Below are 55,888 nucleotides of genomic sequence, written 5' to 3' on the forward strand. Positions count from 1 at the left end.
GCACCGAACTAGCACTGCTTAGCTACTTTATCCAAAACCCCGGCAAAATCATCGCCAAGGACGAGCTTAGCCTAGAAGTACTCGGCAAGCGCCTCGCCCCGTTTGATCGCGCCATCGACATGCACGTCTCTAACCTGCGCAAAAAGCTGCCCGCGCGCGAAGACGGCAAGGCATGGATCAAAACCTTGCGTGGCAAGGGCTACCTACTGGTCGAGGATGCCTAATGCGATTGCCTCGCTTTTCCAGCCTCTATAGCCGTATCTTTGCGGTTTTCTGGTTAACACTGCTTATTGTGGTGCTAACCCTATTGCTATTGCCCAACCTGGATCCGCGGGCGCAGCACACCATTCCCGAACCGCAGCTTAAGCGGTTTGAGGCATCGGCGCAGAGTATCTCGCAGCAAATTTCACGCAGTTACGGCTCGCTGGAGAAAAAGCTCAAGCGCTTTACCAACAAGGATCGCCATAAGCGGTTCCAGCTTTATTTCACCACCCTCGAGGGCGATATCATCACCCCGCGGGGGCACAACAAAGCCCTGCGCAATTTCATCACCATGGCAGATAGCCCTGACGATCCCAAGCAGAAGCTTTACGGTCGCTGGATGATGGCCGGGCCATTTGCCGTCGAGCACGAAAACACCCAGGTACTGATGTATGTCGGCCGGCTATGGCGCGAGCCCCCGCCGTTCTTCATCCAAATTCTCGACAAGCCATTCCAGCTGCTATTGGTCACCATGCTGGTCAGCACCCCGCTGCTGTTATGGTTGGCTTGGGCCATCACCATTCCTGCCCGCCGCTTGCAACAGGCATCCGAGCGTGTTGCCAAGGGGCAATTTGAGGCGGATCCTAAGCTCGAGTCCGGCCCGCGCGAGTTCAAGCAAGCCGGTGCCAGCTTCAACCAAATGGTCGGGGCAATTAACCAAATGATTGGCGGCCAGCAGCGGCTGCTCTCGGATATTTCCCACGAGCTTCGCTCACCACTCACCCGCTTGCGCATGGCAACCGCCCTTGCCCAGCGCAAGCAAGGCGATAGCAAGGAGCTCGACCGCATCGACACCGAAGCTGAGCGGTTGGAAAAAATGATTGGTGAACTGCTGGAGCTTTCGAGAATGCAGGTGAACAGCCATGAACACCGCGAGCTCGCCGATGCCAATACCCTATGGTACGACATGCTGGAAGACGCCCGCTTCGAAGCCGAGCAAAGGGGCAAGAGCATGAGCTACACACCGTTGCAAGACTGGCCGATCCGCGGCAACCCCAATTTGCTGATCAGTGCATTGGAGAACGTGATCCGCAATGCCATCAAGTATGGCGACGACACCATCGCGGTCCAGTTCCACCAAGATCAAGAGGACGGGGAGTGGCTGGAAATATCGGTGGAAGACAATGGCGAAGGGGTACCAGACGGTGAGCTCGAGGACATCTTCCGCCCATTCTACCGGGTATCAACGGCGCGGGACCGAAGCAGCGGCGGCACCGGCCTAGGCTTGGCCATCACCGAAAGTGCCATCCGCCAGCATAGCGGTACTATCAAGGCGAGCCGCAGTTCGCTTGGCGGCTTGCAAATTACCATTCGCCTACCGCTGGCCCGCTAAACAGGTCGCCTCACCCCACCCAAACGGTGAGCCAGTCGGTTCACCGTTTTTTCATGGCCAATTTTGGTTACAATGGCGGTCATAGACTTTTAACCGCCCAACCCAATAGCGAGCGACCATGTTTGATATCGCCCTTTACGAGCCGGAAATCGCCCCGAATACCGGCAACATTATCCGCCTGTGTGCCAACTGTGGTGCCAACCTGCACTTAATTGAACCGCTCGGGTTTGATTTGGAAGAAAAGAAATTGCGCCGCGCAGGTTTGGACTACCACGATCTTGCCCATGTCCATCGCCACAAAGACTTTGCCGCTTTCATGGCGCACATTGGCGATCGCCGGTTGTTTGCCTGCACCACCAAAACAACCAACTACCACACCAATGCCCAGTTCCAGGAAGGCGACGTGCTGCTATTCGGCCCGGAGACCCGCGGCCTGCCGGCCGATCTTATTGATAGCCTGCCACTAGAGCAACGCCTGCGCATTCCTATGCACCCCGACAGCCGCAGCCTGAACCTCTCCAATGCTGCCGCTATCATTGGTTACGAGGCCTGGCGCCAGTTTGGCTTCAAGGGTGCGGTATAGGGCTTAAATGCCATCGCCGGCAATGAAGGTTTGGCTGGTACCGTTAAAGCACTGATCCATATCCATTGCGGGTTTTTCGGTGCTAGGCCGGCCTACAACTTTGGCCGGTACGCCAGCCACCGTGGTATGCGGCGGTACCGCATTGAGCACCACCGAGCATGAGCCAATCTTGGCCCCTTCGCCAACCTCGATATTGCCGAGCACCTTGGCGCCCGCACCAATCATGACCCCTTCGCGGATCTTAGGGTGACGGTCGCCGCCTTCCTTACCGGTACCACCCAAGGTGACATCCTGCAAGATAGAAACGTCGTTTTCGATAACCGCCGTTTCACCGATCACGATACCGGTGGCATGGTCAAACATGATCCCCTGCCCGATTTTGGCAGCCGGGTGGACATCGACCTGGCAGGCAACGGAAATTTGGTTCTGAAGATAGACCGCCAGCGCAACCCGGTTCTGCTTCCAAAGCCAGTTTGCCACCCGGTAGCCCTGCAGGGCGTGGAACCCCTTGAGATAAAGCAGTGGGATCGAGAACATCTCAACGGCGGGATCTCGCTCAACCACGGCACGGATATCACACGCGGCGGATTCGGTGATATAGCAATCGGCATCAAATGCTTCTTCCACGACCTCCCTCACCGCCATGGCCGGCATTGAAGGGGTGGCTAGCTTGTTGGCCAGAATGTAGCTCAGCGCCGCCGCCAAATTGTCATGCTTGATAATGGTCGCATGATAAAAACTGGCCAGCATCGGCTCTTGCTCTGATTGCTGTCGTGCTTCCTGCTTGATCGCCTGCCAAACAGCGTCTTGTTGACATTCCCTCACATCATCCTCGATCTTGTGTTTGCTTTGTTTTAACTTTAACGCGCCCTGAAAAAAAAACAACGCAGGCATCAAGGCCTGCGTTGCGATAATAATACCCAATAGAACCTGCTATTCAGGCTCCCAGGGCATTACTCGTCTTTTTTCTCGCGAGCCAGCAGATCCTTGGCTGCTTCACGGGCATCTTTGCCTTGGTAAAGCACCTGGTAGATTTGCTCGGTGATCGGCATTTCCACACCGATACGCTGTGATAGAACCCAGACTTCCTTGGTATTGCGGTAGCCTTCGACCACCTGGCCGATTTCCTCTTGCGCGCTATCGACATCCTTGCCTTGGCCCAAGGCCAAGCCAAAACGACGGTTGCGCGATTGGTTGTCGGTACAGGTGAGTACAAGATCACCCAGTCCCGCCATCCCCATGAAGGTTTCCGGCTGCGCCCCAAGCGCTGCACCCAAGCGCGACATTTCTGCCAGGCCGCGGGTGATCAATGCGGTACGAGCGTTGGCACCAAAGCCAATGCCGTCAGACATCCCGGCACCGATAGCAATCACGTTCTTCACCGCACCGCCAAGCTGCATACCGATAAAATCGCTGTTGCTGTAAACGCGGAACGTCTTGCTACAGTGAATTTTCTCTTGCAGATCACCGACAAACTCGTCGTCGGGCGACGAGACGGCAATCGCGGTAGGCATTCCTGCCGCCAGCTCTTTGGCAAAGGTAGGACCGGAAAGCACAGCCAATGGAATATCGTCCCCTAACGCTTCAACCGCCACTTCTTTTAGCAAGCGGCCAGTTTCGGGCTCCAGCCCCTTGGTGGCCCAGCAGATGCGCGAGTCTTCACGCAAAAACGGCTTCATATTACCAAGGACCTCGCCAAATACATGGCTTGGTACAACGACCAACAGATCGCGGCAGGCTTGAACCGCCTCTTGCAAATCTGCCGAGACAATCAAGGTGTCGGGGAAAGGGACGCCGGGCAAGAACGCCTCGTTGGCACGGTCCATCTCAAGCTGGGCCATATGCTCAGGCTCATGTCCCCACAGGATCACATTGGCCCCGTTGCGGGCAAGTGAGATCGCCAATGAGGTACCGTACGAGCCGGCCCCTAAGACAGTCATGCTAATGGCGTTATTGTTGCCTGGATTCATATCGTTCACCAAAAATTACGCTTCAGTGTTTTCTGTGTTAGCTTGCGCCTGCTGGTTCTGAAGGTAGTTCATGAACAATGCATCGAAGTTAACTGGTGCAAGGTTCAGCTGAGGGAACGTACCCTTAACCACTAGGCTAGAAATCGTTTCACGTGCGTACGGGAACAGGATATTCGGGCAGAATGCACCCAGGCAGTGAGCAAGCTGAGGCGCTTCCATACCCGCAACAGAGAAGATACCGCCTTGCTGAACTTCACATAGGAATGCAGTTTCTTCTGCGTTCTTAACTGTTACAGTCAGACGAAGGATAACTTCGAATACACCTTCGCCTAGCTCGCGGCTCTGGGTATCAAGGTCCAGTTTTACATCTGGGTTCCACTCTTTCTGGAACATGTCTGGAGAGTTTGGCGCTTCGAAAGACACGTCTTTTAGGAAGATACGCTGGATTTGGAAGTTCTGCTGCTGTGCTTCGTTGTTTGCTGCTTCAGCCATTTTAGAGTCCTTTTTTCTCTCATCTCACTCGCGTGAGCTTAATCAATATCGCAACCATGATAGTCATCACACGCTGCACAAATTCAGTTTGCCGGACGCGATGCGCCCTTTAACAAATTACTTCTTGCCTTTTGACGACTTGCTGCGAACAAGAGGTAGATTTGCCTCGTTCCAAGAAATCAAACCGTCTTTTAGCAGGCTAACGTTCTCAAAGCCCGCCTTGTTCAGTAGGTTGGCGCTCTCTGGAGCTGTCTGGCCTGTCTTGCATACTACGATGATTGGGGCACTCTTGTATTTTTCAAGCTCAGCAAAGTTCTGATCTTTAATTTGGCTTGGCAAAATGTGAAGTGCACCCGCAATATGGCCCTGGCGGTATTCGTCACGGCTACGGATATCAACAAAAATACCGTCTTCGCGGTTGATCATCCCTGTTGCTTCGTTAGGGGTCACAATTTTGTAGCCCGCCGTCTTCTGCTTAATGAACGACGAGATGATCGCCACAACCAAACCGACCCATACAAGGGATAAAATTGGGTTACTTGTTACAAAATCGATGTATTGCTGCATGATTTTCGCTCTACTTTCCTAATATCAGCCTGCGGTAACCTAGGCCAAACTCCATCAAAATAAGGATCACGAGTATACCCACGCCAGTGTCGTTGTACAGCAGAGGAAAGGAATTACGCGCCTCGGCTCACTCGATACAAATATCAACAGTATAAGCCTTGAGCGATCCTTGAGGGGCTATTGGCAATAAAATGTGCAAAAAACTGTGCTTCAGCCCGTTCTCTGAGATATATTCTTGTAGGAAGATAACAATCTATTTACAGCATTGTTTGATCTTGCCCTACAGTTTGTGACGTAAACTGTAGTAAAATTACGGGAAGCGAGTCCAATTACCTTAAATATTCCGCCGATGCTGATATTTAAGGTAATTGATCTAAATTAAACTCAGATTACTAACTTTACGAGGGACAGCATATGTCTGCTAAGAAGCCACTGGCTTTGGTTATCCTAGATGGTTGGGGTTACCGCGAAGACAACGCCAACAACGCCATTGCCAATGCAAATACGCCTGTTATGGACAGCCTGATGGCAAACGAAGCCAACACGCTGATTTCAGCTTCAGGTATGGATGTTGGTCTACCTGACGGCCAGATGGGTAACTCTGAAGTAGGTCACACCAACATCGGTGCAGGCCGTGTTGTTTACCAAGATCTAACCCGTATCACCAAGTCTATCGCTGACGGCGACTTCTTCGAGAACGAAGCGCTAACGTCGGCTATCGACAAAGCGGTTAACGCTGGCAAAGCCGTTCACCTGATGGGCCTAATGTCGCCAGGCGGTGTTCACAGCCACGAAGACCACATCGCGGCAGCGGTTGAGCTAGCAGCTAAACGCGGTGCAGAAAAAATCTACCTACACTGCTTCCTAGACGGCCGTGACACGCCACCACGCAGTGCACAAGCATCGCTTGAGCGCTTCGATGCCCTGTTTGCCGAGCTTGGCAAAGGCCGCGTTGCTTCATTGGTTGGCCGTTACTACGCAATGGACCGCGACAACAACTGGGATCGCGTGGAAGTTGCCTACAACCTGCTTACCGCAGCCAAAGCTGAGTTCAGCGCGGCATCTGCGGTTGAGGGCCTAGAAGCCGCTTACGCACGTGACGAGAACGATGAGTTCGTTAAAGCAACGGAAATCCGCGCAGAAGGCCAGGACGTAGCCGCAATGGCAGATGGCGATGCCGTTATCTTCATGAACTACCGTGCCGACCGTGCCCGCCAGATCACCCGTGCTTTCGAAGTGGACTTCGCAGGTTTTGAGCGCGCTCAATTCCCAGCCCTAGCTGATGTTGTGATGCTGACCCAATACGCAGCCGACATCAACCTGCCAATCGCCTTCCCGCCAGCAAGCCTGGAAAACACCCTAGGCGAGTGGCTGTCGAAGAAAGGCAAGAAGCAGCTACGTATCTCTGAAACAGAGAAATACGCTCACGTTACCTTCTTCTTCAACGGCGGCGTAGAAAATGAGTTCGACGGCGAGTCACGCCAGCTGGTTGCTTCGCCAAAAGTGGCGACTTACGACCTCCAGCCTGAAATGAGCGCGCCAGAGCTGACTGAAAAACTGGTTGCGGCAATCAAAGGCGGCGAGTTCGACACCATCATCTGTAACTACCCGAACGGCGACATGGTTGGCCACACCGGCGTATACGATGCGGCAGTCCAGGCTTGTGAAGCGCTAGACGGTTGCATTGGCCAAGTGGTTGAAGCCATCAAGGAAGTGGGTGGCCAAATGCTGATCACCGCCGACCACGGTAACGCGGAAATGATGATCAACCCTGAAACTGGCGGCATCCACACTGCCCACACCAACCTACCTGTACCACTTGTTTACGTTGGTGACAAAGCTATTTCCCTGAAAGAAGGCGGTAAACTGTCTGATCTTGCACCAACTATGCTGGCGCTATCAGATATGGAAATCCCTTCAGAGATGACTGGTCAGGTGCTATTTGATCTGAAATAATCAATCCCATGCGGGATATGATCAGATACCTTAACCAACCTCTCCGCGCCAGTGCATTATGCACTGGCGCTTTGTTATGCCTGGCGCTCGGCGCACCGCCCCCCGCGCAGGCCAACCAAGGCCAACTTGACGGGGTGAAGCAGGAGATTTCGCGCCAGCAAAGCCAAGTAAGTGCCAACAAGAAAAAAGTCGACAGCCTACAACAAGCCTTGCGCAAGCAAGAGACCAGCATCGCCAAAACGGCAAAAGCCATTCATGATGCCGAAAACCAACACGCCAAGCTGTCTTCTTCTATCAAAACGCTGGAACAACAACAGCGCCAACTGGAACAGCAACAACTCGGCCAGCAGGAACTACTCAAAGAGCTTCTCAACGCCCAATACAAGCAAGGCAAAAACAGCCAACTCGCCCTGCTTCTGGGCAACAGCGATCACCACAAGTTAGATCGCTACACCGTTTATGCCGAGCATCTCAGTCAAGCCCGGATCAAGGCGCTTGATGAGCTGGCTGCCACCACCACTGAAATCCAGCTCAAGCAGCACCAGCTGGAATCCCAGCGCCAGCAACAAACAACGCTGCTTGCCAAGCTCACCAAGGAAAAAACGCAACTTGAAGCCGAACAACGACAACGCCAGAAGACGGTTCGCTCGCTGACCGGGCAAATCCGCTCCGACAGCCAATACCTGGCCGAGCTTAAAGACAACGAAAAGCGCCTGGTCAAAGAGATTGCGAGGGCCAAAGCGGCTGCAGCCGAAGCCGCGCGCCGGGCTCCCATGAACGGGCTCAGCAAGCATAAAGGCAAGCTCGCTTGGCCGGTGAAAGGCCCTGTCATTCACTCGTACAATTCCCAGCAGCAGGGCGAATTGCGCTGGAAAGGCATGGTGATAGGCCAGCAGACGGGCAACCCGGTCAAGGCCGTCTACTCCGGTAAGGTGGTCTTTGCCGATTGGCTACGAGGCTATGGCCTGATGGTTGTCGTCGATCACGGCAAGGGCGACATGAGCTTCTATGGCTACAACCAGACCCTGTTGAAAAAGGTGGGTGATACGGTACAAGCCAACGAGTCGATTGCCCTTGTCGGCGACAGCGGCGGGCAAGACCGCTCCGCGCTGTACTTTGAGATCAGACGCAAAGGCACGCCCACTAACCCAACGAGCTGGCTGACCCGTTAGGTAAACAGCGCCAGCGACGACGAAAAGAATCATGAATGGACTGCCGACATGCGATGGATTGCAATTTGGTTAACCCTGCTCTATTTAATCCCGTCAATCAGCCTAGCCAAGGAGGCAAGGCTGGCGATTGTGATTGACGATCTTGGCTATCAGGCCATGCCTGAGGCCCTGTCGGCCCTGCCGCCCCAGATCAGTATTTCCATCTTGCCCGATACCCCTTTTGACATTGCAACAGGCCACCAGGCGCAGCGGGAACAACGGGATGTTCTCTTGCACATGCCGATGGAACCCAGTGGCGCCGCCCCACTTGAGCTTACCACCCTAACCAGTGCGATGGACAAAGCGGTGTTACAGCAGACATTGCAAGGGGCACTACAGCGCGTACCGAACGCCGTGGCAATGAACAACCATATGGGCAGCTCGCTCACCCAAAACCCGCAAGCGATGGATTGGGTAATGGAAGTATTGCGCCAGCAAGGGGTGTTTTTTCTGGATAGCCGCACCACCGCCAACTCGGTCGCCATGGCGCAAGCCAAACACCACAATATCCCCGTACTAAGGCGCCATGTCTTCCTGGATCACTTGCGCACCGAAGATTTCGTCAGCCAGCAGCTTCGCCTCGCCGCACGCCTTGCCCAGCGTAATGGCTACGCCGTTGCCATCGGCCACCCTTATCCAGTGACGCTACAAACCCTCAACCAACAACTCCCCAAACTGGCCGCACAAGGTATCACCCTCGTCCGGCTCTCGGAGCTATACCATTCCCAAGCCGTGAATTAGACGTCGCGCTCAACCTGCTCGCAATAGTGCGCTTCAAGCTGCAACACTTGCTCTTTGCCAATGGCTGTGGTCAAAGGCCTCACAATACCCAGCATCTGGAGGACACCTTGGTAAATCACCGCCTTGGTGATCTTGGCGCCCGGCGCCTGCGTGGTTTGGTAACAGATCCAACTGGAAGCCACCAACTTCAACGTGTTTGCCAAGCTCAGCAAATCGGCATCCTCGAGCTCGAGCAAACCGCCACTGCGGAAACTGTTCATCATTGCCATGATGTTCTGGTGCAGCCCTTCTTGCGCCTGCAGGTACTTCTCCTGCAATTCAGGATCACGACGCAGAATATCCGGCAAGTTGGCATAGAAGAATCGATAGCGCCACATCAGCATGAAAACAGCATCCAAATAAACCAATAGGTTGTCGGCTGTGATCTGGGTTTCTTCAAGCGGTTGAAAGCGAATACTCAAATCGTGGGCGTATTGATCAAAAATACTGTGTATAATCTCTTCTTTATTGCGAAAATGATAATACAGATTGCCGGGACTTATCCCTAGATGGGCAGCTATATGATTGGTGGTAATGTTCGGCTCACCGCTTTCGTTGAAAAGCTCTAGTGCAGCCAGAATAATTCTATCGCGGGTTTTCATTTGCTTCTCACTTCTCCGCCCATACTGAATGTGTGGCAATCTGCTAATACTATCATAAAGATACTTCATAACGGCGGCAGTTATGCGGTCGTTTAGCCAATTTTAAAAGACTGGAATAGCCATGATTATTGTAACTGGTGGCGCCGGCATGATCGGTAGCAACATCGTAAAAGCATTAAATGAGCAAGGCCGCAACGACATCCTAGTCGTCGACAACCTGAAAGACGGCACCAAGTTTGCCAATTTAGTCGATCTCGACATTGCCGATTACATGGACAAGGAAGACTTCATCACCCAAATCATGGCTGGTGACGAGTTCGGTCCTATCGATGCTATTTTCCACGAGGGTGCTTGCTCAGCGACTACCGAGTGGGACGGCAAGTACATGATGCTAAACAACTACGAGTATTCCAAAGAGCTGCTGCACTATTGCTTGGAGCGTGAAATCCCATTCCTGTACGCTTCATCAGCAGCAACCTATGGCGGCCGTGACCATGACTTCATTGAAGAAAAGCCGTACGAAGGTGCCTTGAATGTTTATGGTTACTCCAAACAGCAATTTGACAATTACGTGCGCCGTATCTGGCAGGATGCCGAAGAGCACGGTGAAAAGCTGTCGCAGATTACGGGGTTCCGCTACTTCAACGTATACGGTCCGCGCGAGCAGCATAAAGGCAGCATGGCGTCGGTGGCTTTCCACCTAAACACCCAAATCAACCAGGGTGAAAATCCAAAACTGTTTGAAGGCTCAGACGAGCTCAAGCGTGATTTTGTTTATGTGGGCGATGTTTGCAAAATGAACCTGTGGTTCTGGCAAAATGGTGTCTCAGGCATCTTCAACTGTGGTACCGGCAATGCCGAACCATTCAGCGAAGTAGCCAAGGCCGTGGTCAAGTTCCACGGTAAAGGCGAAGTGGAAGAAATCCCCTTCCCTGAACACCTGAAAGGTCGCTACCAAAAGTTCACCCAAGCAGATTTGACCAAGGTTCGTGCCGCAGGCTACCCAGAAGCATTCAAATCCGTTGCTGAGGGTGTGGCTGAGTACATGGCACTGCTAAATAAGTAAGCAACGTTTGTCATTGTTAGGATAATGATGCTGCTTCGGCAGCATCACTGTTTTACGAATAGGGTTTACCTTGAAAGCACAACAAAACAACTCATCGACTTATCAGCCCACATTCCAGTGGTCGTTTTTGCACCCTAAGCACTGGGGGACTTGGTTTAGCCTATTGGTTTTAATTATCTTTGCTCTATTGCCATGGAAAGTACGAGATCCCATTGCAGGATTCATTGGTAAGCATATTGGCCGATATATAAAAAAAGCTCGCCACCGTGCGAGAGTCAATCTCCAATTATGTTTTCCAGAAAAAAGTGACTCAGAACGTGAGGCAATGATTGATGAGATGTACTCATCCGCAGCTCAAGTTATTCTAGCCATGGGAGACCTTAGCTTACGTAGTAAAAAGCACCTGCAAGAAAGAACGGAGGTCTTTGGGCAAGAGCATCTTGATAAAGTAACCCAAGCTAACCGTCGTGTCATTATGCTCGTACCACACAGTTGGGCAATTGATTTTCCAGCAATATATTGGGCTTCTCTTGGCTTGCCTGTCGCTGCAATGATGAAGCCACAGCATCGCCAACCCGTTTTTGATTGGGTCATCAGCCGACAACGCCTTCAATACGGTGGTCGCTGCCATGCTCGCCAAGACGGCATCAAACACTACCTTCGCTCGGTAAAGGAAGGCTATATGGGATATTACTTACCTGATGAAGATTTTGGCCCTGAGCAAAGCATGTTTACTGACTTTTTTGCCACTAAAAAGGCAACTTTTTCTGGCTTAGGCAAAATTGCTCGCCTGACAGATGCAGCCATTGTTCCAATGATGCCTGTCTACAACAAAAAGGCGGGTAAAATTGAGATACACATTCAGCCAGAAATCACAGGCTTAAACAGCAAAGACCTACAACAAGATGCGAATTTACTAGCACAATCCCTTGAGGAAATGGTTGGTCCATATCCTGATCAATACATGTGGATATTGCAACTACTAAAAACAAGACCTAATACGAACATTAGCCCATACAAGGCTGCATCAACAGAGGCAACTAAGTAAATGTTAAGAATTCACCAGCACCAACTATCTGCAATAGCAGAACAACGACTTGGTATAGCTATTGGATTGCTGGCTGCCTCTTTCCCAGCCTTATTACTAGCTTCGGGCAAAGCGTACAATTATGCCCCTTTAGCCTTGTTACTTATTGCAATACCAGTATTGCTACTTTGTAAAAAAGTTTCTATCTCCAATGAGATCAAGCGTGTAAGTATCGCTTTTTCCCTTTACTTTCTCATCGTTTTAGCAACGCTACTAATACACGGTGGCAGTTTAAGTGAAGCAGACATGCCAAGCAGGATGCTGCTTGCCATTCCAATTCTCTTATTACTATTGGCCTACCCGCCTAAGTCGGAATGGCTCATCACCAGCTTTGCAATTGGGGCTATTGTCGCTGGCATCGTCGCTCTACATCATATCTATTTTCTTGAGGCTCCCCGAGCTTACGATGGGAAATTCGAACTAACTAAAGGCTATATGGCTATTCAATCTGGCAATATGGCTATGAGCCTCGCAGTGTTTTCCGTTATAGGTTGGTTTTATAGTTTAGAAAAAGGGAAAATAAAAACATCAGTTGCATTTATTCTAGCTGCAGCCCTAGGGTTGACTGGAAGCTTACTTTCAGGCTCTCGCGGAGGCTGGGTTTTCGCGCCTATAGTTATTGCTTTTGTTATCTACCAGTACAGATATCTGCTTTCAAAGAAAGTTTGTACCTGTGGCTTTATCGCCCTCTTTATAACACTCTACTTTGGCTATCCACTTGCTGAGGCACGTGCAACTCGCGCCGTTACACAAATTAGCAACTATATCACTAACGATGCAAACAGCACATCAGTCGGTGCTCGTTTCGAAATGTGGAAAAGTGCTTGGTATAGCTTTACTGAAAGTCCAGTGCTTGGACCTGGTTATATCGAGCGAGAAGCATTAAAACAGAGGCAAGTCGAAGAACACCGATTGTATTAAAATATGGCCGTGCACATAACCAGTACTTCGAAGAGTTGTCTACCAAAGGTTTGGTCGGATTTTCAGTTCTAATGAGCATTTTCGCTTTTCCGTTACAGGTATTTTGGCGTCGAAGGCACTCTCAGAATATCCAACAAAAGTGTATTGCACAATGTGGCATAGCCCATGTAACTCTCGTCGCATCATACGGGCTAACCCAAAACTACTTAAATCACAACTCAGGAATTATTTTCTATAGTGTACTTACCGTTATACTAATGTCGGCTTGTTTAAGCTCAGAGTCTAAACACAATAAAGTAGCGTGTTAATTAAATTCATCATTCTATTGGAACACTATGGCAACAAGTAAAAAGCCCACTCTAAAGATCCTTGTTATTGGCCCGTCTTGGGTTGGGGATATGGTGATGTCGCAATGTCTTTATAAGACCTTAAAGCAGCAACATCCCAATGCAAGTATCGATGTTCTCGCACCAGCATGGTGCAAACCAATAATTGAGCGAATGCCTGAAGTTAGCAATGCTATAGAAATGCCTATTGGCCATGGTGCATTCAATCTAAAAGGGCGCTATCAACTCGGCAAGCAACTTAAGGCAAACGACTATAAACTTGCTTATATCTTGCCCAACTCAGCCAAATCAGCCTTAATCCCGCTATTTGCAGGAATTCCGACCCGTATCGGCTGGAAGGGGGAAACTCGCTATGGTCTCCTGAATGATCTCCGAGCGAACAAAAAAGACTTTGGTTTGATGATAGAGCGCTACTGCGCTTTGGCTTACCCGAAATCAGAGATGAAAAGCAGCGCCTCTCTACCTCCCCTCCCAAAACCAAAGCTAACTATAGATTCGGTTAACCAACGGGATGCAATGACAAGATTAAAACTAGAAGCTGATCGTCCCATTATAGGGTTGTGCCCAGGAGCAGAGTTTGGCCCGGCTAAGCGCTGGCCAGAGCAATACTACGCTCAAGTCGCCGAGGAGATGATTGAACAAGGTTACCAAGTGTGGCTATTTGGCTCTGCTAAAGATCACCCCGTAACACAAGCGATCCGTGACAGTCTACCTAGTGGAAAGCAACATGCCTGCCATAACTTAGCAGGGCAAACTAACCTCATCGAAGCCGTTGATTTATTAGCTGCTTGCGAAACCGTAGTTAGTAATGATTCAGGTTTAATGCATGTTGCAGCTGCAGTTGGTTGTAAAGTTGTCGCGATTTATGGTTCAACATCACCAGACTATACTCCACCACTATCGAATCAAGTTGCTATTGTCCACATCGATATTGACTGTCGACCTTGTTTTAAACGCGAATGCCCCTTAGGGCACTTAAAGTGCCTAAATACGCTTCCACCCAAACAAGTTATTGAAGCAATCCATTCACTCAACTAACAACCGTAACATTAAATAAGGGCTGTAGCCGGTGTTGATTATCGCCTCATCGCTCAGTAATAGTCATGATGGAAACCAAACACAAAAACAATAAATTAAAATATTACTGCACCAATGTGCTCCGTGAACTATTACCTGCAGCCTACTATCAAAGCAAGCTCACATCAAAACTCAACAAACTGGATGAGTTTGATTCGCATTATATTCAGCAGCGCGTCAACTATTACTTGAAACATTCAGCACCTTTTGCTTTGCCTGATGAAAAGTCTGTTGCAATAAAGGACTTCAAAAAAAATAAGCAAAGTGCATATTACTACGATCTTAAAGAGTTTCTTGTCTACTTCCAAAACCACTTAAGAGTGGCTTATCGGTTTGGCGATGACACCAATGTTGAAACCTACCCGTTTCTAGTTAAAGCTCGCCCTATAAATGCCAACAACGTTAATGCAGTACTGTTCAAGTTAAACAAAGTCAGGCACTTCAACTTTATTAACGACCCAGTACCATTCACAAGTAAGAAAGAAATGATGGTATGGCGTGGTGGAGCTTACCGCCCGCACCGCAGAAAATTTATTGAAAAGTTTTACAATCATCCTATGTGTAATGTTGGTCAAACCAACAAGCCCGCAGAAAACGTTCCGTGGCAAAAAGACTTTATGAGTATTGAAGAACAACTGCAATACAAATTTATATTATGCATTGAAGGCAATGATGTAGCGACAAACTTAAAGTGGGCGATGTCATCAAACTCTCTATGTGTCATGCCAAAGCCCAAGTACGAAACTTGGTTTATGGAAGGGACACTCAAAGCTGGAGTGCATTACATTGAAGTTGCGGACGACTATTCCGATTTGGAAGAAAAGCTAAGCTATTATATAGCTCATACCCAAAAAGCTCAAAAAATAATCACCAATGCCAACGAATATGTCGCCCAGTTCAAGAATAAAGAGCGCGAGGATCTAATTTCTTTCCTTGTACTAAAGAAGTATTTCGAACTATCTGATCAGGTCCTATAACATTTCTAACAAAATTAATGACTCCTATGAGTTTTAGAGCATAATATGATTTATCGAATTATCTATAGCCTTTTACTTTATCTGGTTACACCGCTAATTCTAATTCGGCTTTATAAACCGCAGAAAGGGAAGCCTTCTGTAGGTAAACGTTGGCTTGAACATTTTGGCTTCACTCCACCATTATCTTCTAAATCTCCGCTATGGATCCACGCAGTCTCTGTCGGAGAAACCATTGCGGCAACTCCTCTGATTAAGCAACTGAAAAAAGAATACCCAGAGATTCCAATTCTTGTCACAACAACAACACCAACAGGCGCTGAACAGGCTGAAAAGCTTGGTGACCTTATTGAACACCGCTATATGCCTTTAGATTTTCCTTGGGCTGTTAGTCGCTTTATCAAAACTACTCACCCACGCGGCCTTTATATTATGGAAACAGAGTTATGGCCCAATACACTTAATACCGCAAGGTTATCGGGCATCCCAGTAACAATTATCAATGCCCGGCTATCAGAGCGATCCTATCTGCGCTACGCTAAGTTTCAATCTCTGTTTGATCTCTTATCGAAAAATATCAACTCCATCTTATGCCAACATCACGATGATGCAGAAAGGTTCAAGCAGTTAGGCATCACTGAAAACAAGATACATGTGACAGGCTCAATTAAGTTTGATATCACTCCAGCCCCGGGTTTATCAAAAGCAGCTTCAACATTACGTTGCCAGTTAGGCCGTGATCGCCCTATCTGGATAGCTGCCAGCACTCATGCAGGTGAAGATGAGCTAATATTAAAAGCACATACTGCGCTGCTGAAAAACTACCCTAAAGCCTTACTCATACTTGTTCCACGTCACCCTGAAAGGTTTAATCGTGTTTACAGCCTATGCAAACAACAAGGGGTTAGCGTTGAAAGGCGAACAACTAGCGAGCAAGTAACTTGCAATACCCAAGTTTATCTAGCAGATACCATGGGTGAGATGATGTTGCTGTTTAGTACTAGCGATGTGGCCTTTGTAGGGGGAAGCCTGATAGGCGACAAAGTTGGAGGTCATAACTTACTGGAACCGGCAGCATTAGGCCTGCCTATCTTAAGTGGGCCAAGTTACTTCAACTTTATGGATATCACCCACCAACTCATAGCAGCCCGCGGTGCTGAAATAGTCGCAGATAGCCATCAATTAACCGAGCAACTAAATAAGCTATTTAGCGATCCTGAGCATCGACATACCATGGGCAAAGCAGCCTTTTCAATCGTGATGAAAAACCAAGGCGCACTCAGAAAAACAATAGCTGCACTAGATCTAAATTAACTTAGAAGGCGAGCAAGCCTGATTAATTAAGTCAGGCTCCTTTCATTCTTGTGTACCCCTGCATCAAATATTGCCAAGCGGTTTCATCCCATTTTATCCCGACTTTACTCACTTCCTTTACAAAGGAGCGATGTAATCTAGCAAGGTTACTTTTTTGCCATCCATCCCCAGAAGCGAAATGACATTTATCAAAATCTATCAACCAGACCTGATTCTCACCATCTAATAGAATATTATGTGCATTCAAGTCGGTATGACAAACCCCACTTTGATGCATCAACTGGATCATCTCACCGACTTTAAGCCACAACGCCTCATCAAGGTACTGCTTTTGTAACACAGCCACCAAGTCTTTTGCTCCAGGAACTTTCTCTGTTAGAAGATCTGCTTGATATAAAAAGTGTTTACGAACAACCCTAGCAGCAACTGGACGTGGTACCCTAACCCCAGCGCCAGCTAAATGTTGCAACAGGCGAAACTCTTCGATACTGCGGGTTTTTTCCCACCCTGAAAACCAATAGCAATCGCGGACCAGCTTTCCAAACAATCCACCACGATAGTAATGCCGTAAGGCCAGCTCAAGATACCTTCCTCGCAGAAACCAAGTTGTTCCACGACCTCTCGCACTACCAATTACCGCACCTTTCTGATGCCAATAATCCGGGTCAAAACACTGCTGTGGTTGCTCAGCCAATAATGTCGGGTCATAGATAATATGACACCCATTATGCTCCAGTACTTTCATCACCAATTTCCAACATCAAGTTTAGAATAGACATTTTACAATTCTAGAGACCATATGCATAATTCAGTTTGGTTCTCTCATTTATTGGTTTTCATGGCTCTTTTTTTATCTGCACCTAAATCAATTTGCATCTTACGTCTATCAGCTATTGGAGACGTCAGTAATACCATTGCCATGGTTCAAGCTATCCAACGCCAATGGCCCTCAACACAGGTCACTTGGATTACAGGCAAGGTCGAAGCACAACTCATTGAAGGCCTCCCGGGCATTCGAATAGTTATTTTTGATAAACAGAAAAGCATCAAGGGCTACACCCATTTATGGCACCAACTGCGTGATGAAAGCTTCGATGCCCTGCTTCACTTGCAAACGGCACTAAGAGCCAGCGTAGCAACGCTAGGTATCAAGGCAAAATACAAACTGGGGTTTGATAAGCAGAGAGCCAGTGATTTACAAACCTTGTTTACAAATATCAAGGTTGCATCACCCTCCCAGCCTCATGTTTTAGATGGCTTCATGCAATTTGCAGCAACACTTGGTATTAGAGACCTTCAACCGAAGTGGAATATACCTATTGATGCAAAAGATATTCAATGGGCTAAACAGTATATTGTTACTAGCCAAGTACTTATTATTACGCCAGCAGCCAGCAAATCTTATAAGAACTGGAATGCCGAGGGCTATGCAGCTCTGGCGACTCATGCAGTCAATCGTGGGTTTCAAGTCATACTCGCTGGTAGTCCTGCAACCATAGAAGTCGAACTCGGCAAAGCCATTGAACAACTTGTACATGTGCCAGTCACCAACCTAATAGGTAAAAGTAACCTAAAACAAATGCTAGCATTGCTCTCTCTTGCCAACCTAGTCTGTGCACCTGATACGGGGCCAGCCCATATGGCAATCGCAGCTGGAACCCCTGTATTGGGCTTATATGCCCACCACAATCCAAAGCGAACTGGTCCGTATCTATGCCTACCCTATGTGGTCAGTGTCTATGAACATTGTATACAAGCAGAGACAGGCAAAGCTCTAAACGATTTACCTTGGCGAAGTAGGGTAAAAGATAAAACAGCAATGGAGAAAATCGAGCCAATCATAGTCACCAAGATGTTCGATAAGATTGTTAAAGATTATTCCCTGATAAAATAATGGCTGCTAAAATTCAATTATTTTAGTGCTCACTTTAGACTTTCCCAACGTTACATTCAGGCTAACAATATGATAACAGGCAATATTATTACCTTAAACGAGTCAAAAAATATCGTCGACTGTATAAAATCTTTGCAGCAAGTCTGTGATGAAATATTCGTTATTGACTCTCTCAGCACAGATAACACGGTCGAGTTAGCACAAGAAATGGGTGCCATAGTAATTGAGCAAGAATATCTTGGGGATGGAATCCAAAAAAATGTCGTACTAAAGCATGCCAAAAATGATTGGGTGTTAACCATTGATGCTGATGAACGTCTCACTCCTGAAGCAGCAGAGGAAATCAAACAACTTAATTTAGATAGCACTCAACATGATGCGTTTTCAATGAAACGCAGAAACTATATAGGTAATCGTTGGATCAAGCACTGTGGATGGTATCCAGATCGCTGTACTCGGCTTTACAATACGAAAAAAACTACATTTAAGAATGTAAAGCAGCATGCTTCAGTTGATGCTCATAATACAAAAGCTCTCCAAAATGACATTATTCACTACTCTTTTGAGAATCTAGGGCAACTTTTTGCTAAACCTGATCGCAACTTTAGTACACGCTCAGCAAAAATAATGTATCAAAAAGGACGTAAAGCTAATGCATTTTCACCGTTCTTACATGGTCTAAGCGCATTCATTCGCAAATATGTCCTACAAACAGGCTTTCTAGGGGGGGTAGATGGTATGACTGTCGCTCTAAGCTCTGCGGTAAATAGTTACCTCAAATATGCAAAGCTGCTTGAGTATCAACGTGACCCTAGCGTGCTAGAAAAAGAAGATTTTAATAAAATTTGGTAACAGGATACTTAAAATGCATATTTGCCACGTTAACTTAGCCTCGGGGTTCAGCGGAGGTGAGCAACAAACGTTACAGCTGATCAAACAACAACTAGCTATGGGCTACACTCTCACGGTAATTACCAACCCAAAGAGCGCCTTGACAGAAAAAGTCAGCTCTCTTGGCTGTAAAGTATACCCAACAAGCCACTTTTTGTTTTCTCATAACCGTGAAATTACACAAGATTGCCAAGCTATTCATGTCCATGAAGGCCGTTCACTTTACTGGGCTATGATCCAATCATTACTTACCAAATGCCCATATATTGTGACAAGACGCATAGATAACCCATTAAGAAACCGTTGGTTACTAAAAAAAGGATATGAGAAAGCTGGTGCAACAATTGGGTTAAGTCAGTCAATCGTTAATCGTATAAAAGATAAATTGCCTGCAAGCACGCCATACCGAATCCCAAGCTCCCCCGTTACCTACCCTGTAAATAAAAGTCAAGTTGAAGAAATAAAGGCTCAATATCAAGATAAATTTGTCATAATCCAAGCAGCAAATATTGTCGCCTATAAAGGCTTTGAGGTAACCATTGAAGCCGCAAAATGCCTTCAAAAACAATACCCAAACATCCAATTCGTCTTTCTTGGAGACGGCAACCTGCGCGAAGAGCTAGAGAATAAAACCAAGCATTTATCCAATGTCCACTTTGTTGGCAAACAACGTAACATGGGTGATTGGTTCACTGTTGCCGATATGCAGGTTCACACATCATACAGTGAGGGGTTAGGTTCTGTGATTCTAGAGGGCATGAATGCAGGGCTACCTGTTATTGCCACCAAGACAGGCGGTATTCCTGATATTATCGATGATAAAAAAAATGGAGAGCTAATTGAAGTTGGAAACCATCAACAACTATCCAATGCAATCATCAAACTCTATGAATCACCAGAACTAAGAAAGCAATACATTACTGCAGGCAAAGAGAAAATGGCTAACTTTGCTATTTCCAATACAGCTCAGCAATACGAAGAAATTTATCGCTCCCTCTAGTTAGCTAGTTCAATATGACGAAAGGGCTCAATTTGTGTTCCAAACTCTGAGTACCAAATCACCAACTGTTCTTTATGGTAATGAACAAAGATGAAAATAAAAGGCCAAGCATGACAACCCGTGTAATTTACCCTGGTACTTTTGACCCTATCACCAATGGCCATCTTGATCTTATCGAGCGCGCAGCTGCGATGTTTGATCATGTTGTCGTCGGTATTGCATTTAGCCCAAGCAAAAAGCCACTGTTTGACTTGCAAGAGCGTGTTGAGCTCGCCAAACAAATCACTCAGCACCTAAAAAACGTTGAAATCGTCGGCTTTTCGGGCTTGCTTGTCGACTTCGCCAAGGAATACCAAGCCAATATTCTTGTCCGCGGCCTACGCGCCGTTTCCGATTTTGAATATGAATTCCAGCTCGCTAATATGAACCGCCGCCTAATGCCTGAGCTAGAAACGGTATTTTTGACCCCGGCGGAAGAAAACTCGTTCATCTCTTCCACCATCGTCAAGGAAGTCGCCTTGCACAAAGGGGATGTGAGCCAGTTTGTTGATCCCGTCATCACCACGGCGCTGCTAGAAAAGTTACAACGGAAATAGAAAAAGGAGGCCTTGGCCTCCTTTTTTGATGCAATACATTAATGCCGACGCAAGCATAAATTTTTATTTATAGTATTCGCGGTACCAATCAACGAATGCCTTAACCCCTTCGGCCACTTTGACTTGTGGTTTATAATCAGTTGCTTCAAACAAGTCCTTGGTATCGGCATACGTTGCGTATACATCGCCTGGCTGCATTGGCATAAAGTTCTTTTTGGCCTCGACACCAAGCGAAGTTTCCAGTGCCTCGATAAACTCCATCAACTTAACCGGGCTACCGTGGCCAATGTTATAAACACGATAAGGCGCTGAACTGGTTGCCGGTGAACCACTTTCAACCGTCCAATCTTCAAACTTTTCAGGGATCACATTCTGGATACGAATGATACCCTCAACAATATCGTCGATATAAGTGAAGTCGCGGCGCATATCACCATTGTTATAGACGTCAATTTGCTCACCATTGACAATTTTCTTGGTGAACTTGAACAGCGCCATGTCCGGGCATCCCCACAGGCCATACACGGTAAAGAAACGCAGGCCAGTGGTCGGCACTCCGTAAAGGTGGGAATAGGTGTGGGCCATTAGCTCATTGGATTTCTTCGTTGCGGCGTACAATGAAATCGGATGGTCGACACTATCAGCGGTATCAAACGGCATTTTCTGGTTCAAGCCGTAAACAGAACTGGATGAGGCATACACAAGGTGTTCGATATTGTGGTGACGACATCCTTCGAGAATAGTGAGGTGCCCCACCAAATTGCTATCAGCATAAGCCATCGGGTTATCGATCGAATAGCGAACCCCGGCCTGCGCCGCCAGGTGAATGACACGATTAAACTTGTGCTCGCTAAATAGGTTGGCAACCCCTTCCCTGTCAGCAAGATCTAGCGTAACAAACGTAAAGAGCGGATGAGCAATGCGTGCTAGGCGGGCCTCTTTTAACGAAACTTCGTAATAGTCATTTAGGTTATCAATGCCAATAACCTCGAGTCCCATGGCACAGAGGCGCTCAACGACCGCACTACCGATAAAGCCAGCAGCACCAGTTACTAGATATTTCATCAATCCATTATCCAAATCAAGATCTTGTTAGGCATATGAAAAAACTATATGAGGGAATAATAGCATCCAGTACTATTTGAATATATGAAAAGGCAGAAAAAGCCCTGTCAATGTTGCTTACCATAAGGTTAAGCAACAATTAAACCAGCCTCGCTACTTCTGGCACTCGCGGCAGAACACAGTTGCCCTCTGGCCTATTTTCATTTCCTCAAGCGGCGTGTCGCAACGCGGGCATGGTTCTCCGCCCTTACCGTAAACCTGCAGCTCCTGAGCAAAGTAACCCGGCTTGCCGTCGCTGTTTTTGAAATCTTTCAACGTCGTCCCCCCCTGCTGAATAGCAAAAGCCAACACGGCCTTGATCTCTGCCACCAAAATAGCCAACCGCTTAGCTGAGATTTGGCCAGCGGCACGCTTGGGGTGGATACCGGCGGCAAACAAGGACTCATTGGCGTAAATATTGCCAACGCCAACAACCACATGGTTGTCCATAATAAACTGCTTCACCGCTGTCTTTTTGTCCTTGGCTTTTTCGGCGAGGTAATCCGCGGTGAAATCTTCGCTCAACGGCTCTGGCCCCAATTTAGCGAGTACCGAATGCTCGCCACCCTGTACCTGCCATAGCCAAGCACCAAAACGGCGCGGGTCGTTATAACGCAGCACTTCGCCGCTGGATAAAACCAAATCCACATGGTCATGCTTTTCGGCCGCAATACCGGCAGGTAAAATTCTCAGGCTCCCCGACATACCAAGGTGGACGATGGCATAGCCAACATCAGTTTCCAATAGCAGGTACTTGGCGCGACGGGTCACATTACGGATCACCTGCCCTTCAATTTGGGCAATGTCATCCGGTACCGGCCAGCGTAGCTTCGGGTTGCGTACCACAATTTTGTCAACGGTTTGACCAATAACATGGGGGGAGATCCCCATGCGGCTGACTTCTACTTCAGGTAATTCAGGCATTCACGACTCTCTGTTCGTCTTATTAATCTCTATAGCACCTACTGTATGGCCTACTGTAAGGGTTCTGGGCTATCAGGGAAACAGGTAACCTTCATCGACTGAGATAGCCAGCCATTCTCCTTGCCAGTTTTTGAGTAACCAAAACTGGGGAAGCTGGTAGACGGTCACCCTGATCGGTTCAGGCTGCACCTCAAGCCAAACCTCAACCGTACGCGGCGACGTCAATTGCTCGGCAAGCTTATCAACCATTGCTTTGTCGACAGGCGTGCCTGCCAGTGCTTGCCAGCGGTTTACCACTTCAGCGGCATTAGCTGCAGATGACGGCGTTGCTCGCCAGCCATCATTGGTATAGTCGAGAGATAAGCCTGGGAGGTGCAAGGCACGGATCTCTGCCCGCTCCGGCAACAGGTTGGTCAGTTTGAGCTCTGAGCTTGCCTCGGTGCGTTGCTGCGCTTCCAGTTGGCGTTGCTTAAGCAGCTCTGGGATTTGGATCATGGCAATAAAGCAGATCACACCAATAATAATGACATTGTTCCACCCGCGACGAGACAGCCTCATACCTCTACTCCATTCAATACCAACCCCGACAATAATCCGGCCAGAGATTTAATGGGCTTGATATAAAAACAAAAGCATAGCATGAACAATAGGAACCACCTATGGCTAGGGGTCACCCTGTTGGGATGGCGAGAATAAAGTGAAGGGATATGCCGAAAAGCAGGCATAAAAAAACCCAGTTAATCAACTGGGTTTTTATCAAAAAAGCAGGCAACCAATTACTTGATTTTAGCTTCTTTGTACATAACGTGCTTGCGAACTACAGGATCAAATTTTTTGATCTCGAATTTGCCTGGCATGTTACGCTTGTTTTTGTCGGTAGTGTAGAAGTGGCCTGTACCAGCAGATGATACTAGACGGATCTTCTCACGAATGCCTTTAGCCATTGTTCAAATCCTCTTAAACGTTCTCGCCGCGAGCACGCATATCAGTAAGAACGGCATCAATACCTTTCTTATCAATGATACGCATGCCTTTCGCAGAAAGGCGTAGTTTAACGAAGCGTTTTTCGCTTTCTACCCAGAAACGATGAGTTTGCAGGTTCGGCAGAAAACGACGCTTGGTGGCATTACGTGCGTGTGAACGGTTGTTACCCGTTACAGGACGCTTACCAGTTACTTGGCATACTCGGGACATTACTGTCTTCTCCAAATCGTTTCAGCTCGATATCTACCATGGCTCATTCGATGTAAAAAAAGCTTTTTACATATAACCACAGCTATCAAAGGTCGCGCATTATACTAAGTCAAAACCAGTTGCTCAAGTCCCGAGCAGTCCTTTCTCAACTTTTTAAGCAAATTTTGGCTAATTTATAGCCATCCTTGCTCTGCAAAAGAAGTGATGTCTCCGTCACCGACAACAAAGTGATCCAGAACCCGAATATCCACCAACGCCAGCGCATCACTGATGCGGCGAGTAATTCGACGATCTGCTTGACTTGGCTCTGCCACGCCTGACGGGTGATTATGCGCTAAAATGAGCGCGGCTGCATTAAGTTCCAGTGATCTTTTTACAACTTCCCTTGGATAAACGCTCGCAGAGTCGATTGTCCCCTCAAAAAGGACCTCTCCCGCGACAACCCGATGCTGGTTATCGAGAAACAAAACAAAAAATGCTTCCCGCTGACGATCCCGCAAGATCCTGCTCAAATATCGACGGGTATGATCCGGGCTGGTAAGGGCATCCCCCTTTTTCATTGTCTCGGCAAAATGGCGCTCGCTCATCTCCATAACCGCTTGCAACTGGGCGAATTTTGCCGGCCCCAATCCTTTATGCTGACAAAACGCCGTCTGATCCGCCCCCAACAGTGCACGCAAGGATCCAAACTGATCCAGAAGGTGGGAGGCCAGCTCGATCGCATTCATCCCGGTGATCCCGGTTCGCAAGAAAATAGCCAGCAACTCGGCATCCGACAATGCAGAAGCCCCCCGCTCTAGCAACTTTTCCCTCGGCCTCGATCCCGTCGGCAGCGCTTTCAAAGACATGGTTTCCTCCTCTGTATCCTCTTCCCTGCATCACAGTGCTCAAGGCTTCCTTGCCCCATAACAGCCAACCTCGACGGCTAGCGAAATATTGGCAAGGAGCAAACTTGGTTTTCCCGAGGCACCACACAAATCCATGTTCACACCTAAGCCTTCCAAGCCATGATCGCCACCTTGGTCACAGTTCTTTTTGAACGCCATTAACCGCGCTTTCCTATGGGTGAATTTGGTGGCGAGCATTTTTTGATGGTAAAGTTTGGCGCAATAACATTCCGGATAGCGACAAGCAGGCGACAAGATGCAAACTTTGGCAGGAAAGAAAATTCTTCTCGGGATCAGTGGCGGAATAGCCGCCTATAAATGTGCCGAGCTAACCCGACGTTTAATCGAGCGAGGCGCTGAAGTGCGCGTGGTCATGACCAAGGCCGCCCAGGAGTTCATTACTCCGCTGACCATGCAGGCGGTGTCCGGCAACCCGGTCTCCGACAGCTTGTTTGATCCGGCTGCCGAAGCCTCCATGGGCCACATCGAATTGGCCAAGTGGGCTGACTTGGTGCTGCTAGCACCAGCAACGGCAGATCTTATTGCCCGCATTGGCGCAGGCATGGGAAATGATTTGTTAACCACACTGTGCCTGGCCACCGAGTCTCCGGTCGCCGTCGCGCCGGCGATGAACCAACAGATGTACCGCAACATCGCGACCCAAGAAAATATCGCCACCCTCAAACGCCGTGATTACCAGGTTTGGGGACCAGCAAGCGGCGAGCAAGCCTGTGGCGATGTCGGCCCGGGCCGTATGCTTGAGCCGATGCAGTTGGTCCATCACGTAGAAGACTTCTTCCAGCCTGCCGACTGGCAGGGGCTCAGCCTGACCATTACCGCAGGGCCGACCCGTGAAGCCATTGATCCGGTTCGCTACCTCACCAACTACAGTTCGGGAAAAATGGGTTATGCCATTGCCGAGGCAGCAGCCAAGCGCGGCGCCAAGGTAACCCTGATCAGCGGCCCGGTTAATTTGCCAACACCGCAGGGCGTAGATCGCATTGATGTTCGCAGCGCCGAGGAAATGCACCAGCATGCCATGGAGCAAGCCAGCCAGCACGATATCTTTATTGCCTGTGCTGCTGTGGCCGATTTCCGCCCGGCGAGCATTGCCGACCAAAAAATGAAGAAGCAAGCGGGCGAGGATGAGATGATCCTGCGGTTAGTCAAAAACCCAGATATCGTCGCCAGCGTTGCCGCGCTGACCGACAACCGCCCATTCACGGTTGGCTTTGCCGCCGAAACCCAGGATGTCGAGCAATACGCCCGCGGCAAGCTGACCCGCAAGCACCTTGACCTAATTTGTGCCAACGATGTGTCCCAGCAAGGCCAAGGATTCAATAGTGACAGCAACGCCCTGCATCTGTACTGGCCAGATGGCGACAAAGCCTTGCCGCTCGCGAGCAAGCACCAACTTGGCCAACAGCTGATAGCAGAGATCATCGCCCTATACCAGGGCGGCGCATAACCCGCAAAGTGTGCACGCCTAACGGTTGGTGGTGAATTAACCGAATAAGATCAAATATAAAGCCCAGCCCTCAAGGTTGGGCTGTTTTTGTCGATAAAGAGATCACTATCAGTTAGCAGTGCTTTTCACAGCAACAATCCACCGCTAAGATAGGCGGGCTTCATGCCCTTAGGTGGCAGTCTCAATTTGAAAAGGAACGGTTATTCATGGCTGGCAACAAGAAAAACAACCGCCGCGAAGAAATTTTGCAAGCACTGGCGCAAATGCTGGAATCAGCTCAAGGCAGCCAACGTATTACTACTGCCAAACTGGCAGCCCAAGTAGGTGTTTCTGAAGCCGCTCTCTATCGCCATTTCCCAAGTAAAGCGAGAATGTTTGAAGGCCTGATCGAGTTTATCGAAGACTCCATCACCACCCGCATCAATCGCATCCTGGATGACGAAAAAGACACCCTCAACCGCTTGCGTATGGTGCTCCAACTTATCCTTGGCTTTGCCGAGCGTAACCCGGGCCTAACCCGCATCATGACCGGCCACGCCCTGATGTTTGAGCAAGATCGCCTGCAAGCGCGTATCAACCAGTTGTTCGAACGCATTGAAACCCAAATCCGCCAAATCCTACGCGAACGCAAATTACGCGAAGGCAAGGGCTTCCCGGTCGACGAGAGCATCCTTGCCGCCCAACTGCTCGGCCAAGTCGAAGGCAGCCTAAACCGCTTCGTCCGCTCCAACTTCAAGCATAAGCCTACGGCGAGCTTCGATGACTACTGGCAATTGTTAAGTGCAGAGCTAGGTTAAGAGCAACAGCTGACGTCTAACAGAACCCACAAAAAAGCGAGAGGCACAAACCTCTCGCTTTTTAGTTTCATGCCCTGTGGTCGTACAAGCTAAGTCGTAAGCTAAGGCCTATATCGCACCAGAACCGCGCTTACACCCCGTACTCAGCACGGTAAGCCTTCACCGCTTCAAGGTGCAGCTCCATACCCTCTTGCTCTTCTAGGTAGCTCACCACATCGCCCAGCGATACAATAGAAATCACGGCACAACCAAAGTCACGCTCCACTTCCTGAATCGCAGACAGCTCGCCCTTGCCTTTTTCCTGGCGGTCGATTGCCACCAACACGCCCGCCAAATCGGCACCGTTAGCCTTGATGATTTCCATCGACTCACGGATAGCGGTACCCGCAGTGATCACATCATCCACCAACATGATACGCCCTTCCAGCGGGCTACCAACCAAGTTGCCACCCTCACCGTGATCTTTGGCTTCTTTGCGGTTGAAGCAGTACGGGGTGTCGACATCATGCTGATCGGCCAGCGCTACCGCCGTGGTGGTAGCAATTGGGATCCCCTTGTACGCAGGGCCAAACAGTACATCGTAGTCAATCTTTGCATCCACCAAAGCCTCAGCGTAAAAACGGCCTAGTCGAGCCAAATCACGACCGGTATTGAACAGACCCGCATTAAAGAAGTACGGGCTCTTACGGCCAGATTTCAGAGTAAACTCACCAAACTTCAAAACACCTTTCTCTAGGGCAAATTCGATGAACTGACGCTGATATGCTTTCATGGTTTCTCCTTACAGTTACAATAAAGTGCTTACAATCGCACGCTAAATTTTGCGACATCGCTGTACAGGCAAAATTTAGACAAAAAAAAGCGGCTCCAATAGGAACCGCTTTAAAAACTAGTTTTCCAACGCTTGCTTCTGAACGCTGATGATATCGTCAATGCCGCTCTTCGCCAGGGCCAGCATGGCCAATAGCTCTTCGTGGCTAAAGGCCTCGCCTTCCGCCGTACCTTGGATCTCGATCATCTTGCCTTCTTCGGTCATCACGACATTCATGTCGGTCTCGGCAGCGGAGTCTTCGACATACTCAAGATCACAGATCGGCTCACCGTTATAGATACCCACCGATACCGCCGCCACCATGCCTTTCAATGGGCTTTGCTTTAGCAGGCCCTTTTCCAACATGTAGTTGATTGCATCAACCAATGCCACCATCGCACCGGTAATCGATGCTGTGCGCGTACCGCCGTCGGCCTGGATAACATCACAGTCAACCGTGATCATCTGCTCACCCAAGGCTTCCAAATCAACCGCGGCACGCAGGCTGCGGGCAATCAGGCGTTGGATTTCCATGGTACGGCCGCCTTGCTTGCCGCTTGCCGCCTCACGGCGGTTGCGCGAGTGCGTCGCACGCGGCAGCATGCCATATTCTGCCGTCACCCAACCCTGGCCCTTACCTTTTAGCCAGCGTGGCACATTCTCTTCGACGCTTGCTGTACAAATCACTTTGGTATCGCCGAACTCAACCAATACCGAGCCTTCGGCATGGGCTGTAAAGTTACGAGTAATAGTAATAGGACGAACCTGGTTGGTACTTCTTCCGCTTGGACGCATCGGGGATTCCCTTTGGCTGGATGACATTAACCGGCGATTATAGCCACAACGGCCTTGTTGTGCACGCGCTACTTGCAACCCCCCTTGGCCAAGCAAATGGTTACCTGCCAACCCGCCATCCTTGTCATATCTTTTATCACCAAGGGCAAGTATAATCAGCCCACCACAGAAGCTGCGCTATTACGTACCTTCACCCGCCGACCGGCGTTTGCCTGATGGCGGAAAATGCAGCTATCTATTCTCTTGATAAAGGGCCATCAGCCAATGATTCATAGCATGACCGCTTACGCTCGCCGCGAAGTAAAAGGCGACTGGGGCACAGCCGTTTGGGAAATCCGTTCTGTAAACCAACGCTACCTTGAAACCTACCTACGCATGCCTGAGCAATTCCGTAGCCTTGAGCCGGTATTACGCGAGCGCTTCCGCAAGCGCCTGGCGCGAGGCAAGGTGGAATGCAACCTGCGCTTTGAAGCCAACCCGGCAGCGACCAAAGAGCTGACCATCAACGAAGATTTGGCCAAGCAGGTGATCAAGGCAGCCAAGTGGGTTAAAGACACCTCTGGCGAAGGCAATATCGGCCCATTCCAAGTACTAAACTGGCCTGGCGTGATGGAAGCACCCGAGCAAGATCTGGATGCCATCAACAAAGACTTGCTGGCTGGCTTTGATGCCACGGTTGATGATTTCATCGCCGCCCGCGCTAGCGAAGGCGAGAACATGAAAGATCTGATCGTCCAGCGCCTGGATGCCATTTCCGCAGAGGCCGCCAAGGTACGCAGCATGATGCCGGAAGTGATCAAGTGGCAGCGCGAGCGTATCATGACCCGCTTGGAAGAAGCCAAGGTTGAACTAGATGCCAACCGTGTCGAGCAAGAGCTGATCATGCTGGCGCAAAAAAGCGACGTGGCAGAAGAGCTGGATCGCCTTGACTCCCATGTAAAGGAAACCCAGAAGATCATGAAGAAAGGTGGCGCCTGTGGCCGTCGCTTGGACTTCATGATGCAAGAGTTCAACCGCGAGTCGAACACTCTGGCTTCAAAATCCATCAATACCGAAATCACTGCCGCGGCTGTCGAGCTGAAGGTGCTGATTGAGCAGATGCGCGAGCAGATCCAAAACATCGAATAAGCCGCCGCTCTTCCTGAATAAGCCAAGCCCTGCCAGCCAGGGCTTGGTTTTATCGATTCAACTCCACCCCTATCATTTCCAAATCCCTTGCTATAGTTAATTTTATCGTAGGGGGACTAAGTCGTATTAACTCGCCATGGTTAATTGATTTACTGCGTTTATTAATCGTTGTCATTGGATGATCGCTTGGAGTGTAGGAATGGAAGCTAATAAGACATATAACGTTATCTTGTGTGGTGCCGGTTTCATCTCAAATATCCATGCAAGCACACTGAACCAGCTAAAAAATACCAATCTTGTTGCCATTGTAGACCCGAACCAAGACGCAGCACGCAAACTCGCCAAACAATTTAATATTCCTCATACATTTACAGGCATTCAGGAAGCACTGAATACCATTGAATTCGATACCGCCCACATTCTCGCTCCCCCTAACCATCATTACTCCCTCACCCATGCACTGCTCAGCCATGACAAGCATGTCTTGGTTGAAAAACCACTGGCTGAAACAGCCGCTGAGTGTGACGAGCTGGCCCAGCTAGCCAAACAAAAAGGGGTGACACTAGCGGTCAACCAAAACTTTATTTTCCACCCGGCTCTCCTCAAAGCCAAAGCGCTATTGGCCGACGGAAAAATTGGCCCGGTTAAATCGGTAAAGCTCGATTACGAGATGCCGTTGAGGCAACTCGATGCTGGCCAATATGGCCACTGGATGTTCAGCAAGCCCGTCAACATCCTACTTGAGCAAGCCGTCCATCCAATCTCGCAATTATTTTCATTGTTCGGCTTGCCCCGTGGCGATACCCAATGCCGAGCCAGCCAACCGACAGCGCTAACGGTGCAACTCCCTTTTATAAAGCGCTTAGATATCATGGGAGAATTGAACATTCCCTACCACTTTTCATTTGCCATGGGCCAGGACTTTCCTGTCTGGCAGATGAAAATCATTGGGGAGGATGGCGTATTAAACGTTGATTTCATCAACAACCAGCTGTCTTGCCAAACCCGAAGCCGTTTCCTGCCGGCACTTGATATCGCCGTCAGTGCCACACGCCAGGCAAGCTCCGTTTGCTACCAGGGCTTGAAACAACTGTTCCAGTACTCAACCTCCATTGCGGGCTTAACTTCATCGAAAGACCCCTTTTCGTCTTCCATGAAAGCGAGCATGGTTCACTTCTACCAAGCTCTGGATCAACAAGTGACACCTGTCCACAGCGGCGACTTCGGCCACAAGATCATCTCGTTCTGCCATACCTTAGCCCAGCAGGGGTTCCCAGACCTTCTCGACCCGCTCCCAGCAGAGGCCCCAACAGACGCACTTTTTGACGATGAGGGTAAATTTGACGTCTTAGTTATTGGCGGTACCGGTTTTATCGGTCGTCAGGTCATTAAGCGACTGCAGGCCGAAAATTACAGTATTGGGGTCATGGCAAGAAACATTAATGCGCTACCATCACTATTTCACCAACCCGGCATTACGTTACTCAAAGGAAATGTTCGGGACAGCAAGGCGGTCAGTCGCGCCATCAGTAAGGCGACCTATGTGATCAACCTTGCCCACGGTGGCGGGAGTGGCTCGTGGCAAGAGATCCATGATGCGATGGTCGGCTCAGCAGAGACCGTTGCCAATGCATGCCTCCAGCATAAAATTGAACGTCTTGTCCATGTCGGCTCAATTGCTTCGCTTTACCTCGGTGATACAGATACCATCACCAGCGAGACCCCACCGGACCCGCAACCTGAGCTCAGGGCAGACTACTCAAGGGCCAAGGCCCTTGCGGATGAGTTACTGCTAACCAAGTACCCGCAATTGGACTTTGTGCTGCTTCGCCCCGGCGTGGTCATTGGAGAAGGCGGATTAATCAACCACACCGGGGTTGGCTTCTTCAACAATTGCCAGCATTTTATTGGTTGGAATAGGGGTAATAACGCCTTGCCATTTGTGCTTGTTGAGGATGTTGCCAACGCAACCGTGGCGGCGCTCACGGCCAAGAATGCCAAAGGCAAAGCATTGAATCTCGTCGGCGATATACGACTGAACGCTAAAGAATATGTTTCACTATTACGCAACCAGCTAGAACGGCCTTACCAGTTCATCTCGCAACCCACCGAGTGGCTATATGCCCAAGAGCTAGGTAAATGGGCGGTAAAGCGTATCGCAGGGCGAAAAACGCCTATGCCAGCATTGCGTGATCTCCGCTCTAGGGCAATGACGGCTTCCTTTGACAACACGACCGAAAAAGCACTTCTCAACTGGCAACCAACAGCAGACAAGCAGGAGTTCATACAACGCGCCATCGCGGTGCATAAGCCAGAGGCCACCGCCCAAGAGGAGCAGGCGTCATGACCAAGCACCTCTTGCATGTGTTCTCGACTTTTGCAATTGGTGGCCCCCAGGTCCGGCTGGCCCAAATCATTAATGCCAGCCCGGGGGATTACCGCCATACCATTATCGCCCTTGACGGCAATTGTGAGGCCAAAAGCAAATTAGCCAACGGGGTGAATATCGAATTTGTCGATGTCGGCGATATGAAAGCCCTCGGGCTGGCACAGCGCTTCAATGCCATCAAGGATCGCCTGCAAACCATCAATCCGGACACCCTGATGACTTACAACTGGGGCGCGATTGAATGGGCGCTGGTCAACCGCCTGGCAGGTACCAGCAAGGGGGTGCATTGGGAAGACGGCTTCGGCCCCGAAGAAAAAGAGGCCACCCTCCCCAGGCGCAATATCTTCCGCCGCTTCGCGCTCTCGGGCAGCACCCAAGTCGTGGTACCGTCTTATAACCTGATGGCGATTGCCAAGCGGGACTGGCGGCTCCCCGAGAGCAGGCTGAGCTACTTTCCCAACGGTATCCATATTCCCGCCGAGCTCCCCGGGCGAGTACCGGTATCCAAAGGCAAGGCACCCACCTTGGTGACCCTGGCAACATTACGCGCCGAAAAGAATATCCATCGGCTAATAGATAGCTTCATCGCCACGGCTCCCGAGGGAAAATTGCTGATTGGCGGAAGCGGCCCCCTGCTGGACGAGCTCAAGCGCTATGCCGAGCAAAACAAGGCTGGCGATCGCGTGGAGTTTAGCGGCTATATCAGCGATGTGTGGCAGTTTCTCGCCCAAGGCGACGTTTTCTGCCTGACTTCGGATACCGAGCAAATGCCAATATCGGTGCTGGAGGCCATGGGCGCAGGCATGCCGGTTGTCGCCACCGATGTTGGGGATATCAATACCATGGTTGCAGCGGAAAACCTCGGCTATATCGTCCCGCCAGAGGCATTCAATGGCGCACTTGCGGATATGCTCGCCAACCCAGGGCAATGGCAAAAAATTGGCGCAGCCAACCAACGCAAGGCGGCTGAAAAATTCAGCTTCGCCGCCATGCTCGACAACTTCACCCGATTGACATAATTCCCGTGCTATTTTTAATAGAGCGATCAGGGAATTAATGAAGCACAAATAATATTGGTTATTCTTTGACTACCTGATTCAAATTACTCGCAGTTCGTGATAATCTGCGCGCCCTTCTATCACTGAGTGAAAATAGGCAATGAGCAAAGGTACTCTATACATCGTGTCGGCACCGAGCGGCGCTGGAAAATCAAGCTTGATTAACGCACTTCTTGAAACAAACCCGACCTATGACATGAAAGTATCCGTCTCTCATACGACGCGCGGCATGCGCCCGGGTGAGCAGCACGGCGTTCATTACAATTTTGTCAGCGTAGAAGAATTTACTGAGCTTGCAGAAAAAGATGCATTTTTAGAGCATGCCGAAGTTTTTGGTAACTTCTACGGCACCTCCCGTCTTTGGATCGAAGAGCAACTGAACAAGGGGATCGACGTATTCCTGGACATCGACTGGCAAGGCGCGCGCCAAATCCGCAAGCAAATGCCACAAGCGAAGAGCCTGTTCATCCTGCCGCCGTCGAAAGAAGAACTGGAGCGCCGCCTGAATGCCCGAGGCCAAGACAGCGAAGCTGTGATTGACCGTCGTATGCAAGAAGCACGCTCTGAAATCTCGCATTACAGCGAATACGACTATGTGATCGTCAACGATGATTTCGACGTTGCGTTGATGGATTTCAAGGCCATCATTCGTGCAGAACGATTGAAGCAAGACAAACAAGCTGCTAAATATACCAGCATGCTGAATGCGCTACTGGCAGAACAGTAACTATTTTTGTACAATTTTCCCTCTTTTACTTATAGATAACCACTGGAGTCCTCCATGGCACGCGTAACCGTTCAAGACGCTGTTGATAAAATTGGCAACCGTTTCGATCTGATCCAAATTGCTTCACGCCGCGCTCGTCAGATGCAAACTGGCGGTAAGGATCCACTGGTTCCAGAAGAAAACGACAAGTACACAGTGATCGCGCTTCGTGAAATCGAAGAAGGCCTAATCACTAAAGATATCCTGGATGCTCGCGAGCGTCAGGAACTTCAAGAGCAAGAAGCAGCAGAGCTAGCAGCCGTTAGCGCTATTGCAGGCGACCACCGTTAATTCAGGGAACCGGGCGAATTGTATCTTTTTGATAGCCTGAAAGAAGTCGCAACCGAATACCTGCCTGAGACTCAAATTGAGGCTCTCAGGCAGGCTTATCTTGTTGCGCGTGATGCCCATGAAGGGCAGACCCGCTCCAGCGGCGAACCGTATATCATCCACCCTATTGCCGTAGCCCGTATCTTGGCGGAAATGCGCCTCGACTACGAAACGCTAATGGCAGCCCTGCTCCACGATGTCATCGAAGATACCGAGGTCACCAAAGACGATCTCGATAGCCGCTTCGGTTCAACAGTGGCAGAGCTGGTTGATGGTGTCTCCAAGCTGGACAAGCTAAAGTTCCGCGACCGCAAAGAAGCACAAGCCGAGAACTTTCGCAAAATGATCATGGCCATGGCCCATGACATTCGCGTTATCCTCATCAAGCTGGCCGACCGCACGCACAATATGCGCACCCTGGGTGCCCTGCGTCCGGACAAACGCCGCCGCATCGCCCGCGAGACACTCGAGATTTTCTCTCCGCTGGCGCACCGCCTTGGTATCCACAACATCAAAACCGAGCTCGAAGAGCTGGGCTTTGAAGCCTTGTACCCGAACCGCTACCGTGTTCTGAAAGAGGTTGTGGCCGCGGCAAGGGGTAACCGCAAAGAAATGATTAATAAGATCCACGCCGAAATTGAGGGCCGCCTCAAAGACGCGGGGATCGAAGGCACGGTCCAAGGCCGAGAGAAGAACCTGTACTCCATCTACAACAAGATGAAGAACAAGGAACAACGCTTCCACTCGATCATGGACATCTATGCCTTCCGTGTCTTGGTGAAGGATCTCGACACCTGCTACCGCGTACTCGGCCAAGTCCATAACTTGTACAAGCCGCGCCCGAGCAGGATGAAAGACTACATCGCCATTCCCAAGGCCAACGGCTACCAGTCGCTGCACACCTCCTTGGTGGGCCCGCACGGCGTCCCTGTCGAAGTCCAGATCCGTACCGATGATATGGATCAAATGGCGGACAAAGGGGTGGCCGCGCACTGGGCTTACAAAGACGGCGAAAGCTCGGGTACCACCGCGCAAGTCAAAGCCCAGCGCTGGATGCAAAGCCTGCTTGAGCTGCAACAAAGCGCGGGTAGCTCGTTCGAATTCATCGAGAACGTCAAATCCGATCTGTTCCCGGATGAAATCTACGTCTTCACACCGAAAGGCCGTATTGTCGAGCTACCGGTTGGCGCCACCGCGGTGGACTTTGCCTATGCCGTGCATACCGATGTTGGTAATGCCTGTGTCGGTGCCCGTGTCGAACGCCAGCCATACCCGCTCAGCAAGCCGCTCAAAAACGGCCAGACCATCGACATCATCAGTGCACCGGGTGCCCGCCCGAATGCAGCCTGGTTGAACTATGTCGTGACATCGCGTGCGCGTACCAAGATCCGTCAGGTGCTGAAGACCATGCGTCGCGAGGAGTCGATCACCCTTGGCCGCCGCTTGCTGAACCACGCCTTGGGCGAGCTGAACATCGACCAAATCGACCCTGACAACCTGCAGCAGGTGCTTACCGACTACCGCCTTGAAGACCTCGAAGAGCTACTGGCTGAAATTGGCCTTGGCGAGTTGATGAGCATCGTGATTGCCCGCCGCCTGCTCGGCAGCGCCGACGAGCTCACCGAAAAAGAAAGCGATCACCGCCTGCCAATCCGTGGTGCCGACGGTATCTTGCTGACTTTCGCCAACTGCTGCCACCCAATTCACGGCGACCCAATCATGGCGCACGTGAGCCCGGGCAAGGGGCTGGTGATCCACCGTGAGGAATGTGCCAATATCCGTGGCTACCAGAAGGAGCCGGATAAGTACATGGCCGTCGAGTGGAGCGAAGACTTCGAGCAGGAGTTCGTCACCAACCTCAAGGTGGATATGCAAAACCACCAAGGGGCCCTGGCCGACCTGACAAACACCATTGCGGCAACGGGCTCAAATATCCAAGGTCTGGCGACCGAGGAAAAAGATGGCCGTTTGTATACCATTACGGTAAGGCTAACGACCAAGAGCCGTATCCATCTGGCCAATATCATGCGCCGGATCAGGGTGATGCCGAACGTGGTTCGTGTCTCCAGGCAGAAAAACTAATTAACGGACACGGCTTCGGCCGTTTTCGAATGTTGACCAAAACGCCCGTTTACGGGCGTTTTCTTTATGGCAGAAATACCACTATGACACCTGAACGCTTCCAGCGAATCCAATCTGTTTTAGCCACCCGCCAGCCGGATCTGACGGTGTGCATGGAAGAAGTCCACAAGCCCAACAACGTCTCGGCCATCATCCGTACGGCCGATGCGGTCGGGGTGCACAAAGTCCACGCCGTGTGGCCGGAAGAAGGCATGCGCGTGCTTAGCCACACCTCGGCAGGTGCCCGAAACTGGGTCGAACTGGAAACCCACGACACCATGGTCAATGCCGTTGGCAGCCTCAAGGCCCAAGGCATGCAGGTGCTGGCAACCAACCTCTCAGACACCGCGATTGATTTTCGTGAAGTGGATTACACCAAGCCGACCGCCATTATCCTCGGCGGCGAGAAAAATGGGATCACCGCTGAAGCGCTGGCATTGGCGGACCAAGATATCATCATCCCGATGGTCGGCATGGTACAGTCATTGAACGTCTCGGTGGCCAGCGCGCTGATCCTGTATGAAGCCCAGCGCCAACGCCAAAATGCCGGGATGTACGATCTGGAAAAAACCCAGTTGCCGGACGATGTTGTGCACCGTATCCTGTTTGAACGCGGTCACCCGGTATTGGCAAAGGTGGCTCGCCGCAAGGGGCTGCCATACCCGCCACTGGATGAAAACGGCCAAATCGATGCCGACGAGCAATGGTGGAACATCATGCAGGCTACCGAGCCAAAGAAAGCCAAGCAACTACCTTAATGGGAAGGAACCATGAGCGGACAACTTCTTGATACCATCGCCTTGACCGAGTTGTCGGGAGTCGGTGCCAAAATGGCAGAAAAACTGGAAAAGGTCGGCCTGCACACGGTGCAGGACTTGCTGTTCCACCTGCCGCTCCGCTATGAAGACCGTACCCGGATCTGGCCGATTGCCAACGCCATGGCCGGTCAGCACCTCACCGTCCAGGGCGAGGTGCTAAGCAGCAACATCACCTTCGGCAAGCGCAAGATGCTAACGGTCAAGATCAGCGACCAAACCGGCAGTGCCACCTTGCGCTTCTTCAACTTCAATGCCGCGATGAAAAACAGCCTTGCCGACGGCAAGCAGGTCAAAGCCTATGGCGAGATCAAGCGCGGCAAATACGGCCTTGAGATCATCCATCCTGATTACAAGGTGTTTTCCGAACCGACCGAGCTCAGCGTCGAGGAAACCCTCACGCCGGTGTACCCGACAACCGATGGCTTGCGCCAATTAACCCTGCGCAACCTGACCGATCAGGCCCTGCGCCTGCTCGACAAGTCGGCCGTTAGGGAATTGTTGCCCGAAGGGCTGTACGACCGCCAGATGACCTTGTCGCAAGCCTTGCATATCATGCACCGTCCAACCCCCGATGTGTCGCTCGACCAGCTAGAGGAAGGCAAGCACCCGGCCCAGCAGCGCCTGATCCTCGAGGAGTTGCTGGCGCAAAACCTATCCATGCTGGCGGTGCGCCACAAGAGCCAGCGCCATGCCGCCTGGCCGCTTGCCGACAGCAATACCCTCAAGCAGCAGCTACTGGACAGCCTGCCGTTTAGCCCGACCGGCGCCCAGCAACGGGTTGTCGGCGATGTCGAAACCGATATGCGCCAGCCCCACCCTATGATGCGCTTGGTCCAGGGCGATGTCGGCTCGGGCAAGACCTTGGTAGCCGCCCTTGCTGCGCTGCGTGCTATCGAGCACGGCTACCAGGTGGCTTTGATGGCACCGACCGAGCTGCTGGCCGAGCAGCATGCGATTAACTTTGCCAACTGGTTAAACCCGCTGGGTATCGAAGTGGGCTGGTTGGCGGGTAAGCTCAAGGGCAAGGCAAGGGAAGCAGAGCTGGCACGAATTGAAAGCGGTGAGGCCAAGATGGTGGTCGGTACCCATGCCCTGTTCCAGGAGCAGGTGATATTCAATAACCTCGCTTTGGTGATCATCGACGAGCAGCACCGCTTTGGTGTCCACCAGCGCTTGGAGCTGCGAGAAAAAGGCGCCAACGACGGCCGCTACCCGCACCAGTTGATCATGACGGCGACCCCGATCCCGCGCACGCTGGCCATGACCGCCTATGCCGACTTGGAGACCTCCATCATCGATGAGCTGCCGCCTGGACGCACCCCGATCCAAACCGTTGCCGTCCCGGACTCCCGCCGTCCGGAAATCATCGACCGGATCCGCTCCGCCTGCCTCAACGAAGGCCGCCAGGCCTATTGGGTCTGCACCCTGATCGACGAATCCGAGGTATTGGAAGCACAAGCCGCCTCCGATACCGCCGATGAACTGACCGCCCAGCTTCCCGAGCTCAAAATTGGCTTGGTCCACGGCCGAATGAAGCCGGCTGAAAAGCAAGCGGTGATGAAGCAGTTCAAGGAGGGAGAACTCCACCTATTGGTTGCCACCACCGTTATCGAAGTCGGGGTCGACGTACCCAACTCCAGCCTGATGGTGATCGAAAACCCCGAGCGCCTCGGCCTTGCCCAGCTCCACCAGCTGCGTGGCCGTGTCGGCCGTGGTAACGTCGCCAGCCATTGCGTGTTGCTCTACCATGCCCCGCTGTCGAAAACGGCCCAGAAACGCTTGGGCGTACTGCGCGAGAGCAGCGATGGCTTTGTTATCGCCCAGCGCGACTTGGAAATCCGCGGCCCGGGTGAATTGCTCGGCACCAAGCAAACAGGCATCGCCGAGTTCAAGGTCGCCGACTTGATCCGCGACCAGCACCTGATCCCGCAAGTACAAAAGCTGGCCCGCTACCTGCACGATAACTACCCAAGCAACGCGGCAGCCATCATCGACCGCTGGCTCGGCCAGCGCGACAACTATTCCAACGCCTAGGCCTATTAAGCCCGTTAGCCAGGTTGCACTCGTCACCTGGCGCTAGCTAACGGCGCTAGGGATACCTGCAACCAAAAACACAAAAAAAAGACCAGAAATAAAAAAGGCCAGCCCATTACATTGGGCTGGCCTTTATCATGCTCATCGGCGGCAAAGCTAGGTTAATTTCTTACCGTTGGTTAACACCAGCGGCAGGCTAACCTGTACCTTTAGGCCACCGGCACTGCGGTTGCTCACCTGGATTTTACCCTCGTGCTGATCGATGATCCGCTTCACGATGGCCAAGCCCAGTCCCGTTCCTTCGGTATCGGATCCCCTGGCGGTATCGCCGCGGGTCAGAGGCTGGAACATTTTCGCCACCTGATCCGGGGCAATCCCAGGCCCGTCGTCCTCGACACAGAACCACGCCATCTTGCGATCGGCTGTCACACCGCTGGAAATCTTCACCCAACCATTGCCGTAGCGCAGGGCGTTGGTCACCAAGTTGGCCACCGAACGCTTAATTGCCACGCCATTGGCATGGATCACCCCCGGCATCTTGGCCAGCTCAAGTTCAATCTTGCGCTCGTAGCCACCCTCGGTCTCGGCCACTTCTTCAAGCAAGATGCTCAAATCGAGCTCTTCCTCGGCCTGCTTCTTGGTCGACTTCAGGTAGTCCATGAACTGGCTGATGATCTCGTTACACTCCTCGGTATCCTTAATCATGCTTTCGGCCAGGTAGCCATCTTCCGGCGACATCATCTCGGTCGCAAGGCGGATCCGAGTCAACGGTGTACGCAAGTCGTGGCTTACCCCGGCAAGCAATAATGCCCGGTCGTCCTCCAGCTGCTTGATCCCTTCCGACATATGGTTGAATGCCTTGGTCACGGCACGGATTTCCGACGCCCCCCTTTCCGGCAGCACCGGAGGCGTTTCGCCCCGGGCAACCTGCAAGGCCGCATTTTCCAGCGCCACCAGCGGGCGGTTCTGGATCCGGATAAACAACCAGCCACCGGCAATCACCATGAAGGCAATGATCAGGCTGTAATGGAACAACGGCGAGAAGTCATCTTCCTGCAGTTCCGATAACGGGATACGCATCAAGAAGCCGGGAATGGCCTCGCTTCGCATCCACAGGACATAGCTGTCTGCCCCCAGCACCAAGCGTACCTCGGTCGGCGAATCAAGCTCCGCACTCATCTCCTCGCTGAGGTATTCGATGACCGTTGCCTTGGCATACTCCTCAAGCTCGTCGGCATGCATCGGATCGGAACCGTCCTCGGCATGCAGCGTCACCCCGAGCTGCTCCAGCAATTGGCGCCGGAGCGGGGTGTCGAGATGGAAAGATTGGCCATCCGCGAGCTGAACGTCTTCCTTTAGCATCAGCCTGACTTCGTAGGCCAATATCCGGTTGAACTGCTGCAAGCTCGGCAGCAGCGCATAGTTCAGCACCGCCAAGTACGAGAAAATCTGGCTTGAAATCAACAAGCCAGCCAACAAGATAAGTGTTCGGGTAAAGGTACTGCGGGGCGACAATCGCATGGCTTACGCCTCGCTGCCGTCCGGTACGAATACGTAGCCCAAGCCCCACACCGTTTGGATATAGCGAGGACGGCTCGGATCTTCTTCAATCATGCGGCGCAAGCGCGAAATCTGGACGTCAATCGAACGCTCCATCGCCGAGTACTCACGGCCACGGGCCATGTTCATCAGCTTGTCACGCGACATTGGCTCACGGGCGTTGGTCACCAGCGCTTTCAGTACCGCAAACTCGCCGGAGGTCAGCGGCATCGACTCTTCGCCACGGAACATCTCGCGGGTACCCAAGTTGAGGCGGAAGTCACCGAACTCAATGATCTTGCTGTCAACGCTAGGCGCACCCGGTGCTTCGACAGTCTGGCGGCGCAGTACCGCACGGATACGGGCCAGTAGCTCACGCGGGTTGAACGGTTTAGGGAGGTAGTCATCGGCACCGACCTCCAGGCCGACGATACGGTCAACCTCGTCACCCTTGGCAGTCAGCATCAAAATCGGCAGCATGTTGTTGGCGTTGCGCAAGCGGCGGCAAATAGACAGGCCATCTTCACCTGGTAGCATCAAGTCCAGTACCATCAGGTGGAACGTTTCACGGGACAACAAACGATCCATTTGTTCGCCGTTGGCCACACTGCGTACCTGAAAACCCTGCTCAGACAGGTAGCGTTCCAGTAGCGCACGCAGACGCATATCATCATCAACAACCAGAATCTTATAATTTTCCTGCATATTTCACCTTACTTGCATCGACCCAATTTATCGTGCTTTGCGCGTATTCTACTCGACACACCCAGCGGTTAGCTGAAAATTGCGGCTAAAATAACCGCTAAATTGTTACCGATTATGTCGATCCGCACTGTGTGATTAATATCTCGCCGGCCAAATACTGGCACGAATATTTTTTGCCTATTGCTTAAACTAACCTAAATTCAATGAACTATCCAAAACAATACGTGATTGGTCCCCGGAGTATTGATCTCTGTAGCCCTTCAGTAGAGTATGGTGCATCTTTCATTTCTGTTCAGCTTTCAATAATTAAGCAGGATCGGCCCCAAGCATGAAAACCAACCTTATCACCCGCGAGGGTTACAACAAGCTTAGAGAAGAGCTCGACTTTCTATGGCGGGAAGAACGCCCCGAGGTCACCAAGAAAGTGACCTGGGCAGCCAGCTTGGGCGACCGCTCAGAAAATGCCGACTACCAATACAACAAAAAGCGCCTGCGCGAAATCGACCGCCGGGTACGCTACCTGCGCAAGCGGCTGGAGCAGGTCCAAGTGGTCGACCATTCCCCCCAGCAAGACGGCAAGGTCTTTTTCGGTGCCTGGGTCGAGATCGAAAACGACGACGGCGACACCATGTCGTTCCGCATTGTCGGGCCGGATGAAATATACGGCCGCAACGACTACATTTCGATTGACTCCCCGATGGCACGCGCCCTGCTAAAAAAGGAAGTCGACGACGAATTCGAGGTCAACACGCCCAATGGCAAGAAAGAATGGTTCGTCAATGCCATTCGCTACTAGGCAACTGACACGCTTCTAACACAGCGTACCTTGTCTACACCCCAAACGGCCGTAGAATGGTGCGCTCAATGACAAAAAGAGAAACAAACGGATGAGCAACACGATCAACCAGATGATTGCCGGTGAGCTAAATGTTCGTAACGAACAAGTCACCGCCGCAGTGACCCTGCTCGACGATGGCAACACCGTCCCTTTCATCGCCCGTTACCGTAAGGAAGTCACCGGTGGGCTAGACGATACCCAACTCCGTACCCTTGAATCCCGTCTTGGCTACCTGCGCGAGCTGGACGACCGCCGCCAAGTGATCATCAAGTCGATCACCGAGCAAAGTAAGATGACCCCCGAGCTGCAAGCTGACATTGCCTCGGCCGATAGCAAAACCCGCCTTGAAGATCTGTACCTGCCTTATAAGCCAAAGCGCCGCACCAAAGGACAGATCGCCATTGAGGCCGGACTTGAGCCATTAGCCGACACCCTATGGCAGGATCCAAGCCAAACACCCGAGGTACTGGCAAGCGACTTTGTCGCCGCCGATAAGGGCATTGCCGACACCAAGGCCGCCCTTGACGGTGCCCGTGCTATCTTGATGGAGCGTTTCGCCGAAGACGCAACCCTGCTGGATAAAATCCGCCGCCACCTGCAAAACAACGCCGAGCTGACCTCCCGCGTGGTCGAGGGCAAAGAGCAGGAAGGCGCCAAGTTCAAAGACTACTTCGAGTACAGCGAAGCACTGAAAAATGTGCCGTCTCACCGCGCCCTTGCCTTGTTCCGTGGCCGTAACGAAGGCGTGCTGCAGCTCACCCTCAATGCCGATCCGCAACAGGAAGAAGGCGTGCGCGGCTCCTACTGCGAAGTCATGATCGCCGATCACTACGCTGTCAACCTCGGCACCCAACCGGCCGACACCTGGCGCAAGCAAGTGATCAGCTGGGCATGGCGGATCAAAATCCTGATGCACCTCGAAACCGAGCTGATGAGCGCATTGCGCGAAAAGGCAGAGGACGGGGCCATGCAGGTATTTGCCGACAACCTCAAGGACTTGCTAATGGCGGCACCCGCCGGCCCGCGCGTCACCCTGGCGCTCGACCCGGGCCTGCGCACCGGCTGTAAGGTTGCCGTGGTTGACCAGACCGGCAAGCTGCTCGATACCGCCACCATCTATCCGCACACCGCCCGTGCCCGCGTCGCCGAAGCCGAGGCTGCAGTGCTGGCGCTTATCACCAAGCACGACGTCAACCTGATTGCGATCGGTAACGGGACTGCTTCACGTGAAACAGATGCCTTCGTTGCCCAGCTGCTTAAGGACAACAACCTGAAAATCCAGAGCGTCATGGTGAGCGAAGCCGGCGCCTCGGTCTATTCGGCCTCCGAACTGGCAGCCAATGAATTCCCGAACCTGGATGTCTCCCTGCGCGGCGCGGTTTCGATTGGTCGCCGCCTGCAAGACCCGTTGGCCGAGCTGGTGAAGATTGATCCTAAGTCTATCGGTGTTGGCCAGTACCAGCACGATGTCAGTCAAAGCATGCTGGCCAAGCGCCTGGATGCCGTGGTCGAGGACTGTGTAAACGCCGTTGGTGTGGACGTGAACACCGCTTCCCCCGCCCTGCTGACCCGCGTTGCCGGCCTTAACACCACGATTGCCCAGAACATCGTTAACTACCGCGATGACAACGGCCGCTTTGAGAACCGCACCACCCTGAAGAAAGTGGCTCGCCTTGGCCCTAAAGCCTTCGAGCAGTGCGCGGGCTTCCTGCGCATCATGAACGGCAAGAACCCGCTTGATAGCTCGGCGGTACACCCCGAGTCATACGCCGTGGTCAAAAACATTGCTGCCGCCAACGATAAGGCAATGGATGCGATCATCGGCAACAGCGACTTCCTGCGCGGACTCAAGGCTGCCGACTATACCGACGAGAAATTCGGTGTACCGACCGTCACCGACATCATCAGCGAGCTCGACAAGCCCGGCCGCGACCCGCGCCCGGAGTTCAAGACCGCCACCTTCGCCGAGGGCGTCAACGAGGTCAAAGACTTGATCCCGGGCATGGTACTGGAAGGGGTGATCACCAACGTCACCAACTTTGGTGCCTTTGTCGATGTCGGCGTCCACCAAGATGGCCTGGTGCACATCTCGGCCCTGTCCGACAAGTTCGTATCCGACCCGCGCGAAGTGGTGAAGGCCGGCGATGTCGTCAAGGTCAAGGTGATGGAAGTCGACTTGCAGCGCAAGCGTATCGGCATGTCGATGCGACTCAATGACGAGCCGGGGCAAGAAAAGCCGGCCCGCAAGCCACAAGGCCAGCGCCCGGACACTCGCCCGCAAAATACTCGCCAGCATGGCAACAAGCAGCGTAACGAGCAACCAGCCGGCGGGGCAATGGGTGGCGCCTTTGCCGCGGCGTTTGCCAACGCCAAGCAGAAAAAGTAACCGGCCAGCCGCCGATTGGCAGGGCCAATAAACGACGAAGAGCCAGCAATGCTGGCTCTTTTTGTTTTTGTGTTCGGGCTAAAAAATCAACGCAGCCGCTTACAGCACCACCAAATATTCGGTGGGAGGGTTGGGTACCGTCGACTGGGCATATTTATGGGCAACCACCCCCTTGGTACGCTCATTGGCACTGATGGCCTCCAGGGCCTCGAGTACCTCGCGCGGGAGCTTGATATGCATTGAATAACCGAGATCGGTCACATCGGCCATATAGCTGTCAGCCGACAACGCCTTGACCAGCTGCTCGAATTCATCCTGGTAGCCGTACTGCTTTTCGGCAACGACAGGATCATGGTAATCGGGATGCTCGCTCGGATCCCAAGAGGGCTTCTTGAGCTGTTTTTCGTCACTGCTCAGCGGCTTCTCGCGCGCCGAGGCAGCCATTTCAGCAGGCGGGGTAATTTTCTCACGTACACGATTATCCCGCGCAGCCTGTTCGGTTGGCGGATTAACCGAAGGCGCAAAGGTAGGTGCACCAACTTGTACGGGGGTTACTAGCATGCTGATGCAGTTCTCCAAGCATCAGCCAATGGTTAACGCAGCCTAGGCAATGGCCAGCAATACGGTGGCAACCGTCCCCAGCGCAGACAGCACCTGCCCTGCGGTGTAGAAGTCGTCCGTATTTTCTTTTACTTCATCCGGGTGGTCCATACCCAAAGCGCCATAGGCAAACGACTCGGCCTTGCCTGCCGAATCTTTCTCCGTCGAACCATCAGCCTGGGTCGATTGCTGAGCTACTTCCTCGGCCTGCTTGAGCTTGGCTTCCTCGGAAATCGATACGGTGGTTTGGGCCACAACGGGTTTATCGGCTTCCTGACCGCCTTGCGCTTGCTTGGCTGCCGCCGCCGATGCTTTTAGGCTCGACGGGGAATAAGTAGCATTTTGGTTTATGTTTCCAATTGTCATTTATGGCCTCTCTATCCCAGAGCACTTCCATTGTTTAGTTATCGGCAACTTTTCTCTAAAGTTTAAAAAAATGTTACCGACCTGCCACACATGACCTCGGTAGGATCTAGCCTAGCCGATAAAGTCCTTCAATACCCGAATAAATTCATCGGGATGGGAAATAAACGGGGCATGGGATGCCAAGGCAAAAATTTGCCGCTGGGAATCCGGGGCAAGGCTATCGAGCGCCTTTGCCACCCTCACCGGTACCAGACCGTCCAACCGGCCATATATCCGCAACCAGGGCTGGGCAATCTCCCCAAGCCGGTCGCGCAAGTCGACTTCCTCAAGCATTTGCAGCCCGGCCGCCAATGCCTGCGGGTTCGGAGCTGGCCGCGACAATACCGCCTCTTTAAGGCGCTTGATATCCTGCCGCGCCGATGGGCTACCCATCGCTTGCAACGCCAGGAAGCGCTCGACCGTGGCCTGAAAGTCCTCATCAAGCTGGCGCCGGAAGTCTGCCAAGACCTCAGGCTTGATCCCCCGCCATGTGTGTTGCGCCGCAAACCGTGGGGAGCTCGCCACCGTCACCAGTTGGCTGACTCGCTCGGGAGCAAGCAATGCTGCTTGCGTGGCCACCAAACCGCCCAGTGACCAACCCAACCAGGTTGCCGACGCTGGTGAATTATCAAGCAACTGGCGTGCCATTTCTTCAACACTCTCGGCAAAAAGTTCATGGCTATGGCCGTACCCGGGCAAGTCAACCACATGGACCCGATAATGCTCAGATAAGACCGGGATCAACTGCTGCCATGCAGCACCGTTCATTCCCCAGCCATGAATGAGAACCAGATCGGAACCTTGGCCTTCGCTATGCCAGTAAAGCTTGGCTGTCATCTATATTTCCTTTATTTCAGCCTCAGGATGACCAAGATGGTATCGCCATTCACCCTGTTCGCCAACACCTTGCCCACTCCACCATACTGCCAGCTATGCCGCCTACCCATTGAATCAAGCCACCAGCCGGATAACGAACCGGGCAGCAAGCTATGGTGTCGTCACTGCCGCCAGCGCTTTCCCCAGCCTCCCTACTGCCGGCGCTGCGGTGCCAATACCGTGAGCATGAGCACCTATTGCGGCAGCTGCCTTGCCCAACCACCGCCATGGCAGCACTTCGTTCGCCTGGGTGAATACCGTTTTCCGCTACGAACCCTGGTTCACCAGTTCAAGTTCGGTCGCAAGTTTTGGCTGGCCCAGCCCCTTGGCCACCTGCTGGCCGCGCAGATCAGCGAACCGGCAGAGGCGATGATAGCGGTTCCTTTGCACCCGCTCCGCCGCCTCTATCGCAGTTTCAACCAAAGCGCGCTATTGGCTGCCGCCATTGCCGATAAAACCCCGAGCCGCTACCTGCCCGATGCCATACGACGCCGACGCTATACCCGCCCGCAACACCGGCTCAACCGCCAACAGCGCCAGCACAACCTTCATCAGGCATTTATACTTAAAGAACAGCCATTACCCAGCCATATCGCCATTGTCGATGATGTCGTCACCACCGGAAGCACGGTCGGTGCTATTGCCAAACTACTTAAGCTACATGGCGTCGAACGGATAGATATTTACTGCCTTTGCTACACCCCGACGGCGAAAAATCCATAAAAAGCCTTCAGAACCGAACTGAAATCATAGATGTTTCGAATAATGGGTGATAGAAAGGGCAGCAAAGAGTAGAATAGAATTAATCTTACTAATTAAGTCAGGTATTACGTCGTGTCTATGATTACTATTTCTGAAAATGCTCAACAGCACTTCGGCAAACTTTTGGCCCAGCAGCCAGAAGGTACAAACATCCGCGTATTCGTGGTTAACCCTGGTACTCAAAACGCAGAGTGCGGCGTGTCGTACTGCCCGCCGGAAGCCGTTGAAGCCACCGATACTGAAATCAAGCTGGATCTGTTCTCAGCATTCATCGACGAGCTAAGCTTACCTTTCCTTGAAGATGCCGAGATCGATTTTGTAACCGACAAAATGGGCTCACAGCTAACCCTGAAGGCACCCAACGCCAAAGTACGCAAAGTCTCTGACGATGCGCCGCTGATGGAGCGCGTGGATTACGTGATCCAAACTCAGGTTAACCCGCAGCTTGCAGGCCACGGTGGTCACGTTTCTCTGGCAGAAATTACCGAGGACGGTGTTGCTATCCTTCAGTTCGGCGGCGGTTGCAACGGCTGCTCAATGGTGGATGTCACCCTGAAAGAAGGTATCGAGAAAGAGCTACTTGCCCAGTTTGCTGGCGAGTTGACCGGTGTTCGCGATGTAACCGAGCACGCTCGCGGCGAGCACTCATACTACTAAGCACCCATGCTTAGATACCTACCGCCAAATAGCAAAAAGCCAGCATCAGTATGCTGGCTTTTTTAATCGGACGATTATATCCGGCGACACTCTCGTGCACACCCGGGTTAGGCGTTATACCTCTATCACCGTAATGGTCACGCTGCGGCGTCCCCAGTTTCGGGCGGCTTGGATATCTTTACCCATATAGATATCGATTTTCTTGCTCCAGCGCTTGTTCATCTTGTCGAGAACAACATACTCGCCAGGCAAACCTGAAATCTTCACCCTGCTACCGTGCTTTAGGCCCATGCTGAGCAAATCGCGCGAAACGGCAATTACCTTCATGCCCGGCTTAAGCCGATCACCCCAAGCGGCAATCGTCGGGTTGGCATTGGTCTGGGCGCGCACCGAGTTGTATGCCGTCGCCGTGACTTTCAATGTTTGTCCTTGGAGGGAAGCGCTCGCCGGCATCCCCCAACTCAAGGTCATAATGGACAATAAAATCCCAAAAAACGCTTTTTTCATCTGTACTACCCATGCAAAACTGGTCGTAATTTAAACAGATCATATAGTTGATGGGTAGCTTTTTTTACCGCAAAAAAGGGATAGTTTAGTTATAAAAACCTAACTACTTGTTTGCACTGGCTGGTTCCAGAAAAATATTTTTTTGCCATTGGTAAGCAAAAATCGCCGCCAGGCCAATTCCCCGCATCGCCATAAAACCAAGCATCGCCCCCCACAACGCATGGTTGCCAAAATCGGCCAACCACCACCAAATTGCAAAAAAGCTACAGGTGGCGAAGAACATGCTGTTACGCATTTCCCTTCCCCGCGTCGCCCCGATGAAAATGCCATCCAACAAGAAACACCACATCGATACCAGCGGCACCGCAGCCAGCCACGGTAGGTAAATAGCCGCTTCCTGTTGAACCGTGGGAATGTCGGAGATCAAGGCGATAATATCCCGGCCAAACACCCCAAAGGCAAAGGTGATGACCAAGGAAATCATCAAGCTCCAGAAGGTGGTCCCCACCATGGTTCGCCCCAACTCGTCACGATTGCGGGCGCCGATGGCTTTGCCGACCATGGCTTCCATCGCGTAGGCAAAACCGTCCATCGCATAGGACACCAGCATCAAAAAGCTCATCAGCACCGCGTTGGCGGCAACCACATTGTCCCCCAAGGTTGCCCCTTGGAAGGTCATAAAGGTAAAGGCCAGCTGCAGGCACAGGCTGCGCAGGAAAATATCCCGGTTGAGCTTAAGCAAGCGGCCTATGCCGTGGCGGACTGATCCCAGCTTGGCCTTTGCCGACGGCAATGCCTGGGCCAGCCATTGGCGCGAAACAAACCATAGCCCCAGCAGCAGGCCGCTGTATTCCGCCAGCACCGAGGCCGCGGCAGCCCCCTGCACCTTCCAGCCCAAGCCAATCACGAACAGTACATCCAGCACGATATTGACCACATTGGTGACGATCAGCAGCCACATCGGCAACTTGGCATTCTGGGTGCCCAGCAGCCACCCCATGATGACAAAATTGGCCAAGGCCGCCGGGGCGCCCCAAATACGAATAGAGAAATATTGCTCGGCATAGTGCTTCACTTCATCGCTGGCACTGCTGAACTGGAAGATCAGCTGCGAGACCGGTTGGTGGAACACAATTAAGATCAGCGCCAGCAACCAAGCCAGTGCCACCCCCTGGATAAACACCGTAGCCTGGGCATCTTTGTCGGAGGCTCCGTACGCCTGGGCGCTCAGCCCGGTTGTGGCCATCCGCAAAAAACCCAACAACCAGAACGTTACATTGATCATGGTGCCGCCCACCGCGACCCCGCCGAGATACCATGCATAATCAAGGTGGCCAATCACCGCGGCATCCACCAGCCCAAGTAGAGGGACCGTGATATTCGACAGCACCATTGGCAATGCCAAGGCAAATACCTGGCGGTGTAAAGAGATGTCCCGTAATGCCCTGAGCACAATAACCTCGATCAGCGTAATAAAAGAGCCGCGATTATCGGGTTATTAAGGGTAAATAGAAAGCCCCAAGCCATATTCTTTGCTTGGGGCCAGCGCGGAAGAAAATGATGAAGAAGCAAGAGGGCTGCTAGCCAATCAGCCCCATCAGCCAGTGGTCGGCTAGCAGGAAGACGAACAAGGCGAGCAAATGCCAAATCGAATACTTGAACGTCGCCCAGGCATGGCCAGGCTGATCGGCAAATTTCAATTTCACTGCATAGGCAATAAAGCCGATGTTGATGATACTGCTGCCAGCCAGATACAACAGGCCATTCATCCCGGTCAGCCACGGGAGCAAGCCGACCAAGGCAAGCATCACGGTATAGAGCAATACCATGGTCTTGGTAAACTCGATACCGTGGGTCACCGGCAACATGGGGATCCCTGCCTTGGCGTAATCGTCCTTGCGGTGGATCGCCAATGCCCAAAAGTGGGGAGGAGTCCAGGTGAAAACCAGCATCACCAGCAGCAAGGCATGGGGGTCGAGCTGGCCGGTCACCGCGGTCCATCCCAACAGCGGCGGAGCCGCCCCTGCCAGGCCGCCAATCACAATGTTCTGCGGGGTGGCATGCTTCAGCCAAACGGTATACACCACCGCATAGCCAATCAGGCTAGCAAAAGTTAGCCAAGCCGTCAGGGCGTTGAGGTGCCACAGCATTGCAAACCCGGCCACCATCAACACCACGGCAAAGATCACCGCCTTGTAGGTTTCCACCCGCCCCTTCGCCAACGGGCGGTGGTAGGTACGCGCCATCTTGGCATCAAAACGGCGATCCAGGATATGGTTGAACGTGGCTGCCGCCGCCGACTGCAACCCTATCCCTGCCAGCCCGAGCACCACGACCTCAAGGGAGGGCACCGTCGGCACGGCCAAACACATCCCGACCAAGGCGGTTAGCAGCAACATGGCCACGACCTTGGGCTTGGTCATGGTCAGGTAGTCCTGCCAAGCCGGTACCCAGGATTGCGCCGAAGACCGGGGTTTAATGCTGCCCTTGGCAGCCAACTGTAATTTAGCCATCTCTCGCTCTCCTTGCTTGTTAGCGCGTTACCGCACCCAGCCATGAATGCTCTGCTGCCCTAAGGCAATAGATTCGATAATTCACCGCCACCATCACCAGCAGCAGCAACACCCCAACCACGTTATGGCCCACCGCAACATGCAGCGGTAGGCTGGCAACCACATTGGTGATCCCCAGGCTAACCTGCAGTGCCAACATCGCCACCGTCATTACTGCCGCCGAACGCATTGCCGGCAACCGCCATAACCGCCATGCCAGCAATAACAGCACCCCGGTCACCACCATGGCGCCAATTCGATGCACGGCATGGATAGACACCCGCTGCTGGAAGTTGAGCACACCATATTGGTAGGTATCATGAACAGGTTGGATAAGGTTGAAGGCACTGGGATCAAAGTTGCCGGCCCAGTCCACCTCGCAAACAGGCAACTGGGTACAAACCAATGCGGCATAGTTGGCGGCGGTCCATCCGCCGAGGGCAATTTGGCCGACTACCGCCGCCATCGCCGCTGCCGCAAAAAGCTGCAGCCCCTTGCTTGGCCGCGGGCCGGATCCAGAAAATGAAGATGTTTGACGGCGCAGCCGCAGCACCAGCAACAACAGCAACAACAGCAGCGAAGCCGTGGCAAACCCGCCCAGCAAGTGCCCCATCACCACCACCGGCATCAACACCATGGTGACCGTCCACATGCCAAGCAAAGCCTGGAAGATAACCGTCACCAACAGCAAACCGGGCAGCAAGCGCGGCCTGCCAGCCTTGCGCCATGCCAAGATATTGATCAGCAGGATAAGTAGCCCCAACGTGCCCGCAATATAGCGATGCAACATCTCGTTCCATGCCTTGTCGGCCTCGACAGGCGCATCGGGAAACAGAGCCGCGGCCTTGTCGAGCTGCTCGGCGGTTTGCGGCACCGACACAAACCCGTAGCAACCCGGCCAGTCGGGACAGCCCAGCCCGGCTTCGGTTAGCCGGGTATAGGCGCCGAGGGCTATCACGCAAAGCGACAACAAGAAGGTCAATGCGACCAATGCCCGAAAGCCAAATAGCTTTTTCATAACCTGCCCTCCTTAGCCAATCTTTGATACTTTCAGCAGGCGCTTCAAATCACGCAGTAAATCTTTGCCCTGGGCCAGCACTTCCACCTTCCCCTTCACCAACGGGTACGCCATCATCACGTTGCCGAGAGGATCTGCGATATAAATGGCCTTGGCGCCATATTCCAAGGTCTTCAACTGGGTGACGATATGCTCGGGCACCTCGCGCTGCTCTATTCCCTCCGCCTGCGCTGCCACGGTACCGGGAAGCTCCGCCATGTACTCGGCAGGCACCAGCAAGACGCTGCTGATCCGCTCCTGCCCGGCTCCCGCGGCTTTGGGGATCTGGCGCAAGTTAAACAATGCGCCGGCACACTTTTCATCACACTGCTCCGGCAGCAAATAAATCAGCTGCCATTGCTGGCTTTCGCCCAGCCACTCCGAGGTGAGGGGGCTCGCCAGCAGCTCGCCCCGGTTGGTCACCCCGCCTTGGTACCAATTTAAATCCAGCACCAGCTTGGCCAAAATCACCGGCAGCGCAAACGCCCCCAGCAGCAGCAACAACGTTCCGTGTTTCCTCATACCTTACTCCGTTTCAACCACCACACGGCCAGGCCCGAGACTGCCAAAGCCAATAAAAACCATTGCAGGGCATAGGCATAATGTTTCTGCGGCCCCATCACCACCGGTTGCCAGGTTTGCTGCAACGCGATAGGGCTATCAGGCTCGATTTGCAACACCCACGGCTGCAATGGCACGGACATCTTTTCCCCCAGCACCGCCATGTCGAGGTTTTGCACCCTGACCGGCCATTGCCCCGTCCATTGTTCCGGCGCCAGCTCAATCAGGTTGGATGGCGGGGCGATAATCCCCGTGACCTTCAGCTCACCATGGTGCTCGGGTAGCATCGGGATCTGGTCCCGGTAGGCGGGGGCCGCTATCCAACCTAGGTTAACCAGTATCCAGCCGCTTTTGGCCTCGAAGGGGTACAAGACGTGGTAGCCGGGGCGGCCCCGGTAAAGTTGGTTATCCAACAGCACCGCCTTGCTATGGTCAAACTGCCCCATCAAGGTCAGGCTATACCAGCGGGGATCCGTCGGCAGGCTCGCCAAGCTGTAGTACATCTGCTCACTGCGAAACTTCAGGGCATGGCTCAAGCTTTCTTTTTCCTGCGCGCGCGACATTTGCCACAGGCCGAGCTTGACCAATGTCAGGAGTACCGCCACAGTAAAAAGTATGAAGCCAATCCTTCGCATAACCACCTATCCAACCCTGGAGGCTGCCCATGTTGCTAAAAGCCCTGCTCGTCTGCCTACTGATATTCATCATCTTCAACCTGTTCAGGGCACTGCCTATGATGATAAAAGGCCAGCAAGCCGAGCCTATGTCACGCTACCTCGGCCGCCGTTTGCTGTTTTCGGTTATCCTTTTCGTGCTACTGCTGATTGCGCTTGCCAGCGGCTACATCACGCCCAATCCCCGCCCCTACTAAGGCTGAGGGCCTGAGCGGGCCCGCCATGGCGTTGGCCTACAGAATGTAGACGAACACAAACAGGCCAAGCCAAACCACGTCAACGAAGTGCCAATACCATGCACCGGCCTGGAATGCGAAGTGCTTCTCGGGCGTAAAGTGCCCGCGCAACACCCGCAGCCAGACAATGAACAGGATCAAGGTACCGAGTGTCACATGCAGGCCGTGGAACCCGGTCAGCAAGAAGAAAGTATTGCCGTATACGCCTGAGTCCAGCATCAAGCCCATATCCTGATAGGCATGTATATATTCCACCCCCTGCAAGTACACAAAAAGGCAACCCAACAAGACGGTCAGTAACAAGAAAAGGTTAAGGCGCGGGCGGTTATCCTGCTCGAGGGCGGTGTGGGCAATATGCACCGTCACTGACGACGTCAGCAGGATCAACGTGTTATACAGAGGCAAGCCCAACGGTCCCATCGCCGTGGTTTCGGTTCCCCCCGGGGTCAGCACCAACGGCCACTGGGCAACGAACTCCGGCCACAGCACGGCATGGGTCATCTCGTTGTTGCCCGCCCCGCCCAGCCATGGCACCGCAATCATGCGGGCATAGAACAGCGCCCCGAAAAAGGCCGCGAAGAACATCACCTCAGAGAAAATGAACCAGCTCATTCCCTGGCGAAAAGAGCGATCCATCTGGCGGCTATACAAGCCGCCCATCGACTCGGTGATCACATCGCGGAACCAGCCAATCAGCATCAACAGCAACAAGCCGGCCCCGGTCAACAGCAGCCATGGCCCCTGGCCATTGAACAGGCCACCAACCGTCGCCCCGGCCCCCATCGCAATCAGAAATAGCGCAATCGCACCGACTATCGGCCACGCGCTCGACTCCGGAACATAGTAGTTCTCGTGCTGGGGTTTCATCGCTTGATCATGTTCAGAATAGGGATTCGCCATTTTCTCAACCTCATTGCGTTTTTGCCGTTTCAGCCGGCTTGGCGTTATAAAGGGTGTAAGCCAATGTCAGGGTATTGATATCATCAGGCAGCTCCGGGTCGACATAAAAGACCAGCGGCAGCTTTGCGGTTTCCCCACCCGCCAACGGCTGATGGTTGAAGCAAAAGCATTCGATTTTATTGAAATACTTAGCCCCGGTTCCCGGGCTGACCGAAGGCACAGCCTGGCCGATGGTTTCCAACGCCGTCAGGTTGCGCGCTTCATAATTGATGGTATGGGTCTGCCCCGGATTGACCACCAAGGTCTTGACCTCCGGCTCGAAGGTCCAACGCACCCCGGGATTGATGTAGGCCACGAACTCGACCGTGACTTCGCGGCTTTTATCGACCCGTTCACTGCTTACTGATGCGGTATCCGATGTTTTACCGTTGATCCCGGTTATGTCGCAGAACACGTCATACAACGGCACCAAGGCAAACGCAAAGCCAAACATCAGGACCGACATCACCACCAGCGACCATACCGAGCGTTGCTTGCCTTTTGCTTTGGGATCAGGATTCGCGCTCATCGCCAGCCCTCCTTAATCCACTTTCGGCGGCGTCGAGAAGGTATGGTGCGGCGCCGGAGACGGCACGCTCCACTCCAGCCCCTCGGCCCCGTCCCACGGTTTGGCCGCTGCCTTTTCGCCACCGCGAACGCACTTGACAACCACGGCGAGGAAAATCAATTGCGACAAGCCGAACAGGAAGCCCCCGATACTGACCACCGCATTGATATCGGCAAACTGCAAGGCATAGTCTGGGATACGGCGCGGCATACCGGCCAAGCCCAGGAAGTGCATAGGGAAGAACAAGATATTGACCGAGATGATCGAGCACCAGAAGTGCCATTTCGCCAGCTTCTCGTCGAACATATGCCCGGTCCATTTAGGCAACCAATAATAGGCTGCCGCCATGATCGAGAATATTGCCCCCGACACCAAGACATAGTGAAAGTGGGCCACCACAAAATAGGTATCGTGGTATTGGAAGTCGGCCGGGGTAATTGCCAGCATCAAGCCGGAAAACCCGCCAATGGTAAACAGCAC

At 52.1% G+C, this 55,888-nt stretch carries 60 protein-coding genes (2 of these 60 only partly in view); 31 read left to right on the forward strand and 29 right to left on the reverse strand.

The annotated features are described in order from the left end of the window. The 3 genes from C9I98_RS12930 to trmL form a co-directional block, all read left to right on the forward strand. Positions 1-224, forward strand: partial view of a response regulator gene (locus C9I98_RS12930; protein WP_036825113.1) — the final stretch only. Its footprint begins 469 nt before the window's first position; 224 of the gene's 693 nt are visible here — the last part of the coding sequence; its start codon lies off the left edge, out of view; its stop codon occupies positions 222-224. Further along, complete coding sequence (gene cpxA / locus C9I98_RS12935) at positions 224-1,594, forward strand: envelope stress sensor histidine kinase CpxA (RefSeq protein ID WP_036825111.1); 1,371 nt, start codon at positions 224-226, stop codon at positions 1,592-1,594. Before C9I98_RS12930 ends, cpxA begins: the two co-directional genes overlap by 1 nt. A 118-nt stretch (positions 1,595-1,712) precedes the next feature. Next, positions 1,713-2,177 carry a tRNA (uridine(34)/cytosine(34)/5-carboxymethylaminomethyluridine(34)-2'-O)-methyltransferase TrmL gene (gene trmL, locus C9I98_RS12940; protein WP_036825110.1) on the forward strand — a complete coding sequence of 155 codons (465 nt, stop codon included), beginning with the start codon at positions 1,713-1,715 and terminating at the stop codon, positions 2,175-2,177. 3 nt (positions 2,178-2,180) lie between these two features. Here trmL and cysE read toward each other — a convergent pair whose 3' ends face one another. From cysE to C9I98_RS12960, 4 genes are all read right to left on the reverse strand, one after another. Next, positions 2,181-3,002 carry a serine O-acetyltransferase gene (gene cysE, locus C9I98_RS12945; protein WP_107272093.1) on the reverse strand — a complete coding sequence of 274 codons (822 nt, stop codon included), beginning with the start codon at positions 3,000-3,002 and terminating at the stop codon, positions 2,181-2,183. Between the two features lie 128 nt (positions 3,003-3,130). Beyond that, positions 3,131-4,147 carry an NAD(P)H-dependent glycerol-3-phosphate dehydrogenase gene (gpsA, locus tag C9I98_RS12950; RefSeq protein ID WP_107272057.1) on the reverse strand — a complete coding sequence of 339 codons (1,017 nt, stop codon included), beginning with the start codon at positions 4,145-4,147 and terminating at the stop codon, positions 3,131-3,133. 15 nt (positions 4,148-4,162) lie between these two features. Further along, positions 4,163-4,639 (reverse strand): protein-export chaperone SecB, encoded by a 477-nt coding sequence (secB, locus tag C9I98_RS12955; RefSeq protein WP_036823394.1) that lies wholly within the window; start codon positions 4,637-4,639, stop codon positions 4,163-4,165. Between the two features lie 117 nt (positions 4,640-4,756). Continuing rightward, positions 4,757-5,206 carry a rhodanese-like domain-containing protein gene (locus tag C9I98_RS12960; protein ID WP_036823392.1) on the reverse strand — a complete coding sequence of 150 codons (450 nt, stop codon included), beginning with the start codon at positions 5,204-5,206 and terminating at the stop codon, positions 4,757-4,759. Positions 5,207-5,620: 414 nt separating this feature from the next. Between C9I98_RS12960 and gpmM the strand changes: the two genes are divergently transcribed. The 3 genes from gpmM to C9I98_RS12975 are packed head-to-tail and all read left to right on the forward strand — an operon-like array spanning position 5,621 to position 9,114. Next, complete coding sequence (gpmM, locus tag C9I98_RS12965) at positions 5,621-7,162, forward strand: 2,3-bisphosphoglycerate-independent phosphoglycerate mutase (RefSeq protein ID WP_036823389.1); 1,542 nt, start codon at positions 5,621-5,623, stop codon at positions 7,160-7,162. 17 nt (positions 7,163-7,179) lie between these two features. Next, a complete protein-coding gene (locus C9I98_RS12970; RefSeq protein ID WP_036823403.1) occupies positions 7,180-8,334 on the forward strand; it encodes a murein hydrolase activator EnvC family protein in 1,155 nt (384 codons plus the stop codon). A gap of 48 nt (positions 8,335-8,382) precedes the next feature. Beyond that, positions 8,383-9,114, forward strand: a complete 732-nt coding sequence (locus C9I98_RS12975) for a divergent polysaccharide deacetylase family protein (protein ID WP_036823386.1) — start codon at positions 8,383-8,385, stop codon at positions 9,112-9,114. Here C9I98_RS12975 and C9I98_RS12980 read toward each other — a convergent pair. Beyond that, entirely contained in the window at positions 9,111-9,755 is a 645-nt protein-coding gene (locus tag C9I98_RS12980; protein WP_036823384.1) for a TetR/AcrR family transcriptional regulator, read from the reverse strand. The genes C9I98_RS12975 and C9I98_RS12980 overlap by 4 nt on opposite strands. A gap of 121 nt (positions 9,756-9,876) precedes the next feature. On the opposite strand from C9I98_RS12980, the gene rfaD reads away from it, so the two are divergent. The 6 genes from rfaD to waaA all read left to right on the forward strand — a co-directional run bounded on the left by rfaD (position 9,877) and on the right by waaA (position 16,541). Next, the gene (rfaD, locus tag C9I98_RS12985; protein ID WP_036823381.1) at positions 9,877-10,821 is read left to right on the forward strand and encodes an ADP-glyceromanno-heptose 6-epimerase; all 945 of its coding nucleotides are present in this window, start codon (positions 9,877-9,879) and stop codon (positions 10,819-10,821) included. Positions 10,822-10,891: 70 nt separating this feature from the next. Then, positions 10,892-11,869 (forward strand): lauroyl-Kdo(2)-lipid IV(A) myristoyltransferase, encoded by a 978-nt coding sequence (gene lpxM / locus C9I98_RS12990; RefSeq protein WP_158262683.1) that lies wholly within the window; start codon positions 10,892-10,894, stop codon positions 11,867-11,869. Next, positions 11,870-12,829, forward strand: coding sequence for an O-antigen ligase family protein (locus C9I98_RS12995; protein WP_107272060.1), 960 nt, complete (start codon positions 11,870-11,872; stop codon positions 12,827-12,829). A gap of 335 nt (positions 12,830-13,164) precedes the next feature. Then, the gene (gene waaF / locus C9I98_RS13000; protein ID WP_036822659.1) at positions 13,165-14,214 is read left to right on the forward strand and encodes a lipopolysaccharide heptosyltransferase II; all 1,050 of its coding nucleotides are present in this window, start codon (positions 13,165-13,167) and stop codon (positions 14,212-14,214) included. 68 nt (positions 14,215-14,282) lie between these two features. Then, the gene (locus C9I98_RS13005) at positions 14,283-15,230 is read left to right on the forward strand and encodes a glycosyl transferase family 90 (protein ID WP_107272094.1); all 948 of its coding nucleotides are present in this window, start codon (positions 14,283-14,285) and stop codon (positions 15,228-15,230) included. A gap of 45 nt (positions 15,231-15,275) precedes the next feature. Further along, entirely contained in the window at positions 15,276-16,541 is a 1,266-nt protein-coding gene (gene waaA / locus C9I98_RS13010; protein WP_107272061.1) for a lipid IV(A) 3-deoxy-D-manno-octulosonic acid transferase, read from the forward strand. A 31-nt stretch (positions 16,542-16,572) separates the two neighbouring features. On the opposite strand, the gene C9I98_RS13015 is transcribed toward waaA, so the two are convergent. After that, complete coding sequence (locus tag C9I98_RS13015) at positions 16,573-17,286, reverse strand: 3-deoxy-D-manno-octulosonic acid kinase (RefSeq protein WP_036818628.1); 714 nt, start codon at positions 17,284-17,286, stop codon at positions 16,573-16,575. Between the two features lie 93 nt (positions 17,287-17,379). Between C9I98_RS13015 and C9I98_RS13020 the strand changes: the two genes are divergently transcribed. From C9I98_RS13020 to coaD, 4 genes are all read left to right on the forward strand, one after another. Then, the gene (locus C9I98_RS13020; protein ID WP_036818634.1) at positions 17,380-18,435 is read left to right on the forward strand and encodes a glycosyltransferase family 9 protein; all 1,056 of its coding nucleotides are present in this window, start codon (positions 17,380-17,382) and stop codon (positions 18,433-18,435) included. A 69-nt stretch (positions 18,436-18,504) separates the two neighbouring features. Beyond that, positions 18,505-19,287 (forward strand): glycosyltransferase family 2 protein, encoded by a 783-nt coding sequence (locus C9I98_RS13025; RefSeq protein ID WP_036818630.1) that lies wholly within the window; start codon positions 18,505-18,507, stop codon positions 19,285-19,287. A 13-nt stretch (positions 19,288-19,300) separates the two neighbouring features. After that, entirely contained in the window at positions 19,301-20,326 is a 1,026-nt protein-coding gene (locus tag C9I98_RS13030; protein ID WP_107272062.1) for a glycosyltransferase family 4 protein, read from the forward strand. 110 nt (positions 20,327-20,436) lie between these two features. After that, complete coding sequence (gene coaD / locus C9I98_RS13035; protein WP_036824843.1) at positions 20,437-20,922, forward strand: pantetheine-phosphate adenylyltransferase; 486 nt, start codon at positions 20,437-20,439, stop codon at positions 20,920-20,922. Positions 20,923-20,985: 63 nt separating this feature from the next. Here coaD and C9I98_RS13040 read toward each other — a convergent pair whose 3' ends face one another. The 7 genes from C9I98_RS13040 to C9I98_RS26530 all read right to left on the reverse strand — a co-directional run bounded on the left by C9I98_RS13040 (position 20,986) and on the right by C9I98_RS26530 (position 25,190). Then, positions 20,986-21,987, reverse strand: coding sequence for an NAD-dependent epimerase (locus C9I98_RS13040; protein WP_036824841.1), 1,002 nt, complete (start codon positions 21,985-21,987; stop codon positions 20,986-20,988). A 153-nt stretch (positions 21,988-22,140) separates the two neighbouring features. After that, positions 22,141-22,950 carry a bifunctional DNA-formamidopyrimidine glycosylase/DNA-(apurinic or apyrimidinic site) lyase gene (mutM, locus tag C9I98_RS13045; protein WP_107272063.1) on the reverse strand — a complete coding sequence of 270 codons (810 nt, stop codon included), beginning with the start codon at positions 22,948-22,950 and terminating at the stop codon, positions 22,141-22,143. Between the two features lie 72 nt (positions 22,951-23,022). After that, entirely contained in the window at positions 23,023-23,508 is a 486-nt protein-coding gene (locus tag C9I98_RS13050; RefSeq protein ID WP_036818769.1) for a hypothetical protein, read from the reverse strand. A 218-nt stretch (positions 23,509-23,726) separates the two neighbouring features. Continuing rightward, positions 23,727-23,894, reverse strand: coding sequence for a 50S ribosomal protein L33 (rpmG, locus tag C9I98_RS13055; RefSeq protein ID WP_004405486.1), 168 nt, complete (start codon positions 23,892-23,894; stop codon positions 23,727-23,729). A 13-nt stretch (positions 23,895-23,907) separates the two neighbouring features. Then, positions 23,908-24,144 (reverse strand): 50S ribosomal protein L28, encoded by a 237-nt coding sequence (gene rpmB / locus C9I98_RS13060; protein WP_036818767.1) that lies wholly within the window; start codon positions 24,142-24,144, stop codon positions 23,908-23,910. A 173-nt stretch (positions 24,145-24,317) separates the two neighbouring features. Continuing rightward, entirely contained in the window at positions 24,318-24,992 is a 675-nt protein-coding gene (gene radC / locus C9I98_RS13065) for a RadC family protein (protein WP_036818765.1), read from the reverse strand. A gap of 39 nt (positions 24,993-25,031) precedes the next feature. Beyond that, the gene (locus C9I98_RS26530) at positions 25,032-25,190 is read right to left on the reverse strand and encodes a hypothetical protein (RefSeq protein WP_158262684.1); all 159 of its coding nucleotides are present in this window, start codon (positions 25,188-25,190) and stop codon (positions 25,032-25,034) included. Positions 25,191-25,287: 97 nt separating this feature from the next. Here C9I98_RS26530 and coaBC point away from each other — a divergent pair, with 97 nt between their 5' ends. Both coaBC and slmA read left to right on the forward strand, forming a co-directional pair. Beyond that, positions 25,288-26,499 (forward strand): bifunctional phosphopantothenoylcysteine decarboxylase/phosphopantothenate--cysteine ligase CoaBC, encoded by a 1,212-nt coding sequence (gene coaBC, locus C9I98_RS13070; RefSeq protein WP_036818762.1) that lies wholly within the window; start codon positions 25,288-25,290, stop codon positions 26,497-26,499. Between the two features lie 206 nt (positions 26,500-26,705). After that, positions 26,706-27,296, forward strand: a complete 591-nt coding sequence (slmA, locus tag C9I98_RS13075; protein WP_036818760.1) for a nucleoid occlusion factor SlmA — start codon at positions 26,706-26,708, stop codon at positions 27,294-27,296. A gap of 130 nt (positions 27,297-27,426) precedes the next feature. Here the strand turns inward: slmA and pyrE are convergent, their stop codons facing one another. Together pyrE and rph are read right to left on the reverse strand one after the other, a co-directional pair. Beyond that, on the reverse strand, positions 27,427-28,068 hold the full coding sequence (gene pyrE / locus C9I98_RS13080; RefSeq protein WP_036818757.1) for an orotate phosphoribosyltransferase: 642 nt from the start codon (positions 28,066-28,068) through the stop codon (positions 27,427-27,429). A 117-nt stretch (positions 28,069-28,185) separates the two neighbouring features. Next, positions 28,186-28,902: a ribonuclease PH gene (gene rph / locus C9I98_RS13085; RefSeq protein WP_107272064.1), complete on the reverse strand. Its 717-nt coding sequence runs from the start codon at positions 28,900-28,902 to the stop codon at positions 28,186-28,188. Between the two features lie 264 nt (positions 28,903-29,166). Here rph and C9I98_RS13090 point away from each other — a divergent pair, with 264 nt between their 5' ends. The 8 genes from C9I98_RS13090 (at position 29,167) to recG (ending at position 39,546) form a co-directional block, all read left to right on the forward strand. Then, on the forward strand, positions 29,167-30,030 hold the full coding sequence (locus C9I98_RS13090) for a YicC/YloC family endoribonuclease (protein ID WP_107272095.1): 864 nt from the start codon (positions 29,167-29,169) through the stop codon (positions 30,028-30,030). Positions 30,031-30,229: 199 nt separating this feature from the next. Then, positions 30,230-32,377: a Gfo/Idh/MocA family oxidoreductase gene (locus C9I98_RS13095; protein WP_158262685.1), complete on the forward strand. Its 2,148-nt coding sequence runs from the start codon at positions 30,230-30,232 to the stop codon at positions 32,375-32,377. Continuing rightward, a complete protein-coding gene (locus C9I98_RS13100; protein ID WP_051902136.1) occupies positions 32,374-33,438 on the forward strand; it encodes a glycosyltransferase family 4 protein in 1,065 nt (354 codons plus the stop codon). The genes C9I98_RS13095 and C9I98_RS13100 overlap by 4 nt, the downstream gene beginning before the upstream one ends. Positions 33,439-33,577: 139 nt before the next feature. Further along, positions 33,578-34,204, forward strand: a complete 627-nt coding sequence (gmk, locus tag C9I98_RS13105) for a guanylate kinase (RefSeq protein ID WP_036821455.1) — start codon at positions 33,578-33,580, stop codon at positions 34,202-34,204. A gap of 54 nt (positions 34,205-34,258) precedes the next feature. Further along, positions 34,259-34,534 carry a DNA-directed RNA polymerase subunit omega gene (gene rpoZ / locus C9I98_RS13110; protein WP_036821454.1) on the forward strand — a complete coding sequence of 92 codons (276 nt, stop codon included), beginning with the start codon at positions 34,259-34,261 and terminating at the stop codon, positions 34,532-34,534. 18 nt (positions 34,535-34,552) lie between these two features. Further along, positions 34,553-36,655: a bifunctional GTP diphosphokinase/guanosine-3',5'-bis pyrophosphate 3'-pyrophosphohydrolase gene (gene spoT / locus C9I98_RS13115; RefSeq protein ID WP_036821445.1), complete on the forward strand. Its 2,103-nt coding sequence runs from the start codon at positions 34,553-34,555 to the stop codon at positions 36,653-36,655. 83 nt (positions 36,656-36,738) lie between these two features. Beyond that, entirely contained in the window at positions 36,739-37,452 is a 714-nt protein-coding gene (trmH, locus tag C9I98_RS13120; protein WP_036821442.1) for a tRNA (guanosine(18)-2'-O)-methyltransferase TrmH, read from the forward strand. A 12-nt stretch (positions 37,453-37,464) separates the two neighbouring features. Next, positions 37,465-39,546 (forward strand): ATP-dependent DNA helicase RecG, encoded by a 2,082-nt coding sequence (recG, locus tag C9I98_RS13125; protein ID WP_036821440.1) that lies wholly within the window; start codon positions 37,465-37,467, stop codon positions 39,544-39,546. Between the two features lie 156 nt (positions 39,547-39,702). Here the strand turns inward: recG and envZ are convergent, their stop codons facing one another. Together envZ and ompR are read right to left on the reverse strand one after the other, a co-directional pair. Then, positions 39,703-41,067: a two-component system sensor histidine kinase EnvZ gene (gene envZ, locus C9I98_RS13130; RefSeq protein ID WP_036821437.1), complete on the reverse strand. Its 1,365-nt coding sequence runs from the start codon at positions 41,065-41,067 to the stop codon at positions 39,703-39,705. Positions 41,068-41,070: 3 nt separating this feature from the next. Then, on the reverse strand, positions 41,071-41,790 hold the full coding sequence (gene ompR / locus C9I98_RS13135) for an osmolarity response regulator transcription factor OmpR (RefSeq protein WP_036821434.1): 720 nt from the start codon (positions 41,788-41,790) through the stop codon (positions 41,071-41,073). A gap of 328 nt (positions 41,791-42,118) precedes the next feature. Between ompR and greB the strand changes: the two genes are divergently transcribed. Together greB and C9I98_RS13145 are read left to right on the forward strand one after the other, a co-directional pair. Further along, positions 42,119-42,586 carry a transcription elongation factor GreB gene (gene greB / locus C9I98_RS13140; protein ID WP_036821431.1) on the forward strand — a complete coding sequence of 156 codons (468 nt, stop codon included), beginning with the start codon at positions 42,119-42,121 and terminating at the stop codon, positions 42,584-42,586. Between the two features lie 91 nt (positions 42,587-42,677). Next, positions 42,678-45,014, forward strand: coding sequence for a Tex family protein (locus C9I98_RS13145; RefSeq protein WP_107272066.1), 2,337 nt, complete (start codon positions 42,678-42,680; stop codon positions 45,012-45,014). 99 nt (positions 45,015-45,113) lie between these two features. Here the strand turns inward: C9I98_RS13145 and C9I98_RS13150 are convergent, their stop codons facing one another. The 3 genes from C9I98_RS13150 to bioH form a co-directional block, all read right to left on the reverse strand. Then, complete coding sequence (locus C9I98_RS13150; RefSeq protein WP_036823921.1) at positions 45,114-45,575, reverse strand: hypothetical protein; 462 nt, start codon at positions 45,573-45,575, stop codon at positions 45,114-45,116. A 42-nt stretch (positions 45,576-45,617) separates the two neighbouring features. Beyond that, on the reverse strand, positions 45,618-45,980 hold the full coding sequence (locus C9I98_RS13155; protein ID WP_036823920.1) for a hypothetical protein: 363 nt from the start codon (positions 45,978-45,980) through the stop codon (positions 45,618-45,620). Between the two features lie 111 nt (positions 45,981-46,091). Further along, positions 46,092-46,856 carry a pimeloyl-ACP methyl ester esterase BioH gene (gene bioH / locus C9I98_RS13160; RefSeq protein WP_036823917.1) on the reverse strand — a complete coding sequence of 255 codons (765 nt, stop codon included), beginning with the start codon at positions 46,854-46,856 and terminating at the stop codon, positions 46,092-46,094. 36 nt (positions 46,857-46,892) lie between these two features. Between bioH and C9I98_RS13165 the strand changes: the two genes are divergently transcribed. Both C9I98_RS13165 and nfuA read left to right on the forward strand, forming a co-directional pair. Further along, positions 46,893-47,618 carry a ComFC family protein gene (locus C9I98_RS13165; protein WP_107272067.1) on the forward strand — a complete coding sequence of 242 codons (726 nt, stop codon included), beginning with the start codon at positions 46,893-46,895 and terminating at the stop codon, positions 47,616-47,618. A 117-nt stretch (positions 47,619-47,735) separates the two neighbouring features. Then, positions 47,736-48,314, forward strand: coding sequence for a Fe-S biogenesis protein NfuA (gene nfuA, locus C9I98_RS13170; RefSeq protein ID WP_036822651.1), 579 nt, complete (start codon positions 47,736-47,738; stop codon positions 48,312-48,314). A 114-nt stretch (positions 48,315-48,428) separates the two neighbouring features. Here the strand turns inward: nfuA and C9I98_RS13175 are convergent, their stop codons facing one another. The 6 genes from C9I98_RS13175 to C9I98_RS13200 form a co-directional block, all read right to left on the reverse strand. Beyond that, on the reverse strand, positions 48,429-48,821 hold the full coding sequence (locus C9I98_RS13175; RefSeq protein ID WP_036822648.1) for a 3D domain-containing protein: 393 nt from the start codon (positions 48,819-48,821) through the stop codon (positions 48,429-48,431). Positions 48,822-48,924: 103 nt separating this feature from the next. After that, on the reverse strand, positions 48,925-50,274 hold the full coding sequence (gene dinF / locus C9I98_RS13180) for an MATE family efflux transporter DinF (protein ID WP_107272068.1): 1,350 nt from the start codon (positions 50,272-50,274) through the stop codon (positions 48,925-48,927). 127 nt (positions 50,275-50,401) lie between these two features. Next, positions 50,402-51,334, reverse strand: a complete 933-nt coding sequence (cyoE, locus tag C9I98_RS13185; RefSeq protein WP_107272069.1) for a heme o synthase — start codon at positions 51,332-51,334, stop codon at positions 50,402-50,404. Positions 51,335-51,353: 19 nt separating this feature from the next. Then, positions 51,354-52,391, reverse strand: coding sequence for a COX15/CtaA family protein (locus C9I98_RS13190; protein WP_036827230.1), 1,038 nt, complete (start codon positions 52,389-52,391; stop codon positions 51,354-51,356). Between the two features lie 12 nt (positions 52,392-52,403). Then, on the reverse strand, positions 52,404-52,952 hold the full coding sequence (locus C9I98_RS13195; RefSeq protein ID WP_036827233.1) for a hypothetical protein: 549 nt from the start codon (positions 52,950-52,952) through the stop codon (positions 52,404-52,406). Next, the gene (locus tag C9I98_RS13200; protein ID WP_107272070.1) at positions 52,949-53,626 is read right to left on the reverse strand and encodes an SURF1 family protein; all 678 of its coding nucleotides are present in this window, start codon (positions 53,624-53,626) and stop codon (positions 52,949-52,951) included. The genes C9I98_RS13195 and C9I98_RS13200 overlap by 4 nt, the downstream gene beginning before the upstream one ends. A gap of 29 nt (positions 53,627-53,655) precedes the next feature. Between C9I98_RS13200 and C9I98_RS13205 the strand changes: the two genes are divergently transcribed. After that, positions 53,656-53,862, forward strand: a complete 207-nt coding sequence (locus C9I98_RS13205; RefSeq protein ID WP_036829758.1) for a DUF2909 domain-containing protein — start codon at positions 53,656-53,658, stop codon at positions 53,860-53,862. Positions 53,863-53,898: 36 nt separating this feature from the next. Here C9I98_RS13205 and C9I98_RS13210 read toward each other — a convergent pair whose 3' ends face one another. The 3 genes in view from C9I98_RS13210 to ctaD are tightly spaced (at most 12 nt apart) and all read right to left on the reverse strand, a layout consistent with a single transcriptional unit that may run on beyond the window. Next, positions 53,899-54,801, reverse strand: a complete 903-nt coding sequence (locus C9I98_RS13210) for a cytochrome c oxidase subunit 3 (protein WP_107272071.1) — start codon at positions 54,799-54,801, stop codon at positions 53,899-53,901. A 10-nt stretch (positions 54,802-54,811) separates the two neighbouring features. Continuing rightward, on the reverse strand, positions 54,812-55,369 hold the full coding sequence (locus C9I98_RS13215; RefSeq protein WP_107272072.1) for a cytochrome c oxidase assembly protein: 558 nt from the start codon (positions 55,367-55,369) through the stop codon (positions 54,812-54,814). Positions 55,370-55,381: 12 nt separating this feature from the next. Further along, positions 55,382-55,888: the final stretch of a cytochrome c oxidase subunit I gene (gene ctaD / locus C9I98_RS13220; RefSeq protein ID WP_107272073.1), read on the reverse strand. The gene runs 1,101 nt beyond the window's last position; the window shows 507 of its 1,608 coding nt (coding positions 1,102-1,608); its start codon lies off the right edge, out of view; its stop codon occupies positions 55,382-55,384.

This window comes from Photobacterium sanctipauli (assembly GCF_003026495.1).
Taxonomy (GTDB): domain Bacteria; phylum Pseudomonadota; class Gammaproteobacteria; order Enterobacterales; family Vibrionaceae; genus Photobacterium; species Photobacterium sanctipauli.

Bases quoted from the DNA above. Each gene is read 5' to 3' on its own strand.
- cpxA (WP_036825111.1), top strand. From the start codon at position 224: ATGCGATTGCCTCGCTTTTCCAGCCTCTATAGCCGTATCTTTGCGGTT.
- trmL (WP_036825110.1), top strand. From the start codon at position 1,713: ATGTTTGATATCGCCCTTTACGAGCCGGAAATCGCCCCGAATACCGGC.
- gpsA (WP_107272057.1), bottom strand. From the start codon at position 4,147: ATGAATCCAGGCAACAATAACGCCATTAGCATGACTGTCTTAGGGGCC.
- secB (WP_036823394.1), bottom strand. From the start codon at position 4,639: ATGGCTGAAGCAGCAAACAACGAAGCACAGCAGCAGAACTTCCAAATC.
- C9I98_RS12960 (WP_036823392.1), bottom strand. From the start codon at position 5,206: ATGCAGCAATACATCGATTTTGTAACAAGTAACCCAATTTTATCCCTT.
- gpmM (WP_036823389.1), top strand. From the start codon at position 5,621: ATGTCTGCTAAGAAGCCACTGGCTTTGGTTATCCTAGATGGTTGGGGT.
- C9I98_RS12970 (WP_036823403.1), top strand. From the start codon at position 7,180: ATGATCAGATACCTTAACCAACCTCTCCGCGCCAGTGCATTATGCACT.
- C9I98_RS12975 (WP_036823386.1), top strand. From the start codon at position 8,383: ATGCGATGGATTGCAATTTGGTTAACCCTGCTCTATTTAATCCCGTCA.
- C9I98_RS12980 (WP_036823384.1), bottom strand. From the start codon at position 9,755: ATGAAAACCCGCGATAGAATTATTCTGGCTGCACTAGAGCTTTTCAAC.
- rfaD (WP_036823381.1), top strand. From the start codon at position 9,877: ATGATTATTGTAACTGGTGGCGCCGGCATGATCGGTAGCAACATCGTA.
- C9I98_RS12995 (WP_107272060.1), top strand. From the start codon at position 11,870: ATGTTAAGAATTCACCAGCACCAACTATCTGCAATAGCAGAACAACGA.
- waaF (WP_036822659.1), top strand. From the start codon at position 13,165: ATGGCAACAAGTAAAAAGCCCACTCTAAAGATCCTTGTTATTGGCCCG.
- C9I98_RS13005 (WP_107272094.1), top strand. From the start codon at position 14,283: ATGGAAACCAAACACAAAAACAATAAATTAAAATATTACTGCACCAAT.
- waaA (WP_107272061.1), top strand. From the start codon at position 15,276: ATGATTTATCGAATTATCTATAGCCTTTTACTTTATCTGGTTACACCG.
- C9I98_RS13015 (WP_036818628.1), bottom strand. From the start codon at position 17,286: ATGAAAGTACTGGAGCATAATGGGTGTCATATTATCTATGACCCGACA.
- C9I98_RS13020 (WP_036818634.1), top strand. From the start codon at position 17,380: ATGGCTCTTTTTTTATCTGCACCTAAATCAATTTGCATCTTACGTCTA.
- C9I98_RS13025 (WP_036818630.1), top strand. From the start codon at position 18,505: ATGATAACAGGCAATATTATTACCTTAAACGAGTCAAAAAATATCGTC.
- C9I98_RS13030 (WP_107272062.1), top strand. From the start codon at position 19,301: ATGCATATTTGCCACGTTAACTTAGCCTCGGGGTTCAGCGGAGGTGAG.
- coaD (WP_036824843.1), top strand. From the start codon at position 20,437: ATGACAACCCGTGTAATTTACCCTGGTACTTTTGACCCTATCACCAAT.
- C9I98_RS13040 (WP_036824841.1), bottom strand. From the start codon at position 21,987: ATGAAATATCTAGTAACTGGTGCTGCTGGCTTTATCGGTAGTGCGGTC.
- mutM (WP_107272063.1), bottom strand. From the start codon at position 22,950: ATGCCTGAATTACCTGAAGTAGAAGTCAGCCGCATGGGGATCTCCCCC.
- C9I98_RS13050 (WP_036818769.1), bottom strand. From the start codon at position 23,508: ATGAGGCTGTCTCGTCGCGGGTGGAACAATGTCATTATTATTGGTGTG.
- rpmG (WP_004405486.1), bottom strand. From the start codon at position 23,894: ATGGCTAAAGGCATTCGTGAGAAGATCCGTCTAGTATCATCTGCTGGT.
- rpmB (WP_036818767.1), bottom strand. From the start codon at position 24,144: ATGTCCCGAGTATGCCAAGTAACTGGTAAGCGTCCTGTAACGGGTAAC.
- radC (WP_036818765.1), bottom strand. From the start codon at position 24,992: ATGTCTTTGAAAGCGCTGCCGACGGGATCGAGGCCGAGGGAAAAGTTG.
- C9I98_RS26530 (WP_158262684.1), bottom strand. From the start codon at position 25,190: ATGGCGTTCAAAAAGAACTGTGACCAAGGTGGCGATCATGGCTTGGAA.
- coaBC (WP_036818762.1), top strand. From the start codon at position 25,288: ATGCAAACTTTGGCAGGAAAGAAAATTCTTCTCGGGATCAGTGGCGGA.
- slmA (WP_036818760.1), top strand. From the start codon at position 26,706: ATGGCTGGCAACAAGAAAAACAACCGCCGCGAAGAAATTTTGCAAGCA.
- pyrE (WP_036818757.1), bottom strand. From the start codon at position 28,068: ATGAAAGCATATCAGCGTCAGTTCATCGAATTTGCCCTAGAGAAAGGT.
- rph (WP_107272064.1), bottom strand. From the start codon at position 28,902: ATGCGTCCAAGCGGAAGAAGTACCAACCAGGTTCGTCCTATTACTATT.
- C9I98_RS13090 (WP_107272095.1), top strand. From the start codon at position 29,167: ATGATTCATAGCATGACCGCTTACGCTCGCCGCGAAGTAAAAGGCGAC.
- C9I98_RS13095 (WP_158262685.1), top strand. From the start codon at position 30,230: ATGGAAGCTAATAAGACATATAACGTTATCTTGTGTGGTGCCGGTTTC.
- C9I98_RS13100 (WP_051902136.1), top strand. From the start codon at position 32,374: ATGACCAAGCACCTCTTGCATGTGTTCTCGACTTTTGCAATTGGTGGC.
- gmk (WP_036821455.1), top strand. From the start codon at position 33,578: ATGAGCAAAGGTACTCTATACATCGTGTCGGCACCGAGCGGCGCTGGA.
- rpoZ (WP_036821454.1), top strand. From the start codon at position 34,259: ATGGCACGCGTAACCGTTCAAGACGCTGTTGATAAAATTGGCAACCGT.
- trmH (WP_036821442.1), top strand. From the start codon at position 36,739: ATGACACCTGAACGCTTCCAGCGAATCCAATCTGTTTTAGCCACCCGC.
- recG (WP_036821440.1), top strand. From the start codon at position 37,465: ATGAGCGGACAACTTCTTGATACCATCGCCTTGACCGAGTTGTCGGGA.
- envZ (WP_036821437.1), bottom strand. From the start codon at position 41,067: ATGCGATTGTCGCCCCGCAGTACCTTTACCCGAACACTTATCTTGTTG.
- ompR (WP_036821434.1), bottom strand. From the start codon at position 41,790: ATGCAGGAAAATTATAAGATTCTGGTTGTTGATGATGATATGCGTCTG.
- greB (WP_036821431.1), top strand. From the start codon at position 42,119: ATGAAAACCAACCTTATCACCCGCGAGGGTTACAACAAGCTTAGAGAA.
- C9I98_RS13145 (WP_107272066.1), top strand. From the start codon at position 42,678: ATGAGCAACACGATCAACCAGATGATTGCCGGTGAGCTAAATGTTCGT.
- C9I98_RS13150 (WP_036823921.1), bottom strand. From the start codon at position 45,575: ATGCTAGTAACCCCCGTACAAGTTGGTGCACCTACCTTTGCGCCTTCG.
- C9I98_RS13155 (WP_036823920.1), bottom strand. From the start codon at position 45,980: ATGACAATTGGAAACATAAACCAAAATGCTACTTATTCCCCGTCGAGC.
- bioH (WP_036823917.1), bottom strand. From the start codon at position 46,856: ATGACAGCCAAGCTTTACTGGCATAGCGAAGGCCAAGGTTCCGATCTG.
- C9I98_RS13165 (WP_107272067.1), top strand. From the start codon at position 46,893: ATGGTATCGCCATTCACCCTGTTCGCCAACACCTTGCCCACTCCACCA.
- nfuA (WP_036822651.1), top strand. From the start codon at position 47,736: ATGATTACTATTTCTGAAAATGCTCAACAGCACTTCGGCAAACTTTTG.
- C9I98_RS13175 (WP_036822648.1), bottom strand. From the start codon at position 48,821: ATGAAAAAAGCGTTTTTTGGGATTTTATTGTCCATTATGACCTTGAGT.
- cyoE (WP_107272069.1), bottom strand. From the start codon at position 51,334: ATGGCTAAATTACAGTTGGCTGCCAAGGGCAGCATTAAACCCCGGTCT.
- C9I98_RS13190 (WP_036827230.1), bottom strand. From the start codon at position 52,391: ATGAAAAAGCTATTTGGCTTTCGGGCATTGGTCGCATTGACCTTCTTG.
- C9I98_RS13195 (WP_036827233.1), bottom strand. From the start codon at position 52,952: ATGAGGAAACACGGAACGTTGTTGCTGCTGCTGGGGGCGTTTGCGCTG.
- C9I98_RS13200 (WP_107272070.1), bottom strand. From the start codon at position 53,626: ATGCGAAGGATTGGCTTCATACTTTTTACTGTGGCGGTACTCCTGACA.
- C9I98_RS13205 (WP_036829758.1), top strand. From the start codon at position 53,656: ATGTTGCTAAAAGCCCTGCTCGTCTGCCTACTGATATTCATCATCTTC.
- C9I98_RS13210 (WP_107272071.1), bottom strand. From the start codon at position 54,801: ATGGCGAATCCCTATTCTGAACATGATCAAGCGATGAAACCCCAGCAC.
- C9I98_RS13215 (WP_107272072.1), bottom strand. From the start codon at position 55,369: ATGAGCGCGAATCCTGATCCCAAAGCAAAAGGCAAGCAACGCTCGGTA.